51 protein-coding genes and 2 tRNA genes (1 of these 53 running past the window's edge) are annotated in these 57,671 nt (G+C 32.3%); 21 read left to right on the top strand and 32 right to left on the bottom strand.

The features are described from left to right. Window positions 1-115: 115 nt before the first annotated feature. Both RH82_RS16015 and RH82_RS19030 read left to right on the top strand, forming a co-directional pair. Window positions 116-814 carry a transposase gene (locus RH82_RS16015; RefSeq protein WP_052158395.1) on the top strand — a complete coding sequence of 233 codons (699 nt, stop codon included), beginning with the start codon at window positions 116-118 and terminating at the stop codon, window positions 812-814. Between the two features lie 262 nt (window positions 815-1,076). Next, complete coding sequence (locus RH82_RS19030) at window positions 1,077-1,211, top strand: hypothetical protein (protein ID WP_262494887.1); 135 nt, start codon at window positions 1,077-1,079, stop codon at window positions 1,209-1,211. 545 nt (window positions 1,212-1,756) lie between these two features. Here RH82_RS19030 and RH82_RS16025 read toward each other — a convergent pair. Continuing rightward, complete coding sequence (locus RH82_RS16025) at window positions 1,757-2,023, bottom strand: hypothetical protein (protein ID WP_034062281.1); 267 nt, start codon at window positions 2,021-2,023, stop codon at window positions 1,757-1,759. A gap of 190 nt (window positions 2,024-2,213) precedes the next feature. Next, entirely contained in the window at window positions 2,214-2,876 is a 663-nt protein-coding gene (locus RH82_RS16030) for a hypothetical protein (protein ID WP_034062283.1), read from the bottom strand. Between the two features lie 116 nt (window positions 2,877-2,992). Here RH82_RS16030 and RH82_RS16035 point away from each other — a divergent pair, with 116 nt between their 5' ends. The 5 genes from RH82_RS16035 to rpe all read left to right on the top strand — a co-directional run bounded on the left by RH82_RS16035 (window position 2,993) and on the right by rpe (window position 7,561). Next, window positions 2,993-3,961: a hypothetical protein gene (locus RH82_RS16035; RefSeq protein WP_034062285.1), complete on the top strand. Its 969-nt coding sequence runs from the start codon at window positions 2,993-2,995 to the stop codon at window positions 3,959-3,961. A gap of 98 nt (window positions 3,962-4,059) precedes the next feature. Next, window positions 4,060-5,055: a UDP-3-O-(3-hydroxymyristoyl)glucosamine N-acyltransferase gene (gene lpxD / locus RH82_RS16040; protein WP_034062286.1), complete on the top strand. Its 996-nt coding sequence runs from the start codon at window positions 4,060-4,062 to the stop codon at window positions 5,053-5,055. Window positions 5,056-5,344: 289 nt separating this feature from the next. Next, a complete protein-coding gene (locus tag RH82_RS16045; RefSeq protein WP_034062287.1) occupies window positions 5,345-6,208 on the top strand; it encodes a sigma-70 family RNA polymerase sigma factor in 864 nt (287 codons plus the stop codon). A 241-nt stretch (window positions 6,209-6,449) separates the two neighbouring features. Beyond that, window positions 6,450-6,860, top strand: coding sequence for a BLUF domain-containing protein (locus RH82_RS16050; protein WP_034062288.1), 411 nt, complete (start codon window positions 6,450-6,452; stop codon window positions 6,858-6,860). Window positions 6,861-6,898: 38 nt separating this feature from the next. Further along, complete coding sequence (gene rpe / locus RH82_RS16055) at window positions 6,899-7,561, top strand: ribulose-phosphate 3-epimerase (protein ID WP_034062290.1); 663 nt, start codon at window positions 6,899-6,901, stop codon at window positions 7,559-7,561. A 58-nt stretch (window positions 7,562-7,619) separates the two neighbouring features. On the opposite strand, the gene RH82_RS16060 is transcribed toward rpe, so the two are convergent. The 18 genes from RH82_RS16060 to mraZ form a co-directional block, all read right to left on the bottom strand. After that, complete coding sequence (locus RH82_RS16060; protein WP_034062291.1) at window positions 7,620-8,039, bottom strand: CBS domain-containing protein; 420 nt, start codon at window positions 8,037-8,039, stop codon at window positions 7,620-7,622. Between the two features lie 81 nt (window positions 8,040-8,120). Beyond that, complete coding sequence (locus RH82_RS16065; protein WP_034062552.1) at window positions 8,121-8,999, bottom strand: zinc-dependent peptidase; 879 nt, start codon at window positions 8,997-8,999, stop codon at window positions 8,121-8,123. A gap of 288 nt (window positions 9,000-9,287) precedes the next feature. Continuing rightward, window positions 9,288-9,361 (bottom strand) — tRNA-Arg (locus RH82_RS16070). Between the two features lie 7 nt (window positions 9,362-9,368). Next, entirely contained in the window at window positions 9,369-11,297 is a 1,929-nt protein-coding gene (locus RH82_RS16075) for an O-antigen ligase family protein (RefSeq protein WP_162182468.1), read from the bottom strand. Between the two features lie 500 nt (window positions 11,298-11,797). Continuing rightward, on the bottom strand, window positions 11,798-12,250 hold the full coding sequence (locus RH82_RS16080; RefSeq protein ID WP_034062294.1) for a GatB/YqeY domain-containing protein: 453 nt from the start codon (window positions 12,248-12,250) through the stop codon (window positions 11,798-11,800). A 151-nt stretch (window positions 12,251-12,401) separates the two neighbouring features. Next, window positions 12,402-14,378, bottom strand: coding sequence for a cell division protein FtsZ (gene ftsZ / locus RH82_RS16085; RefSeq protein ID WP_034062296.1), 1,977 nt, complete (start codon window positions 14,376-14,378; stop codon window positions 12,402-12,404). Window positions 14,379-14,458: 80 nt separating this feature from the next. Further along, complete coding sequence (gene ftsA / locus RH82_RS16090) at window positions 14,459-15,778, bottom strand: cell division protein FtsA (RefSeq protein ID WP_034062298.1); 1,320 nt, start codon at window positions 15,776-15,778, stop codon at window positions 14,459-14,461. A 3-nt stretch (window positions 15,779-15,781) separates the two neighbouring features. After that, window positions 15,782-16,501 (bottom strand): cell division protein FtsQ/DivIB, encoded by a 720-nt coding sequence (locus tag RH82_RS16095; protein WP_034062301.1) that lies wholly within the window; start codon window positions 16,499-16,501, stop codon window positions 15,782-15,784. After that, on the bottom strand, window positions 16,498-17,841 hold the full coding sequence (gene murC / locus RH82_RS16100) for a UDP-N-acetylmuramate--L-alanine ligase (RefSeq protein WP_034062304.1): 1,344 nt from the start codon (window positions 17,839-17,841) through the stop codon (window positions 16,498-16,500). Before murC ends, RH82_RS16095 begins: the two co-directional genes overlap by 4 nt. A 1-nt stretch (window position 17,842) precedes the next feature. Beyond that, a complete protein-coding gene (gene murG / locus RH82_RS16105; RefSeq protein ID WP_034062306.1) occupies window positions 17,843-18,937 on the bottom strand; it encodes an undecaprenyldiphospho-muramoylpentapeptide beta-N-acetylglucosaminyltransferase in 1,095 nt (364 codons plus the stop codon). Continuing rightward, a complete protein-coding gene (locus RH82_RS16110) occupies window positions 18,938-20,140 on the bottom strand; it encodes an FtsW/RodA/SpoVE family cell cycle protein (protein ID WP_034062309.1) in 1,203 nt (400 codons plus the stop codon). 98 nt (window positions 20,141-20,238) lie between these two features. Then, window positions 20,239-21,570, bottom strand: a complete 1,332-nt coding sequence (murD, locus tag RH82_RS16115; protein ID WP_034062311.1) for a UDP-N-acetylmuramoyl-L-alanine--D-glutamate ligase — start codon at window positions 21,568-21,570, stop codon at window positions 20,239-20,241. A gap of 107 nt (window positions 21,571-21,677) precedes the next feature. Beyond that, window positions 21,678-22,910 (bottom strand): phospho-N-acetylmuramoyl-pentapeptide-transferase, encoded by a 1,233-nt coding sequence (gene mraY, locus RH82_RS16120; RefSeq protein WP_034062313.1) that lies wholly within the window; start codon window positions 22,908-22,910, stop codon window positions 21,678-21,680. Window positions 22,911-23,063: 153 nt separating this feature from the next. After that, complete coding sequence (locus RH82_RS16125; RefSeq protein ID WP_034062315.1) at window positions 23,064-24,527, bottom strand: UDP-N-acetylmuramoyl-L-alanyl-D-glutamate--2,6-diaminopimelate ligase; 1,464 nt, start codon at window positions 24,525-24,527, stop codon at window positions 23,064-23,066. Beyond that, window positions 24,524-26,476 carry a penicillin-binding protein gene (locus tag RH82_RS16130; RefSeq protein ID WP_052158397.1) on the bottom strand — a complete coding sequence of 651 codons (1,953 nt, stop codon included), beginning with the start codon at window positions 26,474-26,476 and terminating at the stop codon, window positions 24,524-24,526. Before RH82_RS16130 ends, RH82_RS16125 begins: the two co-directional genes overlap by 4 nt. A gap of 60 nt (window positions 26,477-26,536) precedes the next feature. After that, entirely contained in the window at window positions 26,537-26,860 is a 324-nt protein-coding gene (locus tag RH82_RS16135) for an FtsL-like putative cell division protein (protein WP_034062320.1), read from the bottom strand. A gap of 122 nt (window positions 26,861-26,982) precedes the next feature. Continuing rightward, complete coding sequence (rsmH, locus tag RH82_RS16140) at window positions 26,983-27,879, bottom strand: 16S rRNA (cytosine(1402)-N(4))-methyltransferase RsmH (RefSeq protein ID WP_034062322.1); 897 nt, start codon at window positions 27,877-27,879, stop codon at window positions 26,983-26,985. Beyond that, the gene (gene mraZ, locus RH82_RS16145) at window positions 27,866-28,336 is read right to left on the bottom strand and encodes a division/cell wall cluster transcriptional repressor MraZ (RefSeq protein WP_034062324.1); all 471 of its coding nucleotides are present in this window, start codon (window positions 28,334-28,336) and stop codon (window positions 27,866-27,868) included. Before mraZ ends, rsmH begins: the two co-directional genes overlap by 14 nt. Window positions 28,337-28,629: 293 nt before the next feature. Between mraZ and RH82_RS16150 the strand changes: the two genes are divergently transcribed. The 5 genes from RH82_RS16150 to RH82_RS16170 all read left to right on the top strand — a co-directional run bounded on the left by RH82_RS16150 (window position 28,630) and on the right by RH82_RS16170 (window position 32,810). After that, window positions 28,630-29,394 (top strand): alpha/beta fold hydrolase, encoded by a 765-nt coding sequence (locus RH82_RS16150; protein ID WP_034062326.1) that lies wholly within the window; start codon window positions 28,630-28,632, stop codon window positions 29,392-29,394. Window positions 29,395-29,688: 294 nt separating this feature from the next. Next, a complete protein-coding gene (yihA, locus tag RH82_RS16155) occupies window positions 29,689-30,297 on the top strand; it encodes a ribosome biogenesis GTP-binding protein YihA/YsxC (RefSeq protein WP_034062328.1) in 609 nt (202 codons plus the stop codon). 8 nt (window positions 30,298-30,305) lie between these two features. Further along, complete coding sequence (locus tag RH82_RS16160) at window positions 30,306-30,977, top strand: hypothetical protein (protein ID WP_156112518.1); 672 nt, start codon at window positions 30,306-30,308, stop codon at window positions 30,975-30,977. A 50-nt stretch (window positions 30,978-31,027) separates the two neighbouring features. Continuing rightward, on the top strand, window positions 31,028-31,891 hold the full coding sequence (locus RH82_RS16165; protein WP_034062332.1) for an RluA family pseudouridine synthase: 864 nt from the start codon (window positions 31,028-31,030) through the stop codon (window positions 31,889-31,891). Window positions 31,892-32,018: 127 nt separating this feature from the next. Then, the gene (locus tag RH82_RS16170; protein ID WP_034062333.1) at window positions 32,019-32,810 is read left to right on the top strand and encodes a hypothetical protein; all 792 of its coding nucleotides are present in this window, start codon (window positions 32,019-32,021) and stop codon (window positions 32,808-32,810) included. Between the two features lie 43 nt (window positions 32,811-32,853). On the opposite strand, the gene RH82_RS16175 is transcribed toward RH82_RS16170, so the two are convergent. Further along, window positions 32,854-33,945 (bottom strand): ABC transporter permease, encoded by a 1,092-nt coding sequence (locus RH82_RS16175; protein ID WP_034062335.1) that lies wholly within the window; start codon window positions 33,943-33,945, stop codon window positions 32,854-32,856. Between the two features lie 6 nt (window positions 33,946-33,951). Beyond that, window positions 33,952-36,093: a carboxy terminal-processing peptidase gene (locus RH82_RS16180; RefSeq protein WP_034062336.1), complete on the bottom strand. Its 2,142-nt coding sequence runs from the start codon at window positions 36,091-36,093 to the stop codon at window positions 33,952-33,954. Window positions 36,094-36,347: 254 nt separating this feature from the next. On the opposite strand from RH82_RS16180, the gene surE reads away from it, so the two are divergent. The 5 genes from surE to RH82_RS16205 all read left to right on the top strand — a co-directional run bounded on the left by surE (window position 36,348) and on the right by RH82_RS16205 (window position 41,260). Beyond that, window positions 36,348-37,124 carry a 5'/3'-nucleotidase SurE gene (gene surE, locus RH82_RS16185; RefSeq protein ID WP_034062337.1) on the top strand — a complete coding sequence of 259 codons (777 nt, stop codon included), beginning with the start codon at window positions 36,348-36,350 and terminating at the stop codon, window positions 37,122-37,124. After that, window positions 37,117-37,404, top strand: a complete 288-nt coding sequence (locus RH82_RS16190) for a hypothetical protein (protein WP_034062338.1) — start codon at window positions 37,117-37,119, stop codon at window positions 37,402-37,404. Before surE ends, RH82_RS16190 begins: the two co-directional genes overlap by 8 nt. A 62-nt stretch (window positions 37,405-37,466) precedes the next feature. Next, window positions 37,467-38,588 carry a lipid-A-disaccharide synthase gene (lpxB, locus tag RH82_RS16195; protein ID WP_034062341.1) on the top strand — a complete coding sequence of 374 codons (1,122 nt, stop codon included), beginning with the start codon at window positions 37,467-37,469 and terminating at the stop codon, window positions 38,586-38,588. Between the two features lies 1 nt (window position 38,589). Beyond that, window positions 38,590-39,117, top strand: coding sequence for a C40 family peptidase (locus RH82_RS16200; protein ID WP_034062342.1), 528 nt, complete (start codon window positions 38,590-38,592; stop codon window positions 39,115-39,117). A 208-nt stretch (window positions 39,118-39,325) separates the two neighbouring features. Further along, entirely contained in the window at window positions 39,326-41,260 is a 1,935-nt protein-coding gene (locus RH82_RS16205) for a ComEC/Rec2 family competence protein (RefSeq protein ID WP_241148091.1), read from the top strand. Window positions 41,261-41,266: 6 nt separating this feature from the next. Here RH82_RS16205 and RH82_RS16210 read toward each other — a convergent pair whose 3' ends face one another. From RH82_RS16210 to RH82_RS16220, 3 genes are all read right to left on the bottom strand, one after another. Beyond that, the gene (locus tag RH82_RS16210) at window positions 41,267-41,818 is read right to left on the bottom strand and encodes a thioredoxin family protein (RefSeq protein WP_034062345.1); all 552 of its coding nucleotides are present in this window, start codon (window positions 41,816-41,818) and stop codon (window positions 41,267-41,269) included. Between the two features lie 108 nt (window positions 41,819-41,926). Beyond that, on the bottom strand, window positions 41,927-43,516 hold the full coding sequence (locus tag RH82_RS16215) for a peptide MFS transporter (RefSeq protein ID WP_034062348.1): 1,590 nt from the start codon (window positions 43,514-43,516) through the stop codon (window positions 41,927-41,929). 41 nt (window positions 43,517-43,557) lie between these two features. Further along, window positions 43,558-45,792: a S9 family peptidase gene (locus RH82_RS16220; protein ID WP_034062349.1), complete on the bottom strand. Its 2,235-nt coding sequence runs from the start codon at window positions 45,790-45,792 to the stop codon at window positions 43,558-43,560. A gap of 181 nt (window positions 45,793-45,973) precedes the next feature. On the opposite strand from RH82_RS16220, the gene RH82_RS16225 reads away from it, so the two are divergent. Further along, window positions 45,974-47,272: a hydroxymethylglutaryl-CoA reductase, degradative gene (locus RH82_RS16225; RefSeq protein ID WP_034062350.1), complete on the top strand. Its 1,299-nt coding sequence runs from the start codon at window positions 45,974-45,976 to the stop codon at window positions 47,270-47,272. After that, on the top strand, window positions 47,272-48,192 hold the full coding sequence (locus RH82_RS16230; protein WP_034062352.1) for a GYDIA family GHMP kinase: 921 nt from the start codon (window positions 47,272-47,274) through the stop codon (window positions 48,190-48,192). The genes RH82_RS16225 and RH82_RS16230 overlap by 1 nt, the downstream gene beginning before the upstream one ends. Before the next feature lie 124 nt (window positions 48,193-48,316). Here the strand turns inward: RH82_RS16230 and RH82_RS16235 are convergent, their stop codons facing one another. The 7 genes from RH82_RS16235 to RH82_RS16265 all read right to left on the bottom strand — a co-directional run bounded on the left by RH82_RS16235 (window position 48,317) and on the right by RH82_RS16265 (window position 56,565). After that, window positions 48,317-50,446, bottom strand: coding sequence for a peptidylprolyl isomerase (locus RH82_RS16235; RefSeq protein WP_034062354.1), 2,130 nt, complete (start codon window positions 50,444-50,446; stop codon window positions 48,317-48,319). 161 nt (window positions 50,447-50,607) lie between these two features. Next, window positions 50,608-51,900 (bottom strand): hemolysin family protein, encoded by a 1,293-nt coding sequence (locus RH82_RS16240; protein ID WP_034062355.1) that lies wholly within the window; start codon window positions 51,898-51,900, stop codon window positions 50,608-50,610. Then, entirely contained in the window at window positions 51,901-52,095 is a 195-nt protein-coding gene (locus RH82_RS16245; protein ID WP_034062358.1) for a hypothetical protein, read from the bottom strand. Between the two features lie 526 nt (window positions 52,096-52,621). Beyond that, window positions 52,622-53,176: an LPS export ABC transporter periplasmic protein LptC gene (gene lptC / locus RH82_RS16250; protein WP_034062360.1), complete on the bottom strand. Its 555-nt coding sequence runs from the start codon at window positions 53,174-53,176 to the stop codon at window positions 52,622-52,624. After that, a complete protein-coding gene (locus RH82_RS16255) occupies window positions 53,176-54,504 on the bottom strand; it encodes a tetratricopeptide repeat protein (protein ID WP_034062361.1) in 1,329 nt (442 codons plus the stop codon). Before RH82_RS16255 ends, lptC begins: the two co-directional genes overlap by 1 nt. Before the next feature lie 19 nt (window positions 54,505-54,523). Continuing rightward, complete coding sequence (locus RH82_RS16260; RefSeq protein WP_034062362.1) at window positions 54,524-55,840, bottom strand: membrane protein; 1,317 nt, start codon at window positions 55,838-55,840, stop codon at window positions 54,524-54,526. Further along, window positions 55,840-56,565: a type III pantothenate kinase gene (locus tag RH82_RS16265; protein ID WP_034062365.1), complete on the bottom strand. Its 726-nt coding sequence runs from the start codon at window positions 56,563-56,565 to the stop codon at window positions 55,840-55,842. Before RH82_RS16265 ends, RH82_RS16260 begins: the two co-directional genes overlap by 1 nt. Before the next feature lie 191 nt (window positions 56,566-56,756). On the opposite strand from RH82_RS16265, the gene RH82_RS16270 reads away from it, so the two are divergent. Continuing rightward, window positions 56,757-56,832 (top strand) — tRNA-Phe (locus tag RH82_RS16270). Between the two features lie 550 nt (window positions 56,833-57,382). Then, window positions 57,383-57,671, top strand: the 5' portion of a protein-coding gene (locus RH82_RS16275) for a hypothetical protein (protein ID WP_034062367.1). Its footprint extends 200 nt past the window's final position; only the first 289 of its 489 coding nucleotides appear in the window; it begins with the start codon at window positions 57,383-57,385; the stop codon falls past the right edge of the window.

Genomic DNA, 57,671 nt, shown 5'->3' on the forward strand with positions numbered 1-57,671 from the left:
GTAGACCATAAACATAAAATCCCTATTGATTACGATCTCACCAATAATAACGATAAGCACGCTATGACTTCCATGGTAGAAAATGCGATTGAAATAGTGGGTAACAACACCTTTGATGCTGTATTTTGATAAAGGTTATTATACTGCGGAGCAAATTCATAAATCTCAAAAACTTGGAGTAACCACTCACGTTTGTGTTCCTAACCCTGCTTCTAATGCTCCTGATAAAGCCTATAATGTTAGTGAATTTATTTACAATAAAGCACAAGACACTTATTGCTGTCCTGCCGGTGAAACATTAAAAACTAATGGAAATTGGTACAACAAAAGAGTGTATCGAGTAAAACAATATAAAACCAAAAATTGTAAATTATGTCCAGTAAAAAACGATTGCACCAAAGCCAAATATCAAAGAATCATTGAACGACACGAGTTTGCAGAGGCGCTCGATATAAACAAAAATAACATTAGCAAAAATCCAGAAATATACGCACAAAGACAAGCCATAGTAGAGCATCCTTTTGGCACTATGAAAAGGCAATGGGGATTTGACCACATTATGACCAAACGAACCAAAGAAAGAGCCTCTGCGGACGTTGGCTTTATTTTCATTGCATACAATCTAAAAAGAATTATGAATAGTATTGGTATTGATCGATTGATCAAACATATCATCTTATTTTGGCTAGAAATAGGTGTAAAAAAACGCCTAAATAAGCTTTTAAAGTCTTTTGAACACTTAAAAAAGTTAACTGTATATTTTATTGAAAATGCATCCCCTAAAAGTACAACCAAACAAATAGCTTATTTTTGAATAAATTCATAAAATTATTGGCGGTTTTTAGACGAACTGACGTTGTGCAACATTATGACCCGTCCTGAAATAAGGCTACATAATTTTAAACATTATGTATAGAAATGACAAAGTAATTAGACGTTACAGTGAACCTTTTAAATTAAAAATTTTAGCCGAACTTACAATTGAAAAACACACAAAGAGCGAACTTTGTAAACTCTACTCTATCGCACCTACAACTGTGAATGTGTGAATTAAAAAGTACAATCGTAAAGACTTAATGAATACCAGAGTAAAAGTGGAAACTAAAGACGAAATATCAAGAATTAAAGGGCTTCAAAAAGAAATAGAACAGCTTAAAAAGCTACTACTTAAAAAGGATTTAGATGCCATGGCACAGGATTGTTATCTTTAAGTAGCTGCTGAAGATCTTGGCTATAAATCAGTTAATGAACTAAAAAAAAGCTAAGTATAAAACCTTAATTAAAGCTAAAGAGAAATCTAAGAGATTTGCTTCTTTAACAACTACAACCCATTGTTTCGGGCTTAAACGCAATGCTTATTACAAGCATAAAAACAGAGCTGATAAGCATGTACACCTAGAACAACACATTATAAACATTGTTAGAAAAAGACGCAAATCTCTTCGTAGAGAAGGTGTGAGAAAACTTACCAAATCGTTAAAAATAGATTTTAATAAAGCCAATATTAAAGTTGGCAGGGACACGCTATTTATTATTCTTAAAAAAAACCTAACTTTATACACAACAAAAAACCGTTGAAGAGAACTTCAACGGTTTAATTTAATTTATTATAAACCTGTCAAGCTATTTCAGGACGACTCAATTCTAATAAACTCAAAGGAAGTATTATAAGTACCTCCTGCTGCAAACACAAAAAATGCAGCACCAAAATTATCATAAGCAGTATTAACTATAAGTTGTCCAGATTTGATAACACCTATTCTTCTTTTATTTTCCTGGCAACCTGAAAAACATATGGAATACCATTACATTCTCTAAATTTATTATCTAAGCAAAACATACCTTTTTTAAGTTTACCCTTTATTCTCTGCTCTCTAATAAGCTTTGTGTTTTCGAATAATTTCACAGATAAAAATTCATCTTCAATTACTTTTAATTTAACAAAATACTCGTTTTCAGAATAAACTATCCGACTCAGTTTGTCTTGTTGTTTCCATACCAAATTGGTGATTTCATTATACAAGTCTACATATGTAATTTGTGCAGAATGACTACCAAACTTTTGCTTGGTTGTAAGTTATAAGTACCATCTAATGTCTTTAGTTTAGAAACCTTATTGTGTACCTTTTTAAGGTCCCGTTTACTAAAAGATGAACAATTACTTAATGTCGCAACTAATAATAAGCATATGATTTTTTTCATGTCTATTGGTATTAAAAACTATACATAATTCTGGGCGTTAAACTAATAGAACCAATATTCTCGCGAAGCGCACCTTCTACTTTATAAGGAGAATAGTTTAAACCAAAGCTAAACGTTAGTTGCTCGTTATTTTTAAAAGTTTTAATATAGTCTAACGAAGGCGAAGCTAATATCGCCGAGACAACTTCATACTTTTCGTTATCTTCATCACTTCCAGTATAAAACGGGTTTCTAGAATCGGTTTTTATTATAGAAAGACCTAATCCAAAACCAACATGCAATTGCGAAGTCCTTGAAGTGCTTATATTTTTCTTGAATCTAAGCATTGGGTTAAACATAAATGTAGCCTTAACTTGAACAGTATCTATCGTTCGCACATATTTAAACGACTCTTTTTGATCTGGAACTACAAACTGCAATGCTAATTCTAATGACTTTTTTTGAGTTACCGGAAAATCAAGACTTAATTCTACTAAAGGTGAAACGCCAAAATAATCTTTTAAATTACCTTGAGGCAATAAAACGCCTGCGCCAATTTTAAAAGTGACTCTTTTAAAATAATCTTGAGAAGCATCATGATATTGATTACTATTGGTAACGTAAACCGCATCGTTTTGAGAATTACCAAAATGACAAACACCTAAAAAGCCTAATACTAAAATTAATTTTTTCATAATTATTGTTTTAAATTCAAGTCAAAATTATTGCTATAATCGCATTTTAAATCAACTTAATTACGAATCACAAAACTATTATTTGCGATAATCACAAATAATGAATACATTTGAGTATGTATCAAACTACTTTTCTTGAATATTTAAAAAATGAATTACCAGAAAACACATCTACAATAGAAGCCGTTGCCACGGCTTTAGAGATTAGTTACGATGCTGCACATAGACGCGTGAGTTTAAAAAGCAAATTCTCGTTAGATGAAACTATTGTTTTGTCCAAATACTACAATCTATCTTTAGATCGCCTATTTGAAACGACCTCTACAGAGTTTGTAACTATAGAAAAAACAAAACACATAGAAACGGAAACGGAACTGCAACTCTATTTTGAAGATTCTTACCACTCGCTTGTTCCCCTATTAAAAGAAAAGGATTGCTCTATTTTATATTCGGCTAAGGATATTCCGTTGTTTTATAATTTAAATGGTGATGCTTTAAGTAGATTTAAATATTACGTTTGGTTAAAACTTTTAAACCCCAAATTGGCAACAAAAAGCTTTGAAAACTTTGCTCCTAGTTCTACTTTAATCGAAGCTGGTAAAAAACTTGGGAGCTTGTATAACAATTTGAATACAGAAGAAATTTGGGATATTACGTCTATAAATAGTACGTTAAAACAAATTCATTTTTATTTTCATGCGGGACAGGTTTCTATAGAGACTGCTTTATATTTATGCGACTTGCTAAAAAAATTGATGGATACCATTGCTTCCAAACTGCTAAATAACACGGTAGAATTTAAGTTGTACTATAATGAATTGCATTTAATGAATAATAATGTATTAGTTAACACTCCACATGCACAAATGCTATATGTACCATTTACTTTATTATCTTATTACAAAACAAGCGACAAGCATACGTGCAAGGAAGCTGAAGCCTTTTTAAAGAAACAACTACAGAATTCTAAACTCCTAAATACTGCAGGAGAAAAAGAACGTAATACTTTTTTTAATAAAATTTATGCTAAAATTAATGCGCTAAAAAAATTAATAGAAGCCACTCAAGTTTTAGATTTTGAATAAGCGACCTCTAAATGTGTTTAATTTCTAAAATTAATATAGATTTCACTTTTTTTTCTTTAGATTTAAAAAAACTTACAAATCAATAACAAAAATTAAAAATGGCATCCTACTCTATAAGTGAAATCAACAACCTTTTAAAAGGTGAATTAATAGGTAATACCACTCAAAAAATTGAAGGTCCCGAGGAATTACAAAAAGCAAGCTGTAATCAAATCACATTTATTGGAAGTAATAAATATGCCAAATATTGGCAAGATTCAAAAGCCTGTGCTGCCCTTGTTAGTAATAATTTAAAAATTGAACCTGGCGATAATCGTGCTTTTATTAAAGTAAACAATGTGGATTTAGCTATGGCAAAAATACTGGAGCTTTTTAATCTTCCAGCACCTGTTTTTGATACCGATATACATCCAACTGCCGTGATACACGATACTGCAAAAATTGGTGATGGTTGCAAAATTGGCCCAAATTGTTATGTAGGTAAAGATGTTGAATTAGGAAACGGAGTCGTTTTATATCCAAATGTTTGTGTCTTTGATGAAACCACTATAGGAGATAATACTATTGTTTGGTCTGGAACTATTATACGTGAACGCTGTATTATTGGTAGTCATTGTATTTTTCACACCAATGTAAGTATTGGCGCAGATGGATTTGGATATAGACCTAGTGAAGATGGTAGAGGACTGGTAAAAATACCACAGATAGGAAATGTAATTATTGGGCATTATGTTGAAATTGGTGCCAATTCATGTGTTGATAGAGCGAAATTTAGCTCCACTATTATTGGTGATGGCTGTAAAATTGACAACTTAGTACAAGTAGCCCATAACAGTGTTATGGGACGTTCTTGTATTATGGCAGGACATAGTGGTCTTGCGGGTTCTGTTACTTTGGGTGATGGTGTAATTATTGGCGGAAGTGCCTCTATAAAAGACCATACTACAATACATTCTGGCGCTACAGTTGGTGCTGGATCGGGAGTGATGAATGATGTGGAAGCCGGTAAAACTGTTTTAGGATATCCTGCACAAGATGCGAGAGAGATGCTAAAACAATGGGTGGCTGTAAGACGCTTTATGAAAAATCAATAACTAACCTTATTAGAGCATTAACACTTTTAAAAAAACGTATTGAAATTAGTGACACTTTTAGTTTTGAGTAAACCACTTGAGTAATCGCGTTAAGGATAGCAGTGGCATCCTTTTTTATTAAAAAAGATATAACGTATAGCCTGACGTTTTTAAACCATTTATTGGTTTAAAAAGGGAACGCTAAAAAAAAACAAACCTTTTTGTAACAAAATGTACCCTTTATGCGTATAACTAGTGATAGTAATTTATTCACTCCTATTTACGTAGGAATTAATCACAACTTACATACATGAGACAACTTAAAATTACCAAGCAGGTTACAAATCGTGAGACCGCATCGTTAGATAAATATCTACAAGAAATTGGAAAAGTTGACTTAATTACCGCAGACGAAGAAGTAGAATTAGCACAACGTATTAAGGCTGGCGACCAATTGGCTCTCGAGAAATTGACTAAGGCAAACTTACGTTTCGTAGTTTCGGTAGCTAAGCAATACCAAAATCAAGGTTTAACGTTACCAGATTTAATTAACGAAGGTAATTTAGGGTTAATAAAAGCTGCTCAACGTTTTGATGAAACGCGTGGTTTTAAATTTATCTCTTATGCTGTATGGTGGATTAGACAATCTATTTTACAAGCATTAGCAGAACAGTCTCGTATTGTACGTTTACCATTAAACAAGATTGGTTCTATTAACAAAATAAACAAAACTTTTGCCTTTTTAGAGCAAGCACATGAGCGTCCGCCAAGTGCTGAGGAGATTGCAAAAGAGTTAGATATGACTATTAACGACGTCAAGGAATCTATGAAGAATTCTGGACGTCACGTAAGTATGGATGCACCTTTAGTTGAAGGTGAAGATTCTAACTTATACGATGTACTAAACTCTGGCGAGTCGCCAAATCCAGATCGTAACTTATTACATGAGTCTTTACGTACTGAAATTGAGCGTGCTCTTGAAACTTTAACACCTCGTGAGGCAGATGTTATTAGATTATACTTTGGTTTAGGAAACCAACACCCAATGACTTTAGAAGAAATTGGTGAAACTTTCGATTTAACACGTGAGCGTGTAAGACAAATTAAAGAAAAAGCGATTCGTAGATTAAAACATACGTCTAGAAGTAAAATATTAAAAACTTACTTAGGATAATATATCCCAAGTTATCCCAACAAACAGTTATTCATAACTGTTCGTTTTTTGATTGATGAAAGAACCCGAAGCTGATTACTTCGGGTTCACTCATTTTACAGATTTACCTTTTCTAGCTTATTAGGAAAAAAGGCTTTTATCGATTAAATTTGCATTTAATCGATAAATATTATTCATATGTGTTTAAAAAACCTTTTATAAACATTTTAACCTTTTTTAGTAATTCAAAATATTACTATATATGTTAAAATCTATTTGCTACAGAAGTTCTCTTAATAAAGAACTTTCTATTCTTGAGACAGAACACCTATTCGATGTCTGTAAAAAGAATAACGACAGCCTTAATTTAAAAGGATTACTGTATAAATGTGATTCTTGTTTTTTTCAAATTATAGAAGGCCCAAAAGCACATATAGATGCATTATACACTAAAATAAAAAGCGACAAAAGGCATAAGGATATTAAAGTGCTATTAAACCAACCTATTAAAGAGTTTACCTTTAGTAATTTTACCACTGGATATTCTAATGTTGAAGAACTAGACACCATATTTGGCCTTCAAGAATATCATTTCTATATGGAAACCTTAGATTTACCATTAAAAGAAGAATTTTTAGAGATTATGTCAAATCTTTTCAGTGTTGACTTATAAAAGTATTAGTTTTGCTAAACACTTTAAAATTCTACAAAATGTCTTCAAAACTAATAGCTCCTTCAATGCTTGCTGCCGATTTTGGCAATTTACAACGCGATACAGAAATGGTTAACAATAGTGATGCCGATTGGTTTCACATAGATGTTATGGATGGTCATTTTGTACCAAACATTTCTTACGGAATGCCAGTGATTGCTGCTATTAAAAAACATGCCACCAAGCCATTAGATGTGCATTTAATGATTGAAAAGCCTGAGCGCTATATTGAAGACTTTGCCAAAGTTGGAGCAGATATTATTACGGTCCATCACGAATCTACTGTGCATTTGCATAGAACCTTGCGCCAAATTAAAGATGCGGGCTGCAAAGCTGGAATCGTTTTAAATTTAACAACACCAGTTTCCGTTTTAGAAGATATTTTACCCGAATGTTATATGATATTATTAATGTCTATTAATCCTGGTTTTGGTGGTCAAAAATTTGAAGACATCACATACCAGCGCGTAAAGAAATTACGTAAAATGATTAATAATCAAGGTTTAGATACTAAAATAGAAATTGATGGTGGTGTAACCGATAAAAATATTGAAAAATTAGTTGCTGCTGGAGCAGATGTTTTTGTTGCTGGAAGTCATGTTTTTAAAAGTAGTGACCAAACCGAGACAATTAAAAAACTGAGGTTGTTAGCAAACTCATAACCCTAAAAAAGGCTTCAAAATTATTTGAAGCCTTTTTTATTAATTATACTTACTATTATTAAAACTGTTTAATTAAATAATTAATTAAATCTGTAGTTGTTACAATACCAGTTAGACTATTATTATCGACTACTGGTAAAGCATGAAATTCTTTTTTTGCTAAAATTTCTGCAACCTCTTTTATTGTGGTGTCGCTAGATACGGTTTCTAACTTTTTTGCCATTACTTGTTCTACAGTAAACATATTATATACTACAGTATCTACATTTCTAGCGTTATCGTCTATAGCATCTGCAAAACTAATCCTAAGCAAATCTGTATAACTTAACATTCCAATTATTGCCTCTCCACTTACTACTGGAATGTGTCTAATTTTATGGAATTTAAACAACTCTTCTGCACGCTCTAAATCATCTGTAATATTTAATGTAATAACATTTCCTGTCATTATTTCTGAAACTGGTGTTCTTTTTTTCATCTTAATTAGCTTTTAAATTCACTATTAAAATTAGTACTAATTAAGCTCAAAAAGCATGACAAAAGTCATTAGAACAAGAAATTAATAACCTGCAAAATTAAAGTTGAGCATCATTTTAACTTTGCCGTAAATATTAGGAAATTGAGATCTAAATTCTGAAGGAGTTTCAATAAAATTCTCAACTAAAACCGAAATAAATTCAAATTGGTTTTCGAAAGCATATGCTCTAAAATACCCTGAAGAGATTAGTTTTTGTTTCAAGGCATCATCCGCATCTAAATCTCTGGTAAGTTCCAGAAATGTATCTAAAAATATCGCAGCACTTGTATTATACCGTCTAGACTTTAAAAATGAAAAGTGTAACGCGTGAATACATTCATGAACTCCTAAATTCAAGTTATCATCTTCTATTGCATATCCTTTTATAAAATCTTCCCAAGAGAAAATTAATGCGTTATAGCCCATATTAAATTCTCCTTTGTGCCATTGTTGATTGATAGTGGAAAAGTAGGTTCGTGGGTATATAACAACTTTATCTATACACTGTATTTTATAATCTCTAAAACCAAAAGTAATTTTCGTTGCTGTTGCAGCAATCTTAACTTTCATAGCATTAGTTACTTCAATTTCTTTACCAATAAATTCCCAGTTATTTATAAAATATTGAATACGATGCTCAAAATTCTTTCTTTCTATTGGATTTAATTTATTGTAAAAAGAAAACTCTTGTTTAAGAATTAATCTATAATTTTGAGAGAGCTTCTTTTTTCTAAAATAAAAATGTATAAAAAACTGTTTCTTTTTAAAAAACTCTACAAAAGCCATTTCAAAAAATAAGAAAACACCACGAGAAATGATGAAAACCACAAGAAAAGCAGTTATTACACCTAAAAGTATAACAACTATTTTAAAGACTAAAGGAGACTCTTGCTTTTGTAAAAGAGATACAATCTTTAACATATTAGTATTCATGGAATTTTATTAATAACCGTGGAAGGACAAATATCAAACTTTCTGAATGAGGATATAAATATAATTATATCAAAATGAAAACACATAGGAGATTGACAACTAAAGTGTTTTTTTTTAAATAAGTGAACGTAGTTTGTAAAACTATTTCTCAACACTTATTTTGATTAATATTTACGTCTTTATTGAATAAAAAAAAGCGCATTATTAAAAGACTACAATAAACATTTAGTAAATAAAAAGACTCAAAGATTTCTCTTTAAGCCTTAGAATAATTAGTGACTCTGGCAGGATTCAAACCTGCAACCGCTGGAGCCGAAATCCAGTGCGCTATTCAGTTGCGCCACAGAGCCATTAGTTTTACAAATTTAACATTATAGGATCAATTTTCACCGCTAAAGGAAATCCTTTTTTATAACTTTTAGTAAAATTAGATTTAGCCTTTTCAATGTCATCTAGTTTAAAGTAACTGAAACCAATATTATACTCTGGTTTTCCATCATGAATTAAATTGGAGTTCACAACTTTTTCTAAATAAAATATCGCTTTGGTATAGTTTTTTAGCTTAACCTCTACAAGTCCCAATTTGTATTTAGACGCTATATTAGTACTATCTATTTCTAACACTTTTAAATAAGCTTCTTTTGAAGCTTCAAATTTGGACTCATCGAATAACGTATTTCCTAGGTTATAAAAATGTGATCTTTTCCTTAACTGCTCTGTATCAAAATCTAATTTAACTGGTTGCTTTTTAGCTTTATCCAACATCACCTCTTGAAGCTGTTTTTTATAAGTTAAAAGTATGTTGTTATTAGGGTTAAGCATTAATAAAGAATCTGTTTTTTTAAGCACTAAGTTATCATCTCGCTTATACTTCCTAATTGCTTCGGCATAATTCATCCAACACAGATAATTATCATTTTTAACTTCTAAATGTTTTTTAAAAGCTTGAAATATAGCAGTAGTATCTTTCTTATATTCATAAATTTTCTTCAGAATAGTAAAGTTCATGTCATAAGCAGGGAAAACATCAAAAACTAATTTAGAATAAAGCAATGTGCTATCTACATTCTGCTTTGAATCGTAGACTGTTACCAGCAAATATTTAGGATAAAAACGGTTGGGTAATCTTTTTATTGAAGCATTTAAATGATTTATAGCTAGGTCGTACTTTTTTTCCTTTATAGCAAAAATTGCTAAAACATCATCATTGCTCATTCCTACCTGATTGAACTCAGGGAATGATTTTATTTCATTTAGAGCTTCATTATATTTTATAGTAAAACCATCGTTAAAAGCATTTTTACTTTGAATTTGCTGAATCAATTTAAACTGAGTAACGGATGCAGAATAATCCATAAAACTAATAACTATTAAACCAACAGATAAAACAATTGCAACATAAGATCCATTTTTAATTGTTTTAGTTTCAGCTCCTTTTAGACCTGATTCTGCATTACAATTATGATAATAAGCTAAAACTAATGCTATAAGAACTGCAAAAAGAAGCTGAACTGGTGGTCTATCATGAGGAAAATTAAAAAATGCATCTATTACATAAGCTATTAAAGCTATTATTAGCGTAGCATAAATCATTTTATTTTCATTCGCAGAATTCTTAAATAGTTTTAGTGCAAAAAAAACAATTATAATTATGTAAGCCAAATAAAACAGAAAACCAAATAATCCTGTCTCTGCTAAATATTTTAAATAATCGTTATGTACGCGTTTATAAAAAGCAACACCATCTCCTTTACTAATCTTCAAAAGCTCTTCTTTAGATGTAAATTTCCAATTACCAATACCTACTCCAAGCCATGGGTTTCTTTTAAAATCTTTTAATGCTGAAATCCATAACCGATCTCTACCAGTAGTATTGGTTAACTTAATTTTTTCATTTTCATCCTTATACACAAAATCTTTACCCTTTGTAAAAAACATCTCCTTAGTTGTATTACCCTTTTTTTTGTATATATTATTAGGTAACGTGGATAAATAAGTGCCCGCAATAGCGACAATGACCAGTATTACAATATTTAAAAAAGATTTTCTAACAGAAAACTTATTGTATATAAAATAAAATAAAGAGAAGAAAACTAATTGAATAGCTATAGTTAGAGCTGCAGTTCTTGCTCCAATTAAAAAAACACTAGCTATGGAAATTATTGGCAATATTAAAAATATGTATTTTTTAACACCTTCTAACTTGTAAAAAACATAAAGAACAAAAGGAAACTTTAATGCTATCGATACAGCTAATACATTTACATGACCGTAGTTATGAGGCATACCTATCAAAAATTCAGTAGACCTAAGTGTAGAATAATTGAAAAAGAAATAATAAAAAGTTTCAAAAACCTCTATTAAGAGAAAAAATAAAACTATTGTAGCTACACACAAAAAATTAATTTTTGTTTTTATAAAAAGTATAAAAAGTATAAAAACACTTATTACAAAAACTACTATTCTAGCAATACTTAACACACTCTCACTAAGCACTATACTTTTAAAGGTAGATAATACCGAAATTAAAATAAACCCTATTAAACATGCAAAAAAAGCCTTAATAGGTGGTTTCAATTTAAAATTAAAATAGACCTTTTGATTAAAAATAAAATAGACTAACACTACTAAGTTTAAAACACTGACATATAGCCATTGTAGTGAAGAAAAATCAAGAGAATTATAAGAACTAATTCTTGGCACCAACATGTATAATATAAATATTATATAATGTATAATGTTTTTATTAACCTTTTCCATTTTTTAAACCTTAAAGAATATATTGGCTATAAAGACAATTTGTTTTTTACAATATTAGATATCGTTTTGCCATCTGCCCGTCCTGCAACAACTTGATTAACAATCCCCATTACTTTACCCATGTCTTTCATGCCCGTTGCTCCAGTTTTAGCAATCGCATCTTCAACTAGTTTTGTTATCTCTTCTTCACTTAAAGCTTCCGGTAAAAACTGAGCTATTACTTTTGCTTCAGCTAATTCTGGCCCTGCTAAATCTTCTCTACCTTGCTCTTGAAATATAGCCGCGCTGTCCTTACGTTGCTTAACTTGTTTTTGTAATATTTTAAGCTCTTGTTCTTCTGTTAGCTCTTGCTTTGCTCCAGTTTCCGTTTGTGCCAATAAAATTGCAGATTTTACCGCTCTTAAAGCTGTTAACGCTACTGTATCTTTACTTTTCATTGCCGCTTTTAAGGCTGTCATTATATTTACTGTTAAACTCATTTTGAAATTGTTTTAGGATTACGAAGATATGAAAAAGTAAGCAGTCGTTAGTACTCCGTTTACAGTCTTCTATTAGACACAAAAAACCCAAAGCATTTATAAATGTTTTGGGTTTGCAAAAAGATTAAATGTCTTGTTTATCAAAAACTACTTAATCAACATTATCATGTAAAAATGAATTATTATTTCTTAACTGAATATCATCATTATCATCTATGCTTAAGGTTGTTTTAGACACATTTCCTTCAGAAGATGAATGCTGAGTTTCATCTAAATTTAAACCCTGACGCTTATAAGCAGGCGTGTTTTCTATATCATCAATTTTAGAAGCAATGAATTTATGGTTAAACGATTTCATTTTTCGTCGTCTATCATCCGCTCTATCTTTTAAAATATCAGAAATAGAACTGTTCATTGGATCTAAATCCTCCTCTAGAGTTTCAACAACTTCTTCTTTAGTAATTACTTTCTTTTCAAAAACAATTTCTTCATCTACAAGGTCCTGAACTTTGGCCGTTTTCTGACTTTTACTTAGTGCTAAATTCTCTTCCTCATAATCATCTAAAGCATAACGTACTTCTTCATTTTCACGTACTTCTGTAACAGGTATTACTTCTACGTGGTTGTTAACTTCTATGCCGTTTAAATCGAGAATAACATTGCCTTCAGATTCTAGTTCTCCTAAAACATTCTCTTCTTTTATAGGCAAATCAAAACTTAACGTTATTTGTTGTTTTTCTTCTTCCTCCTCATTAATTTCAATAGTTTTAAAACTACCTGTATTATTTTCAGTTGAAGTTATAACAAACTCTTCATCAGTATTAAATGTAGCTAATACTTCATCATAAACAATATCAATGTTTTTTATAACTTCAGTTGTAGGAATTAGTCCTAACTCTTCCAAAGTCACACTTCTTTGTTTGTTTACCAAGTTCATTTGCATCTTACTTAGAGGATCTTCAGTATCTTCATCTAAATCTAAAGTATGTTTTACAACTTTTGGTGGTTCTGGTTTTTCTAATACAACATTTACTGCAACAACCTCCGGAGAAGGTTTGCTAGGCGTTAATTTTTTTTCAATACTTTGGTCTTCTTCTAAAGGATGAATAACTTTTTTAGTTTCCGTATTAGAGATTTCGTCTTGTTGTTCTATATTAAAACCCGTAGCAATAATAGTTACTGCAATAGACTCTTCTAGAGCTTCATCTTCACCAACACCCATAATTATGTTTGCTCCATGTCCTGCTTCGGCCTGAATGTGATCGTTAATCTCTCCAATCTCGTCGATAGTAATTTCTTGAGAACCAGAAACGATTAGCAACAATACGTTTTTAGCTCCAGCAATTTTATTATCGTTTAACAATGGCGAATCTAATGCTTTAGAAATAGCATCTTGAGCTCTATTTTGTCCTGAAGATGTAGAAGATCCCATTATTGCCGTTCCACTATTACTTAATACAGTCTTCGCATCGCGTAAATCAATGTTTTGTGTGTAGTGATGTGTAATGACTTCTGCAATACCACGTGCAGCAGTAGATAACACTTCGTCTGCTTTAGAGAAACCGGCTTTAAAGCCAAGGTTTCCATAAACTTCACGTAGTTTATTATTATTTATTACAATAAGTGAATCGACTTCATTCCTTAATTTTTCGATACCTTCTTGCGACTGCTGAATACGCATTTTACCTTCAAATTGAAAGGGCATTGTTACAATTCCAACCGTTAAAATGTCTAATTCTTTAGCCATTTTTGCAATAATTGGCGCTGCACCTGTTCCTGTACCACCACCCATTCCAGCAGTTATAAACACCATCTTTGTGTTGGTCCCTAACATTTGCAGAATATCATCGTAGCTTTCCTCAGCAGATTCTTTACCTACATTTGGGTTTGCTCCTGCTCCCAATCCTTCTGTAAGATTAAGACCTAATTGGATTTTGTTAGGAACACCACTGTTTTGTAGTGCTTGTGCATCTGTATTACAGATTACAAAATCTACTCCTTTAATGCCTTGTTGAAACATGTGGTTAATAGCATTGCTACCACCTCCACCAACACCAATAACCTTGATGACGTTAGATTGATTTTTAGGTAAATCAAAGGCGATACTTTCGAATTCTTTGTTGCTCATAAAATTCTATTTTTGTTGCTAGGCAACGGTTTATATTTATATTATTCTTATTAAAGCGTTGTGGTACAGCGCCTTTTTTATTATTCTGCGTTATCTAAAAAATCTTTTACACGCTCTGTTAGCGCATCTAAAAAAGAACGTTTCTGTTTTTTTGGTGGCTCGACTACTTGTTCTTCTTCAATCTCAACTTCTGGTTCACCTACAGCTATTTCTTCTTCAACAGCTTCAGCTTTCACACGCTCTTGACGCTTTAACCCATCCATAACTAAACCCACTGCTGTGGCAAATAAAGGACTTGTAATAGCATCATCACTGTCACCTGCCAAATGCTCGTTTGGATAGCCCACTCGAGTATCCATTCCTGTGATATATTCAACCAATTGCTTTAAGTGTTTTAACTGACTTCCTCCACCTGTTAATACAATTCCTGCAATTAGTTTTTTCTTTTGTTCTTCGTGACCGTAGTTTTTAATTTCTACATACACTTGCTCAACAATTTCTACTACTCTAGCATGAATAATTTTAGATAGATTTTTAAGTGTAATTTCCTTAGGTTCTCTTCCACGTAAACCGGGAATAGATACAATCTCATTATCTTTATTTTCTCCTGGCCATGCAGAACCAAACTTTATTTTTAATAATTCGGCTTGCTTTTCAATAATTGAACAGCCTTCTTTTATGTCTTCTGTAATTACATTTCCTCCAAACGGTATTACCGCTGTATGGCGTATAATACCATCTCTAAAAATGGCTAAATCTGTTGTTCCTCCACCTATATCAATTAATGCGACACCAGCTTCCTTTTCCTCTTGACTTAGCACAGCATTGGCTGATGCCAAAGGCCCTAATGTAATACCTTCTAATTCTAAACCTGCGCTTTTTACGCAGCGACCAACATTTCTAATAGATGAGACTTGACCAACAACAACATGGAAATTGGCTTCCAATCGTCCGCCATACATTCCAATGGGTTCTTTTATTTCGGCTTGACCGTCAATTTTATATTCTTGAGGTAATACATGAATAATTTCTTCACCTGGTAACATTACCAATTTATGTACTTGATTTATTAAACGCTCAATATCCTCTTCGTCAATAACCGTATCAGAATCTGGTCTTGTAATGTAATCGCTATGCTGCAAACTGCGAATATGCTGTCCAGCGATACCAACAGTTACGCTTTCAATTTTTGTGGCAGCTGCCGCTTCAGCTTCCTGAATTGCTAATTGAATAGACTGAATAGTCTGAGTTATATTATTTACAACACCACGATGCACTCCTAAGCTTTTAGACTTACCAATGCCTAAAATCTCAACTTTGCCATATTCGTTTTTTTTACCAATCATCGCCACAATTTTTGTGGTTCCAATATCTAATCCAACTGCTAAATTCTGTTCCATAATTTATACTTTAGTGCAAACAACTTGGTTTTCAAATTGCAAATTCACTTTACTGTATTTTTTTAAACTTTTATCCTTCATTGCTTTTATATAAAAAGCTTTCAGATTGTTTATTTTTTTGTCTAAATACTCAAGTTTTCCAATCTGCACATTAAATTTGCATTGTCTCAACTTTAAATCAATAGACCTATCTTTATTTTGATGAATTTCTACAACATTCTTTTTCAAGAACTCATCATCCTCAATTCTGCGAGCAATTGTAAAAATAGTGCTCAAATCTTTTTTCGATACTTCGCCGGTTACAATAGGCACGCGCGCAGTATAGTTAGAAGACAAAGGCATATAACCACCTTTACTATCTATATAATAAGAGTCTGAATTTAAGACTCTTGCTATAGGTTTTTTTTGTTTTATTTTAGCTAAAAAACCGCCATTTACATTTAAAGAAATCTCAGCTTTTTCAATCATTGCATTAGAATCCAAGGCAAATTCTAAAGCATTCAAATCTAAAGTTTCTTTAGGCACACTCGCAAGAGGTTGCTGATTTTGTATTAACAATTTACTAACAGTCTCGTGAGTAATAAATGGTTTTTGCTCTTCTACAAACTCTATAGTTGTTTTTTTAACTTTTCGGCTACCATTTTTAGCTGAAGAAAAAGCAAACAAAAACACGACAACACCAAGTAACACGGCACCTTTTATGTAGTTCCAATTAATTCTCATGACAAAGCCTCTTTTATTTTACAAACTTCTGCACCAATATCTCCTGCACCTATTGTGAGAATAATTTTAGCTTTACTTTCTTTTATTTTTTTAATAATTTGAGATTTACTAATTAATTCCTTATTTGTATTGTTAATTTTACTTAAAAGCCATTGCGATGTAACACCTTCAATCGGCAATTCTCTTGCTGGATAAATATCTAACAAAAACACTTCATCAAATTGCGAAAGACTCTGTGCAAACTCGACTGCGAAATCTTTAGTTCTTGAAAACAAATGTGGCTGAAAAATGGCCAACACTCTATCTTCTGGATACATTTCTCGAACCGCCTGATGCACAGCCTTAATCTCTTCTGGATGATGAGCATAATCATCTATAAAAACAAGTTTATCAGTTTTTATGTGATAGGTAAAGCGACGCTTTACACCCTTATAAGACGTTAATGCTTTAGCAAGCTGAGGCGCTGGGACACCATATTCTATAGCCATCGCTAAAGCAATTAATGCATTCGACAAATTATGTCTACCGGGTAGGTTAAATTGAACTTGTTCTAACACTGTATTTGGTGTTTTAACATCAAACACATAAGCGCCATTATTTATTTTTATATTTTGAGCAGAATAGTCCGAATCATCTTCAATTCCATATGTAATCCCTTGTAAAGGCAAGCCATTTTTAACAAATAACTTCCCGTTTGGTTTTAGTTTTTTTGAAAAATCCTTGAAAGTTTTTATCAATTCTGAAGCATCACCATAAATATCTAAATGATCTGCATCCATAGAAGTAATACACGCTAAATCTGGTGATAATGTTAAAAACGAACGGTCAAACTCATCTGCCTCAACTACACTAACTTCATCTCCATTTAATATCAAATTAGAGTTGTAATTTTCGCTAATACCGCCTAAAAAAGCAGTTAACGGAACGTTACATTCTTTCATAATATGCCCAAGAATACTCGTTGTAGTCGTTTTTCCATGAGTTCCTGCAACAGCCAAACAAAATGTGTTTTCTGTAATCAAACCCAAAATTTCAGAGCGTTTTAAAACTTTAAAACCATTAGCTTTAAAGTAATTTAGTTGCTTATGTTCTTTAGGAATAGCAGGCGTGTAAACAACGAGTGTTTTATCTGAATCTAAGAATGAAGCATCTATAGCATCAAGACAATCTTCAAAACCCACCTGAACACCCAAGTTTTCAAGTGCATTTGTGATTTCTGTCTTCGTTTTATCATAACCAGCAACCTGTTTATTAGTTGCATTGAAATAGCGCGCAATAGCGCTCATTCCAATACCTCCAATACCAACAAAATAGATGTTATGTATACTGCCTATATTCATATTATTTTTTTAGAAGTTTCTCAACTTCATCTGCTATTTCTTTAGTTGCATTTACCAATGCTAATTTTTTAATATTATCACTTAATTGCTGTTGCTGTTCAGGTGAAGCAACCAACTGAGAGAATTTATTTTTAAAATCAACTTTCAAATCTTCTTGAGCAATCATTAAAGCCGCCTTTTCATCTACAATTGCTTTTGCATTCTTAGTTTGATGGTCTTCTGCGACATAAGGCGAAGGCACAAAAACTACTGGTTTACCCACAATACATAACTCTGAAACCGAACCTGCTCCTGCTCTTGATATTATAATATCTGCTGCCGCATAGGCATAATCGATATTATTTATAAATTGATGTACTTGCACATGTTTTATATCTCCATTAATTTTATAATCGTTGTAATACAATTTTCCTGTTTGCCAGATAATTTGAACTTGTTGCGTTTGCAAAAAATCCAACTCTCTTTTTAATAATTCGTTTATTGCCCTTGCTCCCAAACTCCCTCCTAATACCAACAATGTCTTTTTACCTTCAACTAAACCAAAAAACTTTATTGCTTCATTCCTTTTAGAATTGATGTCTAACAAATCTTGACGCACAGGATTTCCAGTTTTTAAGATTTTACTCTTCGGAAAAAAACGTTCCAAACCATCATAAGCCACACAAATTTTCTGAACCTTATTAGATAATAATTTATTTGTAATTCCTGGATAAGAATTCTGCTCTTGTATTAAACTCGGTATTCCTTTGGAAGCTGCCATTTGTAATAATGGTCCACTTGCAAAGCCTCCTGTTCCTATAGCAACTTCTGGCTGAAATTGCTTAATTATCTTTCTAGCATTCCATAAACTATTTATAAGCTTAAACGGAAACATTAAGTTTTTAAGCGTTAACCTTCTTTCAATTCCAGTAATCCATAAGCCTTTTATTTTATAACCTGCTTGCGGTACTTTTTCCATTTCCATTCTGTCTTTTGCCCCTACAAAAAGGAACTCTGCCTCTGGGAAACGGGATTTCAATTCGTTCGCAATAGCAATCGCAGGATAAATATGCCCTCCTGTTCCACCACCTGATAATATAATTTTATAATTACTCATTTATATTGCTTCAGAAAGAATCTCCAATGGACTCTGTTCGCTTCCTTCTTTGTTTTCTTTACCTTTTATCTCTTCTCTCTTAGCACTCACACTAAGTATTATCCCTATCGCTAAACAGGTCATCCAAATAGAGGTTCCTCCACTACTAATTAATGGTAAGGTTTGACCTGTAACCGGAAACAACTCAACTGCCACCGCCATATTAATCATGGCTTGAAATACAATTGGAATTCCTACACCAAGCACTAATAGCTTCCCAAAAATAGTATCCGCTTTTTGTGCAACTATTACTATTCTAAACAACAACCACATATATAACACCATTAAAAGCAGACCTCCAATAAGCCCGTATTCTTCTATAATTATAGCAAAAATAAAATCGGAAGACGATTGTGGTAAAAAGTTTTTTTGCGTACTCTTCCCAGGCCCAACGCCTGTTAATTCACCTGAAGCTATAGCTATTTTAGCTTTTTCAATTTGATAGCCTGCTTCTGTATCTCCATCATCTGAAAAACTCTCAATCCTACTCATCCAAGTATCTACACGATTAGGCATAGCATCTGGAAAAGCCTTTGCCACAGTAATAAATAACACCAAAGCTATAATTCCAACCCCTATAATCGCCAGTAAATATTGCCATGGATAACCTCCTAAAAACACAAGTACAACTACCATTAAAAAAATTAAGGCTGTGGTTGAAAAATTCGATGGCAGAATAAGTATTAAAACCAAGAATACAGGTATCCAAAGTGGTAATATCGAATCTTTAAAAGCTACTTTTTGGACTTCAATTTTCGACATATATCTAGCCACATAAACCATTAAAACTACTGCCGCTAAGGTGGATGTTTGAAACGACATATTTACAAAAGGAATACGAATCCAGCGGCTAGCATTAGCGCCTTCAATAGTTGCCCCTTGCAATATGGTTACAACCAATAACACTAATACTATTGGCAGCATGACTATAGACAAACCACGGAAATAACGATAGGGCACTTTATGCACGCCATACATAATAGAAAACCCTAAAAATAAGTGCATAAAGTGCTTTATAAAATATGAAAACGTATTTGTATTTCCACCAATGTTTACCAAATTACTCGCAGCACTGTACACAGGAAGGAATGAGAAAATAGCCAGTAACGCAGCTATTGCCCAGATTAATCGATCTCCTTTTATGTTTTTAAATACTTGTTGCATTATTTTCTTTTGTCATTCTGCGCTACTACGCAGAATCTATTTTCTTTTATTGTGGATTCCACATCTAGTGCGGAATGACAGACTGATTTCAAATACGCCTATAAATTTCTAACGGCATTTTTGAATTGCCTGCCTCTATCCTCATAGTTTTCAAACAAATCGAAACTTGCACAAGCAGGAGACAATAATACATTATCACCTGCTTCGGCTACTTTGTATGCGATTTTCACTGCTTCACTCATAAACTGAGTTTCAATAATAATATCAACCATATTTCCAAAGTTTTCCATTAGCTTTTCATTGTCTATGCCTAAACAAATAATAGCTTTTACTTTTTCGTTTATAAATGGGAACAACTCTGTATAATCATTTCCTTTATCTACTCCACCAACAATCCAAACCGTTGGCGCATCCATGCTTTCTAATGCATAATAAGTAGCATTCACATTTGTTGCTTTAGAATCGTTTACATATTGCACTTTATTAATTTTAAGCACTTGTTCCAAACGGTGCTCCACACCATGAAAGTTCTCTAAACTTTCGCGAATGGTTTGCTTTCTAATTTTTAATAAATGTGCTACTGTAGAAGCAGCCATTGCGTTTTTAATGTTGTGCTTCCCTTCTAAAGCAAGATTTTTTGTTGGCATAATTATTTGGTTGTTATCTATTGTTATTTTAATATTTTCGTTGTCTAAATACGCGCCATTTTCAATTGTTTTTATTAAGGAAAACGGTAATAATGTGGATTGAATAGTATTCTCTTTTAACCAGTTTGTAATCACTTGATCATCTGCATCATAAATCAAATAATCGTCTTTGGTTTGATTTAATGCAATCCTGAATTTTGAATCGATATAATTTTCAAACTTATAATCATAGCGATCTAAATGATCTGGCGTAATATTGGTAAGCACTGCTATATTTGGCTTAAAGTCTACAATGCCATCTAATTGAAAACTGCTAATTTCAAGTACATAGTTTTTAAAATCATCTTCCAAAACTTGCTTAGCAAAACTGTCGCCAATATTACCCGCTAAACCAACATTCAATTCTTGTTTTAGAATATGATGCGTTAGTGATGCTGTAGTTGTTTTTCCATTGCTTCCTGTAATACCAACTAAAGTTGCATTTGTATATTTGGCTGCAAATTCAATTTCAGAAATCACTGGAATATTTTTACCTATGAGTTTTTCAATTAAATCAACTTTATCAGGTATTCCTGGACTCTTCATTACAACATCTGCATTTAGAATTCTAGATGTCGTATGCTGTAACTCCTCCCATTCAATCTCATTATATATAAGAACTTCTTTATATTTTTCTTGTATTATTCCTTTATCTGAAACAAAAACATCATAGCCTTTTGCTTGCCCCAAAAGCGCAGTACCCACTCCACTTTCTCCTCCTCCAAGAATCACTAATTGTTTCATTTTTATTCTTTTTTATCTTTCCTGACTTTGCAGGAACGACAAACTCTTTTTATAATCAATGAAACACTTCGACAAGCTTAGCGTGACATTTAACTATTCTATTATCTTTATCTTAACTTCAAAGTAACAATTGATAAAATCGCCAGAAATATACCAACAATCCAAAAACGCGTTACTATTTTACTTTCGTGATAACCTCCTTTTTGAAAGTGATGATGAATTGGTGACATCTTAAAAATGCGTCGTCCCTCACCATATTTTTTCTTTGTGTATTTAAACCAACTTACCTGTAGAATTACAGAAAGTGACTCAGCAAAAAAGATTCCACATAACAATGGAATTAATAATTCTTTTCTAACAGCAATAGCTATTACTGCTATTACTCCTCCAATAGTTAGACTTCCTGTGTCGCCCATAAACACTTGTGCTGGATACGTATTGTACCATAGAAAACCAATTAATGCTCCCGCAAAAGCTGCTATAAACACCACTAGTTCTCCAAGTCTTGGAATAAACATGACGTTGAGATAATCTGAAAAGAAAATATTCCCGGAAACAAAGGCAAAAATAGCCAGGGTGAAAACAATTATGGCGGAACTTCCTGCTGCTAAACCATCTATACCATCGGTTAAATTAGCTCCATTTGACACTGCTGTTACAATAAAAATTACAATTGGAATAAACACTAACCAGGCATATTTTGCGTAGTCATCTCCAAACCATGTAACTATACTTGAGTAATCGAATTCGTTATCTTTTACAAAAGGAATAGTTGTTTTTAATGATTGCTCTGCAGGATTAAACTCTTTAGCAGAATTTTGAGTAACTAACTCTGTTCCATTAACAGGGTTTATTTTTTCAGTTTTAATAGTTACGTCGGGATGAAAGTACATCACTGCGCCAACAAATATCCCTAATCCAACTTGACCAAGCACTTTAAACTTACCACTTAAACCTCCTTTATCCTTTTTAAATACTTTAATATAATCATCTGTAAAACCAACTAACCCCATCCAAATCGTGGTTACAATAAGCATGATCACGTATATGTTTTCTAATTTCGCCAATAACAATACTGGAATTAACGTAGAGAAAATAATAATTAAACCACCCATTGTCGGCGTGCCTGCTTTTTCTGCCTGACCCTCTAAGCCTAAATCCCTAACCGATTCGCCTACTTGCATTTTTTGAAGCAATCGAATGATTCTCTTTCCGAAAATTGTAGAAAACAACAACGACAAGATAATTGCCAATGCAGCACGAAACGTGATATACTGAAACACACTTGCGCCTGTTAACTGGAATTGGTTTTCTAAATATTCGAATAGGTAGTATAGCATATTCTATTTTTTATTCATTTATTGTTGTGGATCCCTACCTAAGCAGGAATGACAAAACTTTAGTTATTGTTTATTTTAAAAGCATTTCGACAAACGCTGTATGTCAATTCGTTTTCTATTATACCCGTCAGTCTCTAAAACCTTTCAGGAAATCTACTTTTGCAACCGTTTTAATAATTCATCTACAATTTTAAAATCATCAAAATCTGTGCGCTCCCCATTGACCTCTTGATACGTTTCATGCCCTTTTCCTGCGATTAAAATTATATCTCCTGCATTTGCCAATTGACAAGCTGTTTTAATTGCTTGTTTTCTATCTACAATTGACAACGTTTTTTTAAAATTTTGAGGTTCTACACCTTTTTCTATAGCCTCCATTATAGTTTGTGGAACTTCGGTTCTTGGATTATCACTAGTAAAAATCACTTTAGTACTTAAAGCAGAAGCAATGTGCCCCATTTTAGGACGCTTAGTAACATCTCTATCCCCACCACAACCAACTACCGTAATTAATTCTTCATTTTTACTACGAATATTATTTATGGTTTCCAGTACATTTTTTAAAGCATCTGGTGTATGTGCATAATCTACAATTGCAGTTATTTTTTCTTCAGAAATTAAATACTGAAACCTTCCACTTACACTTTCTAATACACTTATTAATCTTAGGATTTCGGTTTTCTCAAGTCCTAATAAATCTGCAGTAGCATAAATTGCCAAAACATTAGAAGCGTTAAAACGTCCTATTAATTTTGTCCAAACTTCGCTATCGTTTACTTTAAGTAACATGCCGCTAAAAGAGTTCTCAAGAATTTGGGCCTTATAATCTGCGTAATTTTTTAATCCGTATTTATATTGCTTCGCTTTTGTATTTTGAAGCATGATTGCTCCATTTTTATCGTCTGCATTCGTTATTGCAAAAGCATGTTTTCCAAGATTATCGAAAAACGTTTTTTTGACGTCTCGATATTCAGCAAACGTATCATGATAATCTAAATGATCGTGAGTAAGATTTGTAAAAACACCTCCTTCAAACACCAATCCTTCGGTTCTTTTTTGATGAATTCCATGAGAACTTACTTCCATAAAACAGAATTCTACACCGTCATCATTCATCTCCTTTAGATACCGATTAATCGTTAAGGAATCTGGTGTTGTATGTGTTGCTTTATAATCTTTAGTATCTACTTTAACCACAACAGTAGACAATAATCCAACTTTAAAACCAGCCTTTTTAAAGAGCTGAAACAATAAGGTTGCTATGGTCGTTTTTCCATTAGTTCCAGTAATACCAACCAATTTTAAGTTTCCTGATGGATTTCCATAATAATTAGAAGCCATTACAGCTAAAGCTGAACTGGAATTTTCCACCTCTATATAACTTACGCCTTCTTTTAAAGTTTTTGGCAATTGCTCACAAACCACAGCTATCGCTCCTTGCTGCAAAGCTGTTTCAATATAGTCATGACCATCTACAACAGTACCTTTAATAGCCACGAACAAATCGTTAATAGCAATACTGCGTGAATTAAAATGAATATTTTCAATATTCAAATTAGTTGTCCCAACAACAGCATTGATTGTTACTTTGTATAATATGTCGATTAATGAATTCACGATAATTTTAAAACTATAGTTTGATTTTTCTTTACTTTTTGTCCCTTCGGAATGGATTGCGATGTCACAAGACCACTACCAGTAATTTTTACCTCTAATCCTAAATTTTCACATAATGCCATCGCATCCATTATTGGTAAGCCTATAACATTTGGCATAATTGTTAAATAAGCATTTGAAGTATCATAGTAGTTTTGAAACTCGTCTTCAACTGCAGCATTTTGAACCTCTAAAGATCCTATCTCATCTATAATCGGTGTATCTGTAAATATTTTTTGCGCAATACGTTTAAACACTGGACCAGTAACATCTGCTCCATAATAGCCAACCTTTAAACTTGGCTTATGTATAACAACAATGCATGAATATTTGGGATTTTCTACCGGGAAATAGCCAGCAAAAGATGAAATGTACTTTCTATCCTTTAACCACTCTTGATTATTTCCATAATCTGTTCTTGCTGTACCTGTTTTTCCCGCCATAGAGAAATATTTAGAATACATTTTCTTACCTGTTCCTCTTTCTACAACATTTTCTAAAAGTTTTTGAGCTATTTTTATCGTTTCGTCTGAAGCTATTTTTTTTACACGTACTACTTTTTCAAAACTTTCAATCTCTCTATCTAATTCTTTTACTTGACGCAAAAAACGAGGCTTTAACATTTCGCCATTATTTGCTACGGCATTATAAAACGTTAAAGTTTGCAATGGTGTTAATTGCAAATTATAGCCGTATGCCATAGATGGCAATGCATTACGGCTCCATATTTCATCTCCTGGCTTAGGAATTACCGGATTACCCTCTCCAATAATTGGTAAATCTAAATTCTCATGAAGTCTCCATGTTTTCAACCTATCTATAAATTTATTAGGGCTTTTAGAATAATGATCATCAATAATAGTTGCCAAACCAATATTTGATGATTTTTCAAAAGCTTCTCCAACAGAAATTTTGCCATAACCATTACCCGTATCATTTATAGCTCTACCGTAGAACATTTTTCTACCAGTTTTTGTATCAACAATAGTAGAAGTATCAATAACCTTATCTTCTAATGCAGCCATTATTGCCATTAACTTGAAAGTAGAGCCTGGTTCGTGCGACTCCCAAACTGCATAATTTCTTTTCTCGTAATATTTACCAGATTTAGATTTCCCCAAGTTTGAAATCGCTCTAATCTCTCCCGTTTTCACCTCCATCACTACAACACAACCATGCTCAGCATCGTACTTTTCTAATTGCTCCAATAATGAATGGTGTGCGATATCTTGAATATTTACATCTATTGTTGTATAAACATCGTAACCATCTTGAGGCTCAATTTGGTTATAATCTACAATAGGTTTCCATTGCCCTTTGCCTATTTTCTGTTTTAAACGGTGCCCATCTTTACCTTTTAAATACTTATCTCCAAAAGCGCCATCGATTCCAGCTCTTGTTACATTTCCATTTTCGTCTGTGCGCTCATAACCTATCGTTCTCATTGAGATTCCTCCCATTGGATGTTCGCGCTTTGTGTTTTGCTCCATTATTAGCCCACCTTTAAAAGCACCTAATTTTAATAATGGAAAATTGCGTACTCTTAAATAATCCGAATAGCCAATATCACGTGCAAGGAGAAAATATCTGTTTTTATTAGCTTTGGCCTTATCTAACCTGTTACGATAGTATGAAGCTGGTTTACCTCTGTATTTAGATAAAGAATCGCACAGTGGTCCAATTTGTTTTTGCCATACTTTTTCCCTAGGTGTTTTAGTGTCTATTCTAATATCGTATTTAGGAATTGAGGTTGCAAGTAAGTTTCCATTAACAGAATACACATTACCTCTGTTTGCAGGAATATCTCTATTCTCGATAGTTCGCTTTTCGGCTAAATCGCGATATTTATCACCATTTACATATTGAATGGTTAGCAATTTAATAACCACAGCAAGGCCGAAGATGAACATACATCCAGCTACAAAATACAATCGGTTTAATATGTTAGTTTCGTTTACTGACACAATTACTTAATCTTGCTTTTCGCTTTTAACTTTTATTTTTTGAGGCGGAACTTCGGAAGTCCTTAATCCTATTTCTTTCATTTTTGCCGAGACAACAGATTCTTTTTTCAACTCCATCAATCGACCTCTTCCATCTATAAATGCTGAACGCAATTCTTTAGCTTCATTACCTAATCTTGCGATTTCGTGTACTTTTTTATCTGCACTATGCGAGCTTGCAATCATGACTATCGCTAATACCGAAATAAAGAGAATCATTCTCCAATTTTTAAAGGAATCATCGCTCACTAAAAACGTTCCTCTTAATATGTTATAGATGTTTTTTTTCAAACTAAATTTTCAATTTTAATCATTGCGAATCTTCTTAAGCGCGGCTATTTTTATGAACACCTATAATTTTTATACTCAAGAGATTCCGACATCACAAAAAAGATTATTTGAGCGAAAAACGACTACATTTTTTCGGCAAAACGTAATTTCGCACTCCTTGATCTGCTGTTCAATTTTATTTCTGCTGCTGAAGGAATTATTAACTTCCCAACCTTTTTAAGTGGCACTTCAAAATTGCCAAAGACATCTCGTTCTGGTTCTCCTTCAAACAATCCGTTTCTTACAAAACGTTTTACCAATCTGTCTTCTAAAGAATGATAGCTTATCAAGCTCAATCTTCCTTCTGGCTTAAGTATTTCTGGTGTTTGCAATAAAAACTCTTTTAATGCTTCAATTTCTTGATTCACTTCAATTCTAATAGCTTGATATATTTGAGCTAAAATTTTATTCTCGTGTTTTGGAGATAAAAACTGCTTCAATACCTTTTTAAGCTGATCACCAGTTTTCAACACTTCCTCTTTACGAAAGTCAACAATTAACTTTGCCATTGCTGGAGCTGCACGCAACTCTCCATATTGCAATAACACTTGCTTAAGTCGCTCTTCGTCATATTCATTAATTACATGATATGCAGATAATTGACTTTTCTGATTCATTCTCATGTCCAACTCAGCTTCAAATCGTGTTGAAAATCCGCGTGCTGCAACATCAAATTGATGTGACGATACGCCAAAATCTGCCAAAACACCATCGACTTCTTTAACCCCATAAAATCTCAGAAAGCGTTTTATGAATCTAAAATTCTCATGAATAAGTGTAAATCTAGGATCATCAATCTTATTTTCAAGGGCGTCAGCATCTTGATCAAAAGCAAATAATTTTCCCTTTTCACCAAGACGACTTAGTATTTCTTTACTATGCCCACCGCCACCAAAAGTGACATCCACATAGATTCCATCTGACTTGATATTTAAACCATCTACGGATTCTTTTAGTAATACAGGATTATGATATTCCATCAGCTTCTTCGTCTTGTCCCATAACTTCTTCGGCTAAATCTGCAAAATCTACAGTCGCGTCATCAATGGTTTGTTCGTACTTATCCTTATCCCAAATCTCCACAATATTAATTGCTGAAGACATCACTATATTTTTCGAAATATTTGCAAAAACAGTTAAATCTTTAGGAATTAATAATCTTCCACTAACATCTACTTCAACCATTTTCACACCCGCAGTAAACCTGCGAATAAAATCATTATTCTTTTTCTTGAAACGATTTAGTTTATTCACTTTCTGCATTAGAACTTCCCATTCCGCCATTGGATACAATTCTAAACACGTCTGAAAAACCGCTCGTTTCAACACAAAACCATTTTGCAACACCGGCGCTAGCTGCTTTTTAAGCGCAGCAGGAAGCATAAGCCTTCCTTTGGCATCTGCTTTACATTCGTATGTTCCTATTAATGAGTTCAATGTGGTATTTTTATATATAAACGAATAAGAGTCAAATATATTGAAAATTTTACCACATTTTACCACATTCTACCACATTGTTAATAAATACTTAAATGAAATCTTCTATTCCAACTTTCAAAAAGCCCCTTTAAGACCTAAACACATAGCTTTCAGGGTATTCAAAATGGTCAAAAATAGTAATGAACAACTGTTAATATCTAAACAGAATAGTTTTTTGAAGTATCTAAAGAATACTCTTTTTTTTTATTTGAAATAACTATATTTGCTTTTAAGGATTGACTAAAAAATTAATGTCGCACACACTAATTACAGAAGGAAATTACAGTTATATCGAAGCTGGACAGGGCACACCAATAGTTATTTTACATGGACTTATGGGTGGCTTAAGCAATTTTGACGGTGTAATAGAACGCTTTAGTAAAGAGGGTTATAAAGTAATTATCCCACAATTACCTGTGTATTCGATGTCGCTTATAAAAACTAATGTGAAATCCTTTTCGAAATACTTAGGCGAGTTTATAAAATTTAAAAATTTTGACGAGGTTATTTTATTAGGAAACTCTCTTGGTGGACATATTGGTCTTTATTACACGAAACACAATCCAGAAAAAGTCAAGGCGTTAATTATAACTGGAAGCTCTGGTTTATACGAAAGCGCAATGGGAGGCGGTTACACAAAACGCAGCGATTACGAGGTGATGAAGAAAAAAGCACAAGATGTTTTTTACGATCCTGCTGTTGCTACAAAAGAAATTGTTGATGAAGTTTACGAAATTGTAAACGACAGAAGTAAATTGATAAAAACGTTAGCTATTGCAAAAAGTGCCATTAGACACAATATGGCAAAAGACTTACCCAAAATGAATACTCCAACTTGTATTATATGGGGAAAAAACGACGGTGTTACTCCTCCTGAAGTTGCAGTCGAATTTAACAAACTACTACCCGATTCTGATTTGTTTTGGATTGATAAATGTGGCCATGCTGCCATGATGGAACATCCTGAAGAATTTAATGGTATTCTTGGAGACTGGCTAAATAAACGAGAATTTTAGGATTCATTCATAATTATTTTTCAGCGCTTACCTGTTTTACTTACTCTTAATACGTTCTAAAATTAAAAAATCCTAATCTAACGCTTTATCCTTACCTGACTCTTTTCAGAAGAAAAAAACACTGTTATGGTTACACGACTTCTTAGCTAGTTGTTCTAGTTTTTAACGCTTACTCTTTTTTGCTTACTTAAATGTGCTTACTTTTGTGGCTCACTCAGCAAGTTAAAACTTTAACTTACATGAGTATTTTGTTTAATTAATTATGAGATTTCTGCCTTCGCAGAAATAGGAGAAATGAAAATAAAGTCTGCTGAATTTGTATTGAGTAATTCTGATGTGGCAAAATGCCCCAAAGATATGTTACCAGAATATGCCTTTATTGGTAGAAGTAACGTTGGTAAGTCTTCACTTATTAATATGATTACTAGTAGAAAAAGTCTTGCTAAGACTTCTGGAAGACCCGGAAAAACACAACTTATTAATCATTTTCTTATAAATAAAGATTGGTACTTGGTAGATTTACCTGGTTATGGTTATGCAAAAGTTTCAAAAAGCACAAAAAAGGTCTTCCAAAAATTTATTACAAAATATTTTCAGGAACGCGAGCAGTTAGTTTGCGCTTTTGCTTTGGTAGATATTAGACACAAACCGCAACCTATAGATTTAGAGTTTATGCAATACTTAGGTGAAGCTGGTATTCCATTTTGTATCATTTTCACTAAAGCCGATAAGTTAAAACCGAAAGCTATAGAAAACCACGTTGAAGATTACAAAAATATCATGTTAGAAACTTGGGAAGAGATGCCTAAATATTTTATAACTTCTAGTTCTAAGGATATTGGTAAAGAGGAAGTGCTTGGATATATTGGGGAATTGAATGATGGGATGATTGAGGATGCTTAATTAAAAAAATGAAAATAATTATAACCTTTTTCCTTTTGCTGTTTTTGACTCCTTTAGTTCATAGTCAAAAAAGAACTTATATTGATGAAAAAGGAGATACAATCAATAAATATAAGTATTTTAAAAAATGGAGAAATAAAGACTTATTGCTAAGTGCTTGGCATTATAAAGACAAAAAAGGAAAGCGTTATCTAACATTAAAAAACGACTTATACTTACAAGAAACTTACGCTTTTAATAGTATAAAAAGTGAGATTGAAGAACTAATCAATATAAAAATACCAGACTCAACAGTGTTATTGATAGAATACACTTATAAGGACGACTTGTGCTCTTCTTCTCGAGATAACAATTGGACTAGATCTGAGATTAGTGAAAGAAAAAAATTCACTGACCCTATGCGCACAAGTTTAATTAAAAAACATGTTCTTTTAATTTCTTTATTTGAACCTGGAATAACACTAAAAAATAAACCAAAAAGCAAGTATGAATATTTTTATACTGATAAAAATAATTTCTTCAGAAAAAACCTCTTTATTAATCCAACTTTGTGCGGCTCGTTTGCTTTAATGAAAACAAATGGACAATGCATTATTAGAAATGGTGAATATCGAGCAGATAATATGGCTCAGCACTTAAAACCAGAAAACTGGAATCTCTTTTTTGAGAGAAAAGAATAATTCCTCATCCTTAATCTGATATAATTTGAATCTATTACAGCATTAACCGAATGCATCAAACCAAAACCCACATCGTCCCAAAACTCGCAAAGCCAATTAGGCTTCAAGAATATGGTGTTGGCGTCTTTAATTTAGTTTTTACTAAATCTGCTTTAAAAAAAGCCTTAAAAAAACAATACATTACTGTTAATGGTGTGGTTGCTACTTCTGCTACTTTTATAACTGGTGGTGAAACTATTTGTTTATCTATTCTACATCACAGTAAACCTAGAACCAAACTCATTTTAAAACTAAACGTATTGTTTGAAGATGACTATTTAGCAATTATTCACAAACCTGCAGGCATATTAGTAAGTGGTAATAGCTTTAAAACTATTGCAAATGCTTTAATTCAAAACCTAAAGCCAAGTCATCTTCCAGATCGAACAACACCTCAACCTGTTCACAGATTAGACTTCCCTACAACAGGTTTGTTATTAATAGGAAAAACAAGCGGTAGTATTCGTGCTTTAAGCAAACTGTTCGAAGACAAAAAAATCAAAAAAAGGTATTATGCTATTACTATTGGTTCAATGGAACCAAAAGGTGAAATCAGTTCTGAGATTGATGGTAAATCATCACAATCTCATTATAAAGTAAAAGCAAGTATTACTTCAAAACGATTTAGCATTCTTAACTTAGTAAAGCTGAAACCAAAGACCGGCAGAAAACATCAATTACGGAAACACCTAACAAGTATAGGCCATCCCATTTTAGGTGATAAAGATTATAGTATTCCCCATTTAATATTAAATGGTAAAGGTTTGTATTTACATGCCTATTCACTAAAATTTATTCATCCTTTTACAAATAAAAAAGTGTCTATAGAAGATGAATTACCCGATAAATTTAAAAAAATATTTGACTCCTTTTAGCACCTAATATTTTCGCAAGAATAATTTTTTTTTACACAAATTTTACACTTTTTTTACATTTGCTGTACAAGTTAAATCTTGTCCTCACTATATATTTGACAGATATTAATCTTTAAATATAGTAATCATGAAAAATCAAAGTACCCTCTTAAGTCTATCTATTTTTATTGCTTTCAGTTTTAATAACTGTAAAGATTCCAATGAAAGTGCATTAAACTCAAAAGACACTGCTCAACTTGAATTAGTAGACCAAAACATGAAACCAGGAAAAGCTGAATCTGACTATTACTACGGAATAGGCTCAAGGTTTGAAGCTATTAGCAAAACAGATTTAGACAATGCAACTACTATTTATCCTTTTAATCGTGATCATGAAAACGAACGCATTGAAAAAATTAATTCTACAGAAATAATTATTATTGAAAACGACAGACGAACAGACAGACGCGAGTATGGTCGTTCTGAAAACTTAACAGATGGACAAAAAGCACTCTTTAAATCTCTCGACTACTCTAAACACTTTTCAATGAAAACACTTTTTAAAGAAAAAACAACAGAAAACATAGTGTTAGATGAACAGAAATTCAATCCACATTATACCGTTGTACCTGAAATTGAAGCTTTTTACATAGAAGGTGAAGATGCAATAATTAACTACCTAATAGAAAACAGCAGAGTCGAAACATTAAATTTAGATAGCAAAAAAGTGCGCGCAGCTAAAATTTATTTTAAAATTTCAAAAAAAGGAACACTAAAAAATGTTTATATGGAAAGGACAACTGGATATCCAATATTAAACACAAAGCTAATAGAATTAATAAGTACTATACCTGGACAATGGGAACCTGCTAAAAATAGTAATGGTGAAATTGTTGAACAAGAATTTGCTTTCACTTTTGGACCAAAAGATGGTTGCTAATCAATAACTCTTTCATCAATCTGCTAAAATGAGATCATTACAATTAATTCTTGACATCTAAGGCATCTCTTAAAGCATTTCCAATCAGCATAAAAGCCATGACTAAAAACATGATGCATAGGCCAGGAATAACAGCTAAATAGGGCTTACCAAGAATAATATAATTGTAGTGGTCTTTTATCATTGCTCCCCAACTTGCCATTGGTGGTTGTGCACCAATACCTAAAAAGCTTAATCCACTTTCTATTAATATTGCCGCAGCAAAGTTTGCTGCACAAATTACTATTACGGGTGCCATTATATTTGGTAAAATATGTTTGGTAATAATACGATAGTTATTAAAACCTAATGCTCGAGCTGCAGTTACATATTGCATTTCTTTTGCGCTAATAATTTGACCACGCACTACTCTAGCAACTTCTACCCACATAGTTAAACCCACAGCAATAAAAACTTGCCAAAAGCCTTTGCCTAAAGCTAATGTAATAGCAATAACCAATAATAAAGTTGGTATAGACCAGGTTACATTTATTATCCACATAATAAAAGCATCTACTTTACCTCCAAAATAACCTGCAACACTTCCCATAAATATTCCAATAACTAGAGAAATAAACACAGCTACAAATCCGATAAAAAATGAAATTCGAGCTCCAACTAAAACACGACTTAAAAGATCTCGACCATATTTATCGGTTCCTAAATAGAAAGTTTTTTTGGTGATTAATGTTTCAGGCTTTATGGACTTATCTTCTAAAACATAGGCCTTTTGGACACCTTTTAAACCATCGGAAGCATATTCGGTATAGTTTATTGTATTATTTGAAATTGTGTGTTGAGAAATTGGTATTTCGGTTACCGTATTAATGTTCCCGAAGAACACTTTATCAAAGAAACCTTGCTCGTTTTTAATTTGCGAGGGCAACACTAACATCCCTACAGTAAAACCTGGTACTTTCGAGTGTATGGAGACATGCATTTGGTTGGCGTGCCTTGAATTATCTGGAGCAAAAAGATAGGCGAATACCGAAATTACACCAACAAATGCAATAAAATAGAAACTAAAAACGCCCCAAAAATTCTTTTTGAACTTTTGGAGCGCTAATTGACTTAATGAGTTTACTTTTGTACTCAATGCTATTTATTCTTTTATGGTCGCTACTTTTTTAATTTCGTAGGTCATTTTTAAATCATCCAAAACATTCAATGCTTCTTCCACATATACATCTTTGCTTAAGCTCTTGTGCCATCTTACGCGCTTTTCCTTTAAAATAGTATCTGTTTCAAAAAGTGAAGTTTCATAAGGTAAAGACTTGAATGTTAAGTCTGTTTTATACTCCGAAATAGCATCAAACTCTTTAGCTTTTTCTTCGTCTGCATTTAATTCAGCTTTATACTTTTTATAATTTAGAGAATAGATATTCTCATCCATTTGCGTTTTTATCCACCTTGCATTTTCCTCAATAAGCTTTAGTTGCGCGTTGTTTTCCATACGCGCTTTACTATTACTTATTGTGGTATCGTAATCGAAATAGCTATTCCAATAATCGTACTTTACAGCTTCAATTTTATCCCAAGGTAATGGATTAGCTTGATCGCGTTCTCCAATATCGATAAAACTATAACGATCCGGAACAACAACATCACTTTTAACACCTTCCAACTGTGTTGAACCACCATTAATTCTATAAAACTTCTGACGTGTAATTTTAATAGCGCCTAAATCTCCATGAGAACTGTTACGCACCATTCGGTTCAAGTCTAATATATTTTGAACCGTTCCTTTACCAAAAGTTTGAGTACTTCCTATAATAATGGCACGTTTGTAATCTTGCATTGCAGCCGCCAAAATCTCTGAAGCCGACGCTGATAACTCATTAACCATAATGACTAAAGGTCCATCCCAAATAATAGAAGCATCCGTGTCTTCTAAAACTTCTTTTGGTTCACTCGTAGAACGCACTTGCACAATTGGCCCTTCTTTTATAAATAAACCTGCAATATCTACCACAGTTTTAAGAGAACCTCCTCCATTATTTCTTAGATCTAAAACAAGACCTTCCATACCTTCGGCTTTTAACCTTTCTATTTCCTGCTTAATATCTGAAGCTGCATTACGCTTGTTATAATCTGTAAAATCAATATAAAATTTAGGTAAGTTAATTACGCCGTATTTTTTACCATTTTTCATAACCGTCGATGATTTGGCATATGTTTCTTCTAACTCGACTATATCCCTAGTAATGGTTATATCTTCAATAGTACCATCAACTTTTTTTAAGGTTAAAATAACTTTAGTTCCTTTTGGGCCTTTTATAAGTTTAATGGCATCGTCTATGCGCATTCCTACAATACTAACTGCTGCTTTTTCATCTTCTTGACGTACTTTTAAAATAATATCACCAACCTCTAGCTCTTGTCCTCTCCAAGCTGGACCACCAGAAATCACTTCCATAATTTTGGTATAATCCATTCTTTTTTGAAGCCTTGCTCCAATACCTTCTAATTTGCCCGACATTTGTTGATCGAAACGATCTTTATCTCTTGGTGCTAAATAAGAAGTATGTGGATCGAACTCCTCAACAATGACATTAATGTACATAGAAAACCAATCTTTACGTTGTAAATCTTCTACATAATCTGTGTAATATGCATCAAGGTTTTTCATGGTTTCACCACGTGCTTCAATTTCTAATTCTGCAAGCGATTTTTTTATTTTTAGTACTTCACCTTCAATAGCAACTGTATCTTTTTCTTGAGTTCTAATTAACTCCTCGTAATTAGAAATGGTACTAAATTTTAATAATTGTCTCCAACGGTTTTTCAACTTTCTCTTATTTTTTACATAAACATGATTTTCATAATCTGTATCAAAATCTTCGTCTATTTCGAAATCGAAAGGTTCGTTTAAAATCGACTTGTAAAAAGACTTAGCTTCATCCATACGCTGAACCAATCGTTTATTTGTAGCATTAAAAAACGTAATATCATATGCTTTAAGCTCATCGTCAATTTGTGTTTTAAACTTTTCAAACTCTTCTATATCGCTCTCTAAGAAGAAACGTTTTAAAGGATCTATTCGGTTTAAGTACGTTGTAAACACATCTTCAGAGAATTCATCATCAAAATCTTTTGGCTCAAAATGCAATTGCTCCAAAGCAACAGTTATAATCTGAATTAAAAGTTTATCTTTATCTGGATCGTTATCCACTTTGGCTGTAAAACTACAAGACCCAAAAGCTAACAAAAGCACTAGCATTAATATATTATATTTTCTTTTCATGTATTTATATTTATTTTTTTATGACCACATTCAATTCACTATTATTCAATCCTTTAGGGAATAATAAATTGAACTTGTCCGATTTATGTGTTATTTTATCTATTATACCTTACGTGATAAGAGAAAACTTTCCACTAAAATAAAAGAAAAAACCGTGCCAAGTATCTGTGAACGCGCTAATTTTTTGTTAAACCGTTAATTTTAGTAAAATACTATAGAAATTATGTATTTTAGCTCGTTATTAAAGGCTTTTAATGAAAAATAGACCACTTATTTTAGTTACAAACGACGATGGCATAACTGCTCCAGGTATTCGCACTTTGGTAAGCATTATGAAAACCATAGGAGACGTTGTTGTTGTAGCTCCAGATCGTCCGCAAAGCGGAATGGGACATGCTATTACTCTAGATTCAACTTTGCATATTGAAAAAATTCACGTTAACGAAGGTGATTATGATGCCTATAGTTGCTCTGGAACACCTGCAGATTGTGTTAAAATTGCTGTAAACGAAATTCTAGACCGACGACCAGATTTAGTCGTTTCTGGCATAAATCATGGTAGTAACTCTTCTATAAATGTAATCTATTCTGGAACTATGAGTGCTGCTATTGAAGCGGGAATTGAAGGTATTCCTGCTATTGGTTTTTCACTTTTAGATTACAGTTGGAATGCTAATTTTGAACACTCAAAATCGTATATAAAAACAATTGCTGAAAATGTTCTAAATGAAGGTCTCACCGAAGGTACAGTGCTAAACGTTAACATACCAAATTTAGAAAAAAACAACATTCAGGGTATAAAAATTTGTAGACAAGCTAGAGCCAATTGGAAGGAAGAATTCGATAAACGTAAAACACCTCAAGGTAAAGATTATTATTGGTTAACTGGAAAATTTGTAAATTACGATAAAGGCAAAGATACAGACGAATGGGCTCTCGAAAACGGATACGTTTCTGTTGTTCCTGTGCAATTCGATTTAACAGCGCACCATGCTATACAACACTTAAACACTTGGAACTTTAATGAATAAAAAAGCTATTGTTATTGGATTTCTTATTGGCTTAGTAACAACCTTTATTGGGATTTCTATTTACACCTTAATTATTGGTGTAACATTAGATTTACCCTCTCAAGATATAATAAACAAAATACTATCTACAAGTATTTTAGGAAAACGCGCTAGTATTGGTGTTTTACTTAATTTACCCGTTTTTTATTATTTCTTAAACAAGAAAAAAGAAGATTACGCAAAAGGTGTTTTAATTGCTATAGTTTTAGTAGCTTTAATTTTTATACTTAATAAGTTATAAAAATGAAACACATATTTATTTGGATGTACCATGCAGTCAATAAAAAACAATACTATTAACGCATGAAATACTATATTATTTCGGGAGAAGCCTCAGGAGATCTACATGCTTCGAACCTAATGAAGGCATTACTTCTCGAAGATCAAAATGCTGACTTTCGGTTTTGGGGCGGCGATCTTATGGAAGCTGTTGGTGGTACACTAGTAAAACATTATCGCGAGCTTGCTTTTATGGGTTTTGCTGAAGTAATAATGAACTTAAGAACCATTGCAAAGAACCTATCTTTTTGCAAACAAGATATTGAAGCCTTTAAACCAGATGTTATTATCTACATAGATTATCCTGGTTTTAATTTACGAATTGCCAAATGGGCAAAACCAAAAGGCTACAAAAACCATTATTATATTTCTCCGCAAATATGGGCCTGGAAAGAAGGTAGAATTAAAAGCATAAAAAAAGATGTAGACGAAATGTATGTTATTCTACCTTTCGAAAAACAATTTTACGAAGGCAAGCACAACTTTCCTGTACACTTTGTTGGCCATCCATTAATTGATGCTATTGCAGACAGGAATCAAGTAGATGAGCTTACCTTTAGAACACAAAACGGATTAAGCGACAAACCAATTATTGCCTTATTACCGGGAAGCCGAAAACAAGAGATTAAAAAAATCCTTTCGGTCATGCTTAGTGTGGTGGATGACTATAAAGATCACCAATTTGTAATTGCTGGTGCCCCAGGACAAGATTATAATTTTTATCAGCAGTTTATTAAAAAATCTAACATTCACTTTTTAAATAATAAAACCTACGATTTACTAAGTATCTCTACAGCTGCTTTAGTTACCTCTGGAACTGCGACTCTTGAAACTGCATTATTTAAAGTGCCTCAAGTTGTATGCTACAAAGGGAGTTGGGTTTCTTATCAAATAGGAAAACGTCTAATAAATTTAGATTATATTTCTTTAGTGAATTTAATACTTAACAAAGAAGCTGTAACTGAACTTATTCAAGCCGACTTTAATACTAAAAGATTAAAAAAAGAACTAGACACTTTACTAGACGGATACCAACGCACAACATTCTTTTTAGATTATTACGATTTAGAAAGAGACCTAGGTGGTAAAGGTGCAAGTGAGAATACTGCTAAATTGATTTATAGCGCAATAAAAACAAATATCTAAAATGCGAAAAACGGCCCTCATATTACTTACTCTTATTATATTATCTAGCTGTGGAAGTGCTAAGAACAAACGTGTAACTCCTAGAAAACAGCAAACTACAAAAACAATTAAAAAGGCCAGAAAGAAAACTAATGTTCCGGCTACAAGGATAGTAAAATCCATTATTAATAATGCAGAAAGATATGAAGGTACACGCTATAAATATGGTGGTACAACAAAAAGTGGCATGGATTGCTCTGGCTTAATTTACACTGCTTTTAAAGAAGATAATATTGCTATTCCTCGTTCATCGCGTGCAATGTCTAAAACTGGAGATTGGATAGATTTAAAAAAAGTACGCGCAGGTGATTTGTTGTTTTTTGCTACAAAAAAGAACAACAGAAGTATTAACCACGTTGGTTTAGTCACAGCAATTAAAGGAGATGATGTTGAGTTTATTCACTCCACTACAAGTAGAGGCGTTATTACTTCTAAAGTAAAAGAAAAATACTGGTATTTCGCTTTTGTGCAAGCTAGGAGAGTGCTTTAAATTTATTTTAATAATAGATAAAAATACGAGTAAATAGTATAATAAAACTAAAAAAGGACAATACAATCTCTCTTTTATATTGAATATCAGCATTTTGTGAGGTTTTATTTATTATCTTTTAGGAGTGAAACTTCTTAACTTCACTATAATTAAACTAACGGCTTGCTTAGTTTTTGGAATTTTACTCGCTTATTTTATAGCTATTCCATTGACTATAATTTTATATGCGACAGCTTTTCTTCTCTTTCTATTAACCCTTATTTATTTAATTTCTAAACAGAAAAGACTTAAAACTGTTTGGTTTGGAGTTGTTAGCTTTTTAATTATGGTTTGTATTGGTGTTTTGGTTACCAATATTCATAATGAAAAACTTGATCTAGACAATTATAGAGCTATTGATTCTGATGAAAAACTAATCACTTTTAGAATCAGAACCACTTTAAAATCAGGGAACTATAATGACAAGTACATTGTAGATATTTTAAAGATAGCTGATGCTTCAGTTACGGGAAAAGCATTACTTAATGTATCGAAAGACAGTTTAAGTGTAGTATTGAAAGTTGATAACATCTATATAACTTCAGAAGGATTCCAATCTATTGTTTCAACTATAAATCCGTATCAGTTTAACTATAGAAATTACCTTGAAAAACAATATGTTTTTAAGCAGCTATATGTAAAACCTAGGCGGCTATTTCGTGTCAGCGAAAACAAGCACACCATTTTTGGTTATGCAGATTTGGCAAGAGAAACTATCAATACAAAATTGAAAACTTATAATTTTGAACCTGATGTTTTAGCTATTATTAATGCGCTCATTTTAGGACAGCGACAAGATCTTAGCAAAGACATTTACGATAGTTATACAGATGCTGGAGCCGTGCATATTCTAGCAGTTTCTGGGTTGCATGTTGCTTTAATATTGTTACTTCTAAATTTTGTTCTAAAGCCTTTAAAACGCTTTAAATACGGCAAAGAAATAACTACGATTATTTTAGTGGTGTTGATGTGGTGTTTTGCCATAATTGCTGGCTTATCGGCCTCTGTAACTCGAGCAGTGACTATGTTTAGTATAATTGCAATTGGTATGCACCTAAGAAGACCAACAAATATTTATAACACACTTGCTATTTCAATATTCGTGTTGTTACTATTTAGGCCCCTGTTTTTATTTGATGTCGGTTTTCAATTAAGCTATTTGGCAGTTATTGCTATTGTAGCGATACAACCAAGACTAGTGAAACTATGGAAACCTAAAAATTTAATCCTGTCTAAAGTTTGGGATTATTTTACAGTTGGTATTGCAGCGCAGTTTGGTGTTGTGCCAATTAGCTTATACTATTTTCATCAATTTCCGGGTTTGTTTTTTGTAGCAAATGTCATTATTATTCCGTTTTTAGGCTTCATATTAGGCACTGGAATATTGATTATTATTCTTGCCTTATGCAATGCTTTACCAAAATTCCTAGTCGATGGTTTCGGATTTATTATTTCGTGCATGAATGATTTAATGAAATGGTTGTCGCTTCAAGAGAGTTTCTTATTTAAAGACATTTCTTTTAATGGCTGGCAAGTTATAAGTGCTTATGTTTTTGCTATTGCATGTGTACAATTAGCCATTCAAAAAAACTATACGTGGTTGAAAATAACTTTGGTTTCTGTTTTACTTTTTCAAGGTGTTAATGTATTTACAAAATATAAAAACAGTACAAATACACTTACTCTTTTTCATAAAAGCAGACATACTGTTATTGGAGAAAAATCACAAAATAAACTAGATGTATATTCAGATTTAGATAGCCTTTCTCAGTTTGGCAATTTAACAGATTATATTATTGGCAATAACGTTACAGAAATCGACGCACACAAAACACCTTCTTTTATTAAGACAAAAAACAATACCATTCTTATTATAGACAGCTTAGGGATATACAACGTAAAGCAGATTAAACCTCATTATGTGTTACTAACGCAGTCGCCAAGAATAAATATAGTTAGACTAATAGACTCGTTAAAACCAAAACAAATTATCGCAGATGGTAGTAATTATAAATCTTACGTTGCGCGATGGAAAGCAACGTGTTTAAAAGAAAAAATCCCTTTTCACTATACTGGCGAAAAGGGAGCTTTTATTATAGATTGAGGTTATTTATAATTGAGCAAATTCTGGTTTAAATTCCTTAAAGTACTCATTAAATTTTGATTGTGTGTCCAATGCCGTGTGCTCATCGCTTTTAAACATTTTTAGATACAACTCTAATTGCTGAGGCTTTTTATAGCCAATAATTGGCGCAATAAAATCTGCCTTTTCATCTAAAAATACAATTGTTGGAAAAGATTTTATACTAAAATACCGTGCCAATTCGTGACCAGAATTTCTACGTTTTGCTTTTGCTGGATCGTAGTTTGGATTCTGAAATGTTTGCTCTTTAAACTCTAAAACGTCGTTGCCTTCCGCATTAAACTTTACAGCATAATAATGCTTATTTACATACGTTGCAACGTCCTTATTTTGAAACGTATTTCTATCAAGCATTTTACAAGGTCCACACCACGAGGTGTAAACGTCCATCATTATTTTTTTAGGTTTCTTTTTTTGAAGCTCTACTGCCTCTTCAAGCGTTACCCAATTAATTTCTTGTGCAGATAGTGTTACAGTTGCAAAAACTGTAAACAATGCTAAAACAATGTATTTTTTCATGTTACCAATTTATATTTTTTAATGTAGTCGCAAATAGTGTTCCAAAGTTACACTAAAACAACAAAACGCCAACTAAGGCCAATTGTTGTTTCTATAGTATATATTATTCTATTTAATACCGTGCATCATTTTTAATAGTTTACGATTAAGAACTAACATTATCAATGCCGCAACTATAGGTATTATGGTAAATATTAAAAAGAAAGTAGATAAACCATGCTCTTCCATAATTGGATCCATATAACTTCCTGTGAACCCTCCTAAAAGGTTAGCAAAGAAGTTAGCAGTAAACCAAATTCCAAACATTAAACTTACAAATTTAACAGGTGCTAATTTACTAACATATGATAGACCTACTGGTGACACACATAATTCTCCCATAGTATGAAGGAAGTATGCAATAACTAAAAATATTAAACTCACAGATGCCGTTTTAGCACCATCTGGAATACCTGCAGCTCCATACGCTAAGGCACCAAATCCTATTCCTACTAGAAATAAACCAATAGCAAACTTCACTGGACCTGAAGGGTTGTATTTACTTTCCCAAATTTTAGAAAATAAAGGAGCAAATAGAATTATGAATAAAGAGTTCAGCACGGAAAACCATGAAGCAGGTACTTCCGTTGTGTCTGATTGGAAATCTCTATTTAACATCCAGATAACAATACCCCAAATAAGGACGAAACTAAAACCTAGAATAATATTAGCAAGGGAATATTTACTATATGTTTGTTTAAATAACATTGCTAAAACCCAGGTAATAACTAACATTGGAATAATTGTTATTATTGTATTTATTATTTTAAATGTTGTAGCTGCACTACCTTCTAAAGCTCTATCTGTATAATCTGCTGCAAAAATAGTCATAGACCCACCTGCTTGCTCAAATGCCCACCAGAAGAACACTACAAATAATGATAAAATACCAATAACAATCATTCTATCTCTAACCACTTTAGTTTTTTCGACACCTTCTACTATTTCTTCAATGTCTTCTTCTATTTTTTCTATGCTGTCTTCTAAAACATGCTCAATATCTCCTGTTTTAACAGGAGTCAATCCAATTTTTCCAAATATTTTCTGAGAGAAATGAAATTGCAACATCCCAAAAAACATAAATACACCAGCAAGACCAAATCCATAATGCCAGCTAACATTTTCTCCTATGTATCCACATAAAAGAATACCCAAGAAAGCACCAGCATTAATTCCCATATAGAAAATAGTATATCCTGCATCTTTTTCTTTTCCTTGTGATTTATATAACTGACCAACCATTGAAGAAATATTTGGCTTAAAAAGTCCGTTTCCAATAATTAAGAACGTTAAACCCGCATAAAAGAACATAGAAGTCATCCCTTCTAAAGCCATAGATGCATGCCCAAGCGTCATGATAAATGCACCTAAAATAATTGCCTTTCTATAACCCATAAATTTATCGGCAATAAAACCACCTATAATCGGTGTTAAATAAACCAATCCAGTATACCATCCATAAAGCACTAGAGCATCTGCTCTATCCCATTCCCAGCCACCATCTATTACGGTTGAAACTAAAAACAGTACTAATAGCGCACGCATTCCATAATAAGAAAAACGTTCCCACATTTCGGTAAAAAACAACACAAATAAACCAGATGGATGGCCTAATACTGTTTTTTGATTGGTTTCTGAACCTCCAAATTTAAATTCCATAAATTAATTAATTAATTAGTTAGTTAGTTAGTTAGTAAATATTATCCTTTAATTTTAACCTCTTTTTCCATTTCTGTTTTTGGGGCTTTAATCTTATCACCCAAAGTACGATCTATAAAATTGGTCATTTTTGTATATAAATGCTTTCGTGTATTTCCGCCATAAATACCATGGTTATTGTCTGGATAAACCATCCACTCAAATTGCTTATCCGCTTGAATAAGTGCTTCAACCATACGCATTGTATTTTGCACATGTACATTATCATCTCCTGTTCCATGGATTAGTAGAAAGTCGCCTTTTAATTTATCTACATGGTTAATTGGTGAATTATCATCGTAACCACTAGCATTTTCTTGAGGTGTGGTCATGTAACGTTCTGTGTAAATAGAATCGTAAAATCTCCAACTTGTTACAGGTGCAACTGCAATCGCCATTTTAAAGACATCGTTACCTTTAAATAATGCATTACTAGACATAAAACCGCCATAACTCCAGCCCCAAATTCCAATTCTTGACGCATCGATATAAGCACGTTGCCCTAATAATTTAGCAGCTTCAATTTGGTCTTCCACTTCAAATTTACCCAATTCTTTTTGTGTTACTTTTTTAAAATCGGCACCTTTAAGTCCAGTTCCTCTTCCATCAACACATGCTATAATGTAACCTTTTTGCGCAAGCATTTGATACCAATAATCATTTGCAGCATTCCAGCGGTTTGCTACTTGTTGCGAACCTGGACCAGAATATTGATACATAAAAAGTGGATATTCTTTAGTAGCATCAAAATTAGCGGGCTTAATCGTCCACATATTTAAATCGTTACCGTTTACACGAATGGTAGTAAATTCTTTTTGCGAGTTTGTAAATTCTGAAACCGTTTTAGATAACACATCATTATCTTTAATACTTTTTACAACATTACCGTTTAAAGCATTGTTTAAAGTATATTCTGGAGGTGTTGTTGCGCTAGAAAATGTATTAATAAAATAAGTGAAATCTGCACTAAAATCTGCATTATTAGTACCTGTAGTTTTTGTTAAACGCATTTTGTTTGAACCCTTAAGGTTAATAGAATACACGTCGCGATTTATGGACCCATTTTCTACAGACTGGTAATAGATGTTATTTGTTTTAGCGTCAAAACCATAATAGTTAGTGACTTCCCAATTGCCTTTGGTTACTTGATTTATTAGTTTACCTTTTTTACTATAATGATAAATATGGTTATACCCGTCTTTTTCACTTGTCCAGATAAAGCTTTTATCCTTTAAAAACGTTAGATTATCTGTAACATCAATATAGGCTTTGTCTTTTTCTTCTATAACCAAAAAAGCGTTATTATCTTGTGTATCTATCATCCAAAGATCTAATTCATTTTGGTGACGGTTCATATAATGCGCACTCAACATATCTGGATCGTTAGACCACTTAATTCTTGGAATATAAAAATCGTTATATGCTTTACCTACTTTTACTTCTTCGCTTTTATTATTCTTTAAATTATATACATATAAAGACACAATAGCATTTTTCTCACCTGCTTTTGGATATTTAAAAACGGTTTGTGTTTGGTACAAATCCTCACCGTAAACATCCATTGAAAATTCCGGAACATTAGTTTCATCAAAACGAATAAATGCTATTTTATCGCTATCGGCATTCCACTCGAAGGCACGAACAAAACCAAATTCCTCCTCGTAAACCCAGTCTGTAATACCGTTAATAATTTTATTTTTTACACCATCTGTAGTAAACTGTGTAGTTTCTCCAGAAAATAAGTCCTTAACATATAAATTATTATTTAAACCAAACGCAACCATTTTTCCATCTGGAGAGAACGTTGGTTCTTGAATTTTTTCTTCGGAAACAGAGGTTAAGCTATTCGTCTTGGTATTAAACACGTAATAGTTAGCCAAAGTAGAGCGTCTAAAAATAGACTCTTGATTAGTCGCTAAAAGCACTTGAGATTCGTCGTTACTAAAAGTATAATCTGTAAAATATTTTATGGCTTCAAGATTTGAAGAACTCACTAATGTATTTACCTTCTTTAAGGTTTTATAATCATAAATATCAATGGTTGTTGAACCATTTGCTCTATCAAAGTTTAAAACAGAATATTCTTGACCATTCCTCATAGAATGCAAAGCGTCTAAACTTTCGGTTCTAAATGTACCATTAGACCATATATCTTCTAGGCTAATAGATTTGGTTTGTGCAGAGGATAAAGTAGTTACTAATAAGCAGAAAAATGCTAAATATCTAGATAATATCATTAAGTATATTTTTTTGATAAAATAATGTCAAGTTTACTAAAAAATAAGCAAAAAACCTTCATTATTAACAGATAATTAAAGATTAAAAACCTCAAAATGATTCGCAGAAATAATTTCATCAAATTAACGCTACAAGAAAACAGTCAACGTTTAGTATCTTCGCAACTCTAAATAACACTTAATGAGCGCAACAATTTCTGGTTTCTCAAAACTATCTAAATCCGAAAAAATAGATTGGATTGTTAGTCATTACCTTTCAAATTCTGAAACTGCTAAACATACCATTATTCAATATTTTAATTCAGATAGCGAGCTACAACAGCTTCATGACGAGTTTATAGAAAACACTATTTCCAACTATTATTTACCCTTTGGTGTTGCTCCAAATTTTGTAATAAACAATACTATCTATGCCATTCCAATGGCGATTGAAGAAAGCTCTGTGGTTGCAGCAGCCAGTAATGCTGGAAAATTTTGGATGGCACGTGGTGGTTTTAAAGCTGAAGTGCTCTCAACTACTAAAATTGGTCAAGTCCATTTTATGTACCCAGGTGATTTTGAAGATTTAAAACAGTATTTCGACACTATTAAACCGAAACTAATAACAGACACTAAAGCAATCACTGCCAACATGGAAAAACGTGGTGGCGGCATTTTAGATATTGAATTACGAACCAGAACTGAAGATTTAAACCATTACTACCAACTCCACGCCACCTTTGAAACATTGGATGCTATGGGAGCAAATTTTATAAATTCGTGTTTAGAGCAATTTGCAAAAACGTTTAAAGCTGAAGCTGAGGAACACTTGAATGCTCCTATAGAAATTGTAATGAGTATTCTTTCTAACTACGTCCCAGATTGCCTTGTACGTGCCGAAGTCTCTTGTAAAGTTGAAGCATTAGAAGACAAAGGTATTTCCGGTCAAGTTTTTGCCGAAAAATTTGTTCGCGCTGTTAATATTGCAGAAGTTGAGCCTCATAGAGCTGTAACGCACAATAAAGGTATAATGAATGGTATTGACGCGGTCGTTCTAGCCACAGGAAACGATTTTAGAGCAGTAGAAGCTGGTGTACATGCCTATGCCGTTAAAAACGGTAAGTACACAAGCTTAACACATGCCAAGATTGAAGACGGCATATTTACTTTTTGGATGGAGATTCCATTAGCATTAGGTACTGTAGGCGGATTAACAGGATTACATCCTTTAGTAAAAGTAGCCTTAGAAATTTTAGGAAATCCTTCTGCTAAAGAACTCATGAAGATTGTAGCAGTTGCTGGATTGGCACAAAATTTTGCCGCTTTACGATCGCTAACTACAACAGGCATTCAAGAAGGGCATATGAAAATGCATTTAATGAATATTTTAAATCAGTTTAATGCTACAAACGAAGAAAAGGAGTTCATAGTAAATCATTTTAAAAACAATACCGTTACGCATAGCGCCGTGGTTTCTGAAATCGAAAAAATAAGACAATAATGCAACATTTTTACAGTCACGGAAAATTATTACTAACTGCAGAATATGTAGTTCTTGATGGTGCAAACGCCTTGGCTTTGCCAACAAAATTTGGACAAACCTTAACTGTTGAATCTATTGAAGAGCAAAAGCTAGTTTGGAAGAGTCTAAACCATGACAACGAAATTTGGTTTGAGGAGGAACTTAGTCTTCGTGATGGGCAGATTTCTTCGTCGATATCTGCTTGCAATAATGTTAGTAAAAGACTTATAGACATACTAAATAAAGCTAAACGTATTAATCCTGAATTTTTAAAAAACAATTCTGGCTATAAAGTAACCTCAAAATTACAATTCCCTAATGATTGGGGATTAGGCTCATCTTCTACGCTTTTAAATAATATTGCCCAATGGGCAAAAGTTGATGCTTTTACATTGTCTAACGCTACTTTTGGCGGCAGTGGTTATGATATTGCTTGTGCTCAAAATGATTCGGCTATTATTTATCAATTAGAAAACTCTAAACCAATAGTTGAGCGCACTCTATTTAAAAAATCATTTGAAGACGAATTGTTTTTTATTCATTTAAACCGAAAACAAAATAGTAGAGACTCTATAAAAACGTATAAAGACAATAAGAGTAATAGCCAAGCTATTATTTCAAGAATAAATACCATTACTACTGAATTAATTGCTTCAGAATCTATTGATACTTTTAATAATTTAATAGAAGCACACGAAACCCTAATTGGTGAAATAACAAATCAAACGCCTATTAAAAAACGTTTGTTTAACGATTTTAAAAACCAAATAAAAAGTCTTGGTGGTTGGAATGGAGATTTTGTTTTAGTAACAGGTAAAAAGCATTATATAAATACTTATTTTAAAAATAAAGGCTATAATACTATAGTGAGCTTTAAGGATATGATTTTGCAAAATTAAGGCGTCACGAATTTACTGTTATTTATCAATTATTGAAATTGTAAATATTTGATTTCATTATTAATTAACAAAAAAAAGCTTCGCAATGCGAAGCTTTTAAATTTTATATATAATTCTAATTATATTACTGAACTGTTTTTGCTCTAAAATCTTCAATTTCTGAAGCCTCTTTTAAAGCATTGTATAACCTTGTATTAATAGCATCAGATTTTTCTTTTGCAACTTGGTTAGTGTAAGATTGGTAGTTGTCTAACTCAACAGCTGGAGTTTTCTTAACAAGCTCTACCATATATACACCTTTTACACCTGTAATTAATTTAGAAGTTTGTCCTTCTTCTAAACCAAAAGCAGTACCCACAACAAGAGGCTCTGCTCCTGCACCAGCGATAGTTGGGTTTTTCATGTTAATTCCATTAGAAACTCTAACCGTCTGATTTTCGGCAGCTGCTAAATCTGCTAATGTAGTAGCACTTAATCTATCTTTTAATAATTTTGCTTTCTTTTCTTTTCTAATCTCTGGTAAAGCTGTTACAGAAGCATCTTCTGTATTCATTAAACCAGCCTCATTTTTACCAGTAATTTGAGCTACTATGTAACCATCTGTAGTTTCAAAACGTTTTGTATCTCCTACTTCAGCGCCATCCTCAAATGTCCAACGCACTAAATTTCTTAATGGTCCAACTCCTGGGATAGTTTCGTCTAGTTCTTTAATAGTACTGACAGGGTTAACTTGTAAACTATTAGCTTTAGCAGCGTCTTGAAAATCTTGGTTTTCAAGTAATACTTCAAAATTAGTTGCTGTTCTAAACACTGCATTTTCTGTATCTATCGAAGGCTCTATTACTCTTTCTATAGTTGCAACTTTATAGGCTGTTTTTTTAGATTTTCTATCTAATAACTCCATTACATGAAAACCAAATCGCGTTTTTACTACTCCTAAATCTCCTATGTTTTTTGTGATTTCAAATTCATTAAATTCTTCAACCATTGAACCACTTTGATGCCAATCGTAAACACCTTCATTAGCGATACTTCCTGTATCTGAACTTAATGCTACCAATCCAGCAAATTTTGATTTATCTCTTTTTACAATTGATAAAATACTATCGGCTGTTTTCTTAGCTTGCACTTCTGTTTTAACAACATTAGGTGCTGTGTTTAAAGAATCCTTGAATGGAATTAAAATGTGTCTTACTTTTAAAGAATCATAAGATTTTTCAGTTTCAAGTAATTTAGTAATATTAAACGTTTTTCCATTTCTATAAGGACCGTAAACGTCTCCAGCATTTAATTTCACAATACTATCTCTTATTCCTGTTGGAAAAGCTGAAGCATATTTAAATCTGTCTTGAAATTTAACAGCAGCATCAGATTCTGCATTTACTAACGTAACAACATCTTCTAAAGACATTGCTGAAAAGCTTGCTGTTTTTTCTGTTTGCTTAGTTGTTTCGTTATAAGCATCACCTCCATTAATAAAAGAAATCAATTCATCTTTAATAGCATTTTCATCTTCTAAAGAAGGTGCATTTTCAAACTGTACATATTGTAGATTTCTAGAAGCCTCAACTTCATATTTTTTCTTGTTTTTATTGATGTAAGCGGTAATTTCAGACTTAGATACTTGAACCGTACTATCTGGAATAGTAGTAAAAGGGATAGATACATACTTAATATCTACCTTTTCACTTTGTAATTTATGCTCCAACTCACCTTCTGCTACAGTAGCATTAGATGCTGCTTTAATCATGTTAATGTAATTTTGTTGCAACGCATTGGCAGCTACACCATCTTCTTGCTGAATCCATCTGTTATAAAAATCTGGATTAGGTGCATTTTTTAAATCCAAAATGTATTGATTTAAAATAGACTCATCAAAAACGCCATCTGCATTTAGAAATTGAGGACTATTTGCATACGTTGTTTTTAATAAATCGCGCATTTGCTCTCTACCAACAGTTAAACCCAATTCGTTATATTGAAATTCCATAACGGCTTTTCTAACCTCGATATCATAAACTTGATTCATGATCTGCGATTGTGTAGAGTTTGCATTGTTTCTTGCATCTACTTGTGCCATAAATGCCTGTCGCGAAATATCTTTTCCATTAATAGTTGCAACTACATCTGGAGATTTGTTAAATAATGCATCTTTATTATCGAAAAGGCTCGATAGTATAAACGCAAATAGCGCTAATGCGATTACCAAAATTAGTACTACTGTTTTCTGTCTTATCTTATTTAAAATTGCCATCTGTTGAAATAGATTTTATGCTAATTGTTATTTTGAAATATAGTGGGCGAAAATACCATTTTCTATTTAATAATAAAAGGAGAAATTAGCAATAATTTAAGAATTTTAAAAAGGAGCCCTTTTTATTACAGAATAAAAGCCTAAAGTGAGGTGTTTTAAGGTTAATCGTCTGTTTTTACTTTTAAAGCTACCAAATCTATTTTGGTATTTGAGACTTCTAGTATTGTAAACTGAAAATTATCTGTAGTAACAATATCGTTTTGTTGCGGAATTTCTTCTGTATGATCGACAATTAATCCACCAAGTGTTTCGTAGTTTTCACCTTCAGGAAGATTTAACTTATGAACTTCGTTTAAATAATCGACTTCTAATCTTGCTGAAAAGATATAATTTAAGTCGTCTATTTTTTCGTCACGAAGCACCACATTATCATGTTCGTCTTCAATTTCACCAAAGAGCTCTTCTACAATATCTTCAACTGTCATTATTCCAGAGGTTCCACCGTATTCGTCTAAAACAACTGCAATACTTTTACGCTTTTTTATTAGCACATTTAAAATATCGTTTGCTAACATGGTTTCGGGAACAAACTCAACATTCAAAACCATTGCTTTAATTGTTTTTGGCTTTTTAAAAAGCTCAAAAGCATGTGCATAACCAATAATATCGTCTATAGTGTCTTTATAAATTAATATTTTAGACATCCCAGTTTCTGTAAACAAGACACTCAAATTTGCAACAGAATCGTTAATCTCTAGCGCTACAATTTCTGTACGCGGAATCATAACTTCTCTAGCTTTAACCTCAGAAAATTCTAAAGCATTTTGAAAGATTTGAATTTCGGTATCTATATCATCATGTGCTTCAACAGATTCCATTTGCTCACTAATATAATGCCCTAACTCTACTTTTGTGAATTCTAGTTGTACTTGGTCTCCTTCAGTTTTAAAGAATTTTTTAAGTACAAAGTCTGAAATCCATAGTATGAAATCCGAAATAAAATTAAAAAGCAAATAAAATAGGTAAGCAGGAAAGGCTAACACCTTTATTAAAGTATTACTATAAATTTGGAAGAATACCTTAGGAAGGAATTCTGCAGTAAACAATATTACTAAAGTTGAAATTACAGTTTGCGACAACAGACTTAAATCATCGAGTACATATTTTAAAAATGGATAATCACCAACTAACGAAGTAAACCACTTCACTAATAAATCTCCCATAAAAAAGCCATAAACAACCAATGCTATATTGTTACCAATAAGCATAGTTGCAATAAATTTAGAAGGCTTTGCAGTTAACTTTGAAAGCATTTTAGCTAAAAAATCGTTTTGCTTTTTTTCTATTTCAATATGTATTTTATTGGCAGAAACATAGGCAATCTCCATTCCAGAGAAAAATGCCGATAACAGTAACGACACTATAATAATAACGATAATTACTGTTGTGGTCATTTATTGTTTATTATTTCTGTCGTCATACTTTTTATGAAAATGCCTTCTAAAGAAAAACATAAACGTTGCTAAAGCAAATAAAAACAGTGATAAATAAGCGTGGCTTCTATCTGCATTCCAGGTTGCAATACAATCGTATAAAAAATACAAGCCTGCTATTATATATATGTATTGAGAAAATTTTAAGTATTTCATGTGTAAATATCTATTGTTTTTTTTTGGTCACATGCTGTTCGCTATTAAACATTCTGTTGTGTGATAGACCTTTTTAATACGCTCGGTTCATGTGTAAATATCTATTGTTTTTTTTTGGTCACATGCTGTTCGCTATTAAACATTCTGTTCTATGATAGACCTTTTTAATACGCTCGGTTCATGTGTAAATATCTATTGTTTTTTTTTGGTCACATGCTGTTCGCTATTAAACATTCTGTTCTATGATAGACCTTTTTAATACGCTCGGTTCATGTGTAAATATCTATTGTTTTTTTATTGGTCACATGCTGTTCGCTATTAAACATTCTGTTCTATGATAGACCTTTTTAATACGCTCGGTTCATGTGTAAATATCTATTGTTTTTTTTATGATCACATGCTGTTTGCTATTACTCATTCCGTTAGGTGATGAAACTTTCCACATGCTAGGTTGAAAACATAATTAATTAGTTAAAGTAAAGATATGTAAAAAATTGAAATGTGTTATGAATATAATAATCTGGTATTATTCATTAACTGCAAAAAGACCGCTTACTTCTATTACTTCGGCTTTTGTGAAATCACGATCAGAATCGAAACCCTTACCTTTAGTTAGGTAGTCTTTAGATTTATATCTCACAGGTAAATTAGTAAAGAGCCATTCTTTTTTTTGGTCGAAATAGAGTTGATCGGCATACAAACTATCACCTTCGTGAGTAGAAACCACAACATTACCTTGCATGTCTATAACATCTGTTTCGCTATAAATTATGGCATAGTCTGCCACAATTGTTGTACGCTGATTTTGGTCATTAAAAATATGTAATGTTACACCTTCTGGGAATTCAGAATATCCAAATTTTCTGTTTTCGAAATCTAATAATTTTGGGCTAATTAAATTAGCAGCCACATGTCCAGAATCTGTACGTATTACATTAATATCTACACCAACACCTTGCGGTTCGTTTTCGCTAACACCAATTTTATTAACTTCTTGAAAGTTATTTGTACACGAAAAAAACAAAGTCATAGCTAATGCTATGACTCCGTTTCTAATAGTATGTAACTTATTTATCTTCATTAAATAGTTGGCACTGTTATATTTCTTCCAATCCAACAACCAATTTTAATTGTCTTTCCAGACATACCAGCAGAAAAAATATCTGTTTTAGATGGCGCTAATGCCTTGTACTTTGCAGCAATAGAGCTACTTGATTTTGCAGATTCCCTTGCAGCTAACCAATACATTGCTCTTTTCTCGAAGTTAGTTTTACCACAAGTTTTTACACTAGCGGCGTACATAGCAGCGATTTGCAAGTAAGGCTTTGTATCAGCAGCATTTAATTGAGCGGCTTTATTAAAGTAATTTCTTGCCTGACCATAACTTCCTTTACTCTTATACTCCAATCCAATATTATAATTAAGCTTTGCTAATTTTAATGGATCTGTTTCTAATCTAAATATTTCATCTAAATACTTTTGCTCTCCAGTTATACCATAAAGGTAACGTGCAACATCAGCAGTTGGTTCTAAAGAATATTTTTGCTTTACAACTTTAACAAACATTGGATCTGTTTTACAACCTTTAGCATAGAGCTTATTCATTGCTCTTTGTAACCAAACACCATCGTTTTTATTCTCTTCATAATCTCTTTGGTAAATTGGGATTAATACTTCGCAATTTGCTCTTGGTCCTAATTCACCATCTAAACTCTTAGATATTTTATCGAAAGCTGTTAAGGTTTGCGTATAGAATTTTTTGTATTTCTCCTCTTTACTAGATAAGCTTTCACCTTTAGCGATAAGCTGGTTTAACTTCATTGAATTTTTTTCAACTTCAATTCCAATTTTATCATTTACATCATCAAACTTATTAAACAACTGTTGAGGCGTTTTTTGTCCTTGATCATACTGGCTTACCATCATTTTAAAGTAAACATATAAACCTTTTGGGCTCTTGAAGTTTTTTAAATCAGACTTATAGATAGCATCATATTCATTATAAATTTGCTGATCTGTTAAACCTAATAATACTCTATTATCATACCTAAGTTCTGTTTTCTTTGCTCCAAATTTCCCTTTTGGAGACTTACTTGGGTAATTTCCCATTCTAGAATCCCACAAAGTAATTAGCTCGTTTATGTATTCTACTTTTTTAGCATCTGTAGTTGCTGCTTTTAATAAGCATTTAAACATATCTTCTCCATACTTATATAAACCTGAAAGGTTATATTTTGGACAATCTTTTAATGCCTTTCTATAATAAGGAAGTGCTTCTTCACACTTTTTACCTTTAACAGTCTCCGCGAACAAAGACATATTTGTCATACAATCTTCATTCCCTTGAGCAAAACTTGAATTGAGCCCTAAGAATAAAAATGCTATTAATAGTGTAATGTTAGTTTTCATAATCTTAGTGTTTGTGTTATTAGTCGAATTTTCTTTTCTGGAACCATCTATCGTTTAAAGATAAACTTATTTTAAATTTTAGAAAGTTTTCTTGAATTAAGTTAGCCTTTGTTGTGCCACGTTTACCTATTTCAAAACCAAAATTGGCATTCGAGAATGGATTTCTATTTGTTCCAACTGGTAAACCTACTCCAAAAGATATGCCAAACTCTCTAATAGATTCATTTTGCACAACTAAACCTGTGTTTTCAAAACGCAATCCGCCTCTATAAACAACACGCTTCCAATAACTTGAAAAAGAATTATACTTTGGAATAAAAAACCCACCTAAGGATAATACTGAAGAGTCCTCGAAGGTCGTTCCTGTGTTATCATATAGCGCATTCGAAAATTCACTAGTATTTTCTTGTGTGTATTCTACACCCGCAAACCATTTTCTTGGCGCACCTATTCCTGCCCCAAACGCTAATTTAGATGGTAAAACTAATGTAGTTTGATCTAAACCAGCAGCAGCTAAATCGGCTTCAATTGTACTAACGGCAAATTCTGCTCCTGAAACACTATTTATTGTAATGTTAGAGAAAGAGCGCACGTTCGCAGAATTAATATCGCTTGAAGGTTGAAAAGTTATAGCAGATTGTAATTCTAATTTATTTGTAATCATCTTTTGGTAATGCACACCAAAATTAAAATTAATTCCACTTAAATCTGATCTATTTGTTTCACGTGATTGAGTCTGAAGTGGTTCACCTGCACTATTGTAACCAAACTCAACTGTATTATTTTGAATATTTCCGAAATCGTAATTAGCGTCAACACCAAAACTTATTTCATCTGTAAGTTGATAACCAAAAGAAAGAAAAGCTTTATTTAAACCTCCTTCTCCTCTAAACCGTGTATCTAAATCTCCTGCAGCATTATTTGTTTCTAATCTATAACCAACCGCAGTATACGGTAGTAAACCAAAACCAAAACCTAGCTTCCCCAAAGGAATAGATAAAGCAAAGTAATCGAATGTCGAAGAAGACACGCGGTCCTCGCTAGAATTCGTTTTCAAATTAGTTGAAGTGTGTCCACCACCTATAGCAAATTTAACTGGGTGACTTTCATTGTTAAATAATTCAATATTATTACCACCATATGTAGCAGGATTTCTTAAGTTTATATGAATACTGTCTTTATAGATACTCAATCCACCCATACTCACGTTCTCTACTGTACCTTTAAACTTTAGACTCCCAATTCCGTAAAAAGAATATGGTGAAGCTGTTGTTTCTTGAGCGTAACTTTGAATTGCAAACAGTGCAATAAAAACTAATACAAGTTTTTTTATCATTATTTATTATAATTTAAAATAAAATTCAAACCTTCTAAAAGGAAATTAGAATTCGCAAATATGCTACTTTTTAATTGTTTAGACAACATTTTTGCATCTCCTCCTGTTAAAATAACTGTTAAATCTTGATATTTTTCTTTATACTGACTTATACAACCATCAATTTCGTTTAAAACACCATTTACAACTCCAGAATGCATAGAATTTGCCGTAGATTCTCCAATAATATCTGTAAGAAATTCTACTTCTAATAACGGTAAATTAACTGTTTGATTATGCATCGCTTTGTAGCGCATTCTAAGACCTGGTGAAATGGCACCACCAAGATACTCGTTATTAGTATTAATAAAATCGAAAGTAATGCAAGTTCCTGCATCTATTATTAGCACATTATTATCTGGAAATTGTTCTACAGAAGCACAAACTAATGCAATACGGTCTATACCTAGTGTTTTAGGCGTACTATATAAATTGTAAAAAGGCAGTTTTGATTTATGTGATAATATTTGAAGTTTAAATTCTTTCTTCAAAAATTTTAATGTTTTATCATCTAATTTTCCAACTGAAGATATTATTGCTGCAGTAATACCATTCTCCTTTTTTTGAATTTTTTTTATTTCAATACTACAGTTTTTAGTTTCAACACGCTGTTTATCAGATAACTTATTGTTTTTAAAAACAGCAAGTTTGGTGTACGTATTTCCTACATCAATTATTAAATTCATAAACTAAATTGAAAAACAAACTTACAAAATTGAAGTTATAAAATCTAGGCTATTTAACTGATATTATGACTAATGAAATACATTTTCATCTTTAAAAAAACACAAAACTTAAAAATGAATTGAATTTTTGTAAATTTTCCTTTGTCAATAATAAAAAGGTATATATATTTGCACCCGCAATTACAGCGACTGGTGCCTTAGCTCAGTTGGTAGAGCAATGGACTGAAAATCCATGTGTCCCTGGTTCGATTCCTGGAGGCACCACCACTAATAAGCCTTAAACATTTGATTTCAAATGATTTAAGGCTTTTTCGGTTTTTATAATCCCTATAATTTTTAGAAAATCTTTTTATTTTAGTTCAATTTCATATAAAATAGCTCAAGTAAAAATTAAAAAATTTAAGAGTAAAATTCGATTTTTTTATATAAAAATGAAAAAACTCTACTTTTAAATTTCAATTAGTATGCATTTCTAATTTTTGCAGAAAAGCAATTACATCTGAATTGTTTACTCTTTTGGAATTGAAAAATCTTACTTAAAATCAGCAATTGGAATAAGCCCAAACAAAAAGAAACTTAGTAGAATTGGATTGTATACACAAACCAAAAAGTAATAACAAGAGATACCACCTTATATCACTTATTGTTCAAGTACTTGTATGTTGGAAAAACATCCGAGATAGTGAGTTGAAATATCCTACTAAAATCGAATTACTGATAAATATAAGATCTGTTAAAAGGAAAAAATATTTAGATTGAAGTTTGTATTAAAATTAGCAATGTAATACCTTCACCTTATAAATGAAAATAAAGAAAAATGAGAAAAATAGTTGTATTAGTATTAGCGATTGCGAGTTTTACACAAGCAAATGCTCAAGGAAGTGATTGGATTAAATTAGGAATCCATGCTGGCTTACCAATAGGAGATGTTACAGATTCTCACGCTCTTGTATTAGGGCTTGATTTAAAATATCAATTTTTAAATACTAATAGTTATGCCGTAGGTATTTCTACTGGATACACAAATTATTTTGGTGAAGACGAAATAGAAGATATAGGAATTATTCCTATAGCAGGTTTGTTTAGATATTATCCTACAAAAAACT

It is taken from the genome of Lacinutrix jangbogonensis (assembly GCF_000797445.1).
Classification (GTDB): domain Bacteria; phylum Bacteroidota; class Bacteroidia; order Flavobacteriales; family Flavobacteriaceae; genus Lacinutrix; species Lacinutrix jangbogonensis.

Excerpts from the sequence above, each read along its gene's own strand:
- RH82_RS16015 (WP_052158395.1), top strand. The coding sequence starts at position 116 with ATGCTGTATTTTGATAAAGGTTATTATACTGCGGAGCAAATTCATAAA.
- RH82_RS19030 (WP_262494887.1), top strand. The coding sequence starts at position 1,077 with ATGAATACCAGAGTAAAAGTGGAAACTAAAGACGAAATATCAAGAATT.
- RH82_RS16030 (WP_034062283.1), bottom strand. The coding sequence starts at position 2,876 with ATGAAAAAATTAATTTTAGTATTAGGCTTTTTAGGTGTTTGTCATTTT.
- RH82_RS16035 (WP_034062285.1), top strand. The coding sequence starts at position 2,993 with ATGTATCAAACTACTTTTCTTGAATATTTAAAAAATGAATTACCAGAA.
- lpxD (WP_034062286.1), top strand. The coding sequence starts at position 4,060 with ATGGCATCCTACTCTATAAGTGAAATCAACAACCTTTTAAAAGGTGAA.
- RH82_RS16045 (WP_034062287.1), top strand. The coding sequence starts at position 5,345 with ATGAGACAACTTAAAATTACCAAGCAGGTTACAAATCGTGAGACCGCA.
- RH82_RS16050 (WP_034062288.1), top strand. The coding sequence starts at position 6,450 with ATGTTAAAATCTATTTGCTACAGAAGTTCTCTTAATAAAGAACTTTCT.
- rpe (WP_034062290.1), top strand. The coding sequence starts at position 6,899 with ATGTCTTCAAAACTAATAGCTCCTTCAATGCTTGCTGCCGATTTTGGC.
- RH82_RS16060 (WP_034062291.1), bottom strand. The coding sequence starts at position 8,039 with ATGAAAAAAAGAACACCAGTTTCAGAAATAATGACAGGAAATGTTATT.
- RH82_RS16065 (WP_034062552.1), bottom strand. The coding sequence starts at position 8,999 with ATGTTAAAGATTGTATCTCTTTTACAAAAGCAAGAGTCTCCTTTAGTC.
- RH82_RS16075 (WP_162182468.1), bottom strand. The coding sequence starts at position 11,297 with ATGCCTCATAACTACGGTCATGTAAATGTATTAGCTGTATCGATAGCA.
- RH82_RS16080 (WP_034062294.1), bottom strand. The coding sequence starts at position 12,250 with ATGAGTTTAACAGTAAATATAATGACAGCCTTAAAAGCGGCAATGAAA.
- ftsZ (WP_034062296.1), bottom strand. The coding sequence starts at position 14,378 with ATGAGCAACAAAGAATTCGAAAGTATCGCCTTTGATTTACCTAAAAAT.
- ftsA (WP_034062298.1), bottom strand. The coding sequence starts at position 15,778 with ATGGAACAGAATTTAGCAGTTGGATTAGATATTGGAACCACAAAAATT.
- RH82_RS16095 (WP_034062301.1), bottom strand. The coding sequence starts at position 16,501 with ATGAGAATTAATTGGAACTACATAAAAGGTGCCGTGTTACTTGGTGTT.
- murC (WP_034062304.1), bottom strand. The coding sequence starts at position 17,841 with ATGAATATAGGCAGTATACATAACATCTATTTTGTTGGTATTGGAGGT.
- murG (WP_034062306.1), bottom strand. The coding sequence starts at position 18,937 with ATGAGTAATTATAAAATTATATTATCAGGTGGTGGAACAGGAGGGCAT.
- RH82_RS16110 (WP_034062309.1), bottom strand. The coding sequence starts at position 20,140 with ATGCAACAAGTATTTAAAAACATAAAAGGAGATCGATTAATCTGGGCA.
- murD (WP_034062311.1), bottom strand. The coding sequence starts at position 21,570 with ATGAAACAATTAGTGATTCTTGGAGGAGGAGAAAGTGGAGTGGGTACT.
- mraY (WP_034062313.1), bottom strand. The coding sequence starts at position 22,910 with ATGCTATACTACCTATTCGAATATTTAGAAAACCAATTCCAGTTAACA.
- RH82_RS16130 (WP_052158397.1), bottom strand. The coding sequence starts at position 26,476 with ATGTTCATCTTCGGCCTTGCTGTGGTTATTAAATTGCTAACCATTCAA.
- rsmH (WP_034062322.1), bottom strand. The coding sequence starts at position 27,879 with ATGGAATATCATAATCCTGTATTACTAAAAGAATCCGTAGATGGTTTA.
- RH82_RS16150 (WP_034062326.1), top strand. The coding sequence starts at position 28,630 with ATGTCGCACACACTAATTACAGAAGGAAATTACAGTTATATCGAAGCT.
- yihA (WP_034062328.1), top strand. The coding sequence starts at position 29,689 with ATGAAAATAAAGTCTGCTGAATTTGTATTGAGTAATTCTGATGTGGCA.
- RH82_RS16160 (WP_156112518.1), top strand. The coding sequence starts at position 30,306 with ATGAAAATAATTATAACCTTTTTCCTTTTGCTGTTTTTGACTCCTTTA.
- RH82_RS16165 (WP_034062332.1), top strand. The coding sequence starts at position 31,028 with ATGCATCAAACCAAAACCCACATCGTCCCAAAACTCGCAAAGCCAATT.
- RH82_RS16170 (WP_034062333.1), top strand. The coding sequence starts at position 32,019 with ATGAAAAATCAAAGTACCCTCTTAAGTCTATCTATTTTTATTGCTTTC.
- RH82_RS16180 (WP_034062336.1), bottom strand. The coding sequence starts at position 36,093 with ATGAAAAGAAAATATAATATATTAATGCTAGTGCTTTTGTTAGCTTTT.
- surE (WP_034062337.1), top strand. The coding sequence starts at position 36,348 with ATGAAAAATAGACCACTTATTTTAGTTACAAACGACGATGGCATAACT.
- RH82_RS16190 (WP_034062338.1), top strand. The coding sequence starts at position 37,117 with ATGAATAAAAAAGCTATTGTTATTGGATTTCTTATTGGCTTAGTAACA.
- lpxB (WP_034062341.1), top strand. The coding sequence starts at position 37,467 with ATGAAATACTATATTATTTCGGGAGAAGCCTCAGGAGATCTACATGCT.
- RH82_RS16200 (WP_034062342.1), top strand. The coding sequence starts at position 38,590 with ATGCGAAAAACGGCCCTCATATTACTTACTCTTATTATATTATCTAGC.
- RH82_RS16210 (WP_034062345.1), bottom strand. The coding sequence starts at position 41,818 with ATGAAAAAATACATTGTTTTAGCATTGTTTACAGTTTTTGCAACTGTA.
- RH82_RS16215 (WP_034062348.1), bottom strand. The coding sequence starts at position 43,516 with ATGGAATTTAAATTTGGAGGTTCAGAAACCAATCAAAAAACAGTATTA.
- RH82_RS16220 (WP_034062349.1), bottom strand. The coding sequence starts at position 45,792 with ATGATATTATCTAGATATTTAGCATTTTTCTGCTTATTAGTAACTACT.
- RH82_RS16225 (WP_034062350.1), top strand. The coding sequence starts at position 45,974 with ATGAGCGCAACAATTTCTGGTTTCTCAAAACTATCTAAATCCGAAAAA.
- RH82_RS16230 (WP_034062352.1), top strand. The coding sequence starts at position 47,272 with ATGCAACATTTTTACAGTCACGGAAAATTATTACTAACTGCAGAATAT.
- RH82_RS16235 (WP_034062354.1), bottom strand. The coding sequence starts at position 50,446 with ATGGCAATTTTAAATAAGATAAGACAGAAAACAGTAGTACTAATTTTG.
- RH82_RS16240 (WP_034062355.1), bottom strand. The coding sequence starts at position 51,900 with ATGACCACAACAGTAATTATCGTTATTATTATAGTGTCGTTACTGTTA.
- RH82_RS16245 (WP_034062358.1), bottom strand. The coding sequence starts at position 52,095 with ATGAAATACTTAAAATTTTCTCAATACATATATATAATAGCAGGCTTG.
- lptC (WP_034062360.1), bottom strand. The coding sequence starts at position 53,176 with ATGAAGATAAATAAGTTACATACTATTAGAAACGGAGTCATAGCATTA.
- RH82_RS16255 (WP_034062361.1), bottom strand. The coding sequence starts at position 54,504 with ATGAAAACTAACATTACACTATTAATAGCATTTTTATTCTTAGGGCTC.
- RH82_RS16260 (WP_034062362.1), bottom strand. The coding sequence starts at position 55,840 with ATGATAAAAAAACTTGTATTAGTTTTTATTGCACTGTTTGCAATTCAA.
- RH82_RS16265 (WP_034062365.1), bottom strand. The coding sequence starts at position 56,565 with ATGAATTTAATAATTGATGTAGGAAATACGTACACCAAACTTGCTGTT.